The following is a 57671-nucleotide window of genomic DNA, read 5'->3' as shown; positions in this document are numbered from 1 at the left end:
GTCTTAACCGCGCTGGCTCCTTTATGGAAATCACGATCCTCACTGACATCAAGCCAGAAAATCCAGCTTTCCGCGATGAATTCTTTGGACCAGTAGTTTGCTTCTACCGTGTCAAAGACGAAGCAGCTGCCATTGCGTTGGCAAACGATTCCGACTTTGGCTTGGGCGGGTCAGTATTCACCCAAGACATCGCGCGTGGCAAACGTATTGCAAGCCAGGTCGATACCGGCATGATGTTTATTAATAATCTCGATTGGGCAGATGCTGAACTTCCGTTTGGCGGGATCAAATACTCCGGTTACGGACGCGAATTGGGCAACATGGGAATACAAGAATTCGTGAATAAGAAGTTGGTCCGTATTACAGAGCACTCTGCCCCCAACTGATTGACGAAAAAATTCAATCATGTACATCAACAACGTCTCAGTTTTAACAAAGCCACTTGCACGCAGGTGTCGCGTGGCACTCGAGCCTCCTTTGACTTCGACAATAAACGAAGCGGGCGACCATTTTCATCGTTTGAAGGGAACCTTAACAATGAAATCTCAAGACGGTAGATTGTCTGATACCAAAAACCAGATTAGCTATCAGAGCGGATCCTCGGACTGATTTCGTCCACTTTCAGCAGTCTGGCAATCAGGGGCAAAACCCATATCGGGGTCGTTGTCTTACCACATCGCAGGTTGCGTGAGCTTACGTAAGCTCAAAAGGAGATATTCATGACACAAAAAATGCAAGCGGCAGTTGTCGAAAATTTCGGTAAGCCATTAGCTATCAGAGAATGGGACATTCCCCAACCTGGTCCCGGCCAGATTCTCATAAAAACCGAAGCCTGCGGTGTTTGTCACACGGATTTACATGCTGCCAATGGTGATTGGCCACTCAAGCCTGCATTACCATTCATTCCAGGGCACGAAGGCATAGGCGTTGTTACTGCCCTAGGTAAAGGAGTAACTGCTGTAAAAGAAGGCGACCGGGTAGGCGTACCCTGGCTCTATTCGGCTTGCGGACATTGCGAATACTGCCTGGCTGCCCGGGAGCCAGTGTGTGCCGATGCCCAGTTTGGTGGTTATACGAAGAATGGCGGATTCGCCGAATTCATTGTTGCTGATCCAAATTATGTTGCACACATTCCATCACACCTGGCATCACGAGATGCTGCACCGCTTATTTGTGCAGGCATTACCTCGTATAAGGGAATCAAAGAAACGCAAGCTAAACCCGGCGATTGGATTGTCATTTCCGGCGTTGGTGGCTTGGGACATTTAGCTGTTCAGTACGCAAAGGCGATGGGCTTGCATGTATGTGCAGTCGATATTGATGACAGTAAACTCGCGCATGCAAAACGTCTCGGCGCGGATGCAGTTGTCAATGCCAGGGCCGAGGATGCAATTGAAGCAGTGAAGAAAGCCACTAGTGGCGGGGCGCATGGAGTATTGATTACCGCACCTTCGCTTGCAGCGTTCAAACAGGGTGTAGGTATGACCCGCAAGTGGGGCACCTGTGTATTGGTAGGGTTGCCGCCCGGGGAATTCCCGACGCCATTGTTCGATGTCGTCGCCAATTGCATCACGATTCGTGGTTCTTTCGTCGGCAATCGCCTGGACATGGCAGAAGCATTAGCTTTTGCAGTGGATGGTAAGGTCAAAGCGGATATTGAATTGCAACCACTGTCGGCGATCAATAAGGTATTCGAACGACTTGCGCATGGTGATGTACCCGCCCGTGTTGTGCTCGAATTTATCGATTCCTAGGGTAATCCAATGTCAATTGTCTTGAATACTTCCACGGCTTTGCTTACGGCAATTCAAATGGCTGAAGCGGATCGCTTGACTACTGCGAACGGCATCAGCGATATTGATCTGATGGAAAATGCAGGTCGCCCCGTCGCACAAGCAATCCTGCAACGCTGGGCAAGATGTCCTGTCATCGTTCTATGTGGCCCTGGTAGCAATGGTGGTGACGGCTTTGTAGTAGCCAGACGACTAGCTGAAGTCAACTGGCCTGTACGTATTGCATTATTGGTTCCGCGCGATCAACTTCGAGGCCCCGCTGCCCATCACGCAGCGCTGTGGCGGGGGGCCGTAGAATGCATGGCTCCAGAGGCACTTGATGGTGCGGAATTGGTTGTCGATGCAATTTTCGGGGCAGGGTTAAGTCGTCCGCTCGAAGGTGTTGCTGCTACCACGTTAGCCGCAGCAGCAGCTAGCAAGTTGCCAATCGTCGCGGTTGACGTACCTAGTGGCTTAATGGGTGACTCGGGTTTAAGTCTCGGTGCTGTAAAGTGTGTACTCACGGTAACTTGCTTTCGCAAGAAGCCCGGTCATCTGCTGTTGCCAGGACGATCGCTCTGCGGCGAAGTGGTAGTGGCCGACATTGGCACGCCGGTGTCCGTATTCGGTGAGGTCAATCCCGATACTTTTGAAAACGATCCAAGATTATGGGCAAGTGCTCTTCCTAAGCTCGCAGAAAATGACAACAAATATACGCGTGGACACGCATTGTTAATCGGTGGGTATCCAGCGACTGGTGCTGCGCGTATGGCAGCACGCGCTGCGGCACGCTCCGGCGCAGGACTGACTACCATAGCCGTGCCTGAGTTGGCATTGCCCATATACGCGGCTTCCTTGACCAGTATCATGGTAAGTCCCCTCGTGATTGCCGAAGATCTGCAATTGCTACTGTCAGATAGTAGATACTGGATTTCTGATTGGCCCTGGCACAGGGTGTGGTCCGGCAACTCGTGTGCAGGTGCAGGAAATCTTGAAGACGGGGCGACCCACTGTACTCGACGCTGACGCATTGTCGACTTTCCGGGATGATCTATCAGTGTTGTCTCGGTCCATCATTGGACCCTGTGTGTTGACGCCCCATGAAGGCGAATTCACCCGCCTCTTCGATGTCAGCGGCGACAAGCTGACCCGGACCCGTGCTGCGGCACGAGCATGCGGCGCGATCATCGTTCTCAAAGGCAGCGATACAGTAATCGCGGCACCAGATGGAAGGGCCATTATCAATGCCAACGCACCACCCACCTTGGCTACTGCAGGTGCAGGAGACGTACTTGGCGGCATCATACTGGGCCTACTGGCACAAGGTATGGACCCCTTCCTGGCCGCCGCAGCAGCAGTTTGGCTGCACGGTGCTGCTGCTAGTGCTTTCGGTCCAAAGCTATTAGCTGAGGATATTCCTGATCTGCTTCCAACAGTCTTTTCGCAATTACAAGCGTTACCTAGGTCATAGGTGAATTTATTATGCAAGCAATGGTATTGACCAAGGTTGGTACTCCGCTTGAATGGACGAATTTACCTGATCGTGAACCAGGGCCAGGCGAAATTCGCGTGAAAATTGGTGCATGTGGTGTCTGTCGCACAGACTTGCATGTGGTTGATGGCGAATTGCCGACTCCGCAGGTACCGATAATCCCTGGACATGAAATTGTAGGGAGAATAGATAAAATAGGATTGGGGGTTGAGGGATTCACGTTGGGCGAGCGTATCGGCGTCCCTTGGCTTGGCCATACCTGCGGTGTTTGCCCATATTGCGTCGACAACCAAGAAAATCTCTGTGATCGACCGATATTCACCGGATACACTCGCGACGGTGGTTTTGCGACGCACACGATTGTTGCTGCCCACTTTGCCATACGACTAGGGGAAGTGGGCAGCGATGTGGAACTTGCCCCTTTGCTGTGTGCTGGCCTTATTGGGTGGCGTTCCTTAGGTATCGCTGGACCCGGCAGAAAGTTGGGACTGTATGGATTCGGCGCATCTGCACATATCGTGGCACAGGTAGCGAAATGGCAGGGACGCTCTGTATATGCTTTCACCCGCCCAAGTGATATTGCTACCCAAGCTTTTGCGCTTCATCTTGGCGTAAATTGGGCGGGAGGATCTGACGAATTGCCCACAGACCACCTCGATGCAGCGATTATTTTTGCACCCGACGGTGATCTAGTGCCTATTGCGTTAAAGGCGGTTCGAAAGGGTGGGCGTGTTGTATGCGCTGGGATTCACATGAGTGATATTCCCAGCTTGCCCTATCGCTTATTGTGGGAAGAGCGGCAACTTGTGTCGGTAGCAAACCTGACGCGGCAAGATGGAGCCGATTTTTTCCGACTAGCACCTCAGATTGGAATCGTTACCCACACCAACAGCTATCCCCTTAGCCAGGCAAATTCAGCGCTTGATGACCTTCGTGCCGGTCGGTTCGAAGGTGCAGCAGTGCTTGTTCCATAAGTGATGTCTTTTGGAATTGCGCGTAAAAAATATAAAAAAAGACTGCTATATGTTTGACATCGAACAGACCAAGCAACGAAATGCTTGTAGGCTAAATTTTCCCCAACTGTGAAAAGAGACAAAAATGAAAACCGATGCAAAACTGAAAGAAGACGTTAATGCTGAGTTGCAATGGGAGCCGTCTATTAATGCAGCAAGAATTGGTGTGGAGGTAAAGGATGGCATCGTGACTCTCGCTGGACATGTCGATAGCTATTCAGAAAAACTGGAAGTCGAACGCGCTACACAACGTGTCACTGGTGTTAGAGCGCTCGCTGTTGAGATCGAAATTGATTTGCCTGGCACTAGCCACAGGCATGATCGTGACATTGCCGCTACGGCACAAAACGTGTTGGGCTGGATGTCGATTTTACCGTATGGATCAGTCAAGATCATGGTTGAAAATGGCTGGATCACTCTCTCAGGAGAAGTTGATTGGGAATTTCAAAAGGTAGCAGCAGTCGTTGCCGTTCGTTACTTAATGGGTGTCAGAGGCGTGAGCGACGATATCCAGATTAAAAGTAAAGTGTTCCCTGGTGTCGTCAAATCAGAAATTGAAGCTGCATTGAAACGCAGCGCCATGGATGACGCAAAAAAAATAAACGTCGTAGTGGATAACGCTAATGTGACCTTGTCCGGAAAAGTAGGCAACTGGTCTGAGCGTGAATCTGCAAGGCATGCTGCATGGGGTACACCTGGTGTAAAAAAAGTAGTCGATAACATGACGCTGTCTTATTGATCCTCAAGCAATACCAGCATCTTCACTCGTCTTTGTAGGTGCTGTTTAAATTCTCAATGCTCTCGCATTTCTTCAAATCCTTTAGGGAAAATAATGGACATTAAAAATTCACCCGCCTACATTTATAACACGCACCTAGAAGCGGAAGACGCCATTCGTTCGCTCAGTAAATCTGGCTTCGATGTAAAAAAATTGTCCTTAATTGGTAAGGGCTATCACAGTGAAGAGCAACCAATCGGCTTTTACACAACCGGCGATCGCATTAGATCCTGGGGAGGAAATGGCGCTTTTTGGGGCGGGATATGGGGGCTGCTAATGGCGCCTGCTGTTTTCTTCCTGCCCGGCTTTGGGTTGCTGGCTATGGCTGGTCCCGTGGTCACGGCTTTGGTTGCAGCCCTTGAAGGGGCAATGGTTGTTGGTGGATTGTCTGCAATAGGTGCTGCACTCAGTCAGATAGGTGTATCAGACAAACAGATAATTAAATATGAGATGGCATTAAAAGTTGATAAGTACATTCTCATGGTACATGGCAATGCTGATGACCTGGCACACGCGCATTCGGTTTTAGCAGATGCCGTAGCAGCAACCTGAAGCCTATCCAACAAAGGAATTATCATGACTAAAATTATCGGCATTGATCTCGGTACCACCAATTCTTGCGTTGCAGTGATGGAAAATGGCAAGCCAAAAGTCATTGAGAATTCTGAAGGTGCGCGTACGACGCCATCCATCATTGCCTATCAGGCAGATGGAGAAATCTTGGTGGGCGCACCCGCCAAACGACAAGCAGTGACCAACCCTAAAAATACCTTGTATGCAGTCAAGAGATTAATAGGCCGAAAGTTTGATGAAAAAGAAGTGCAGAAAGATATCGCTCTTATGCCTTTTAACATCCTTAAAGCAGATAACGGTGACGCATGGATAGCCGTGCGCGACAAAAAGCTGGCTCCTCCGCAGATTTCTGCTGAAATCTTGCGCAAGATGAAAAAAACAGCAGAAGATTATCTGGGCACAGAGGTAACTGAAGCAGTAATTACTGTACCCGCCTATTTTAATGATGCCCAACGACAAGCTACTAAGGATGCTGGACGCATCGCTGGGCTGGAAGTAAAGCGGATTATTAACGAACCTACCGCTGCGGCTCTCGCATTTGGTATGGACAAGAACGAAAAAGGCGATCGCAAGATTGCCGTATATGACTTGGGCGGTGGTACTTTCGATGTATCTATCATCGAAATCGCTGAGTTGGCAGGTGAACGTCAGTTTGAAGTTCTGTCCACTAATGGCGATACATTTCTTGGGGGCGAAGACTTCGATCAGCGCATTATTGACTATATCATCGAAGAATTTAAGAAGGTACATGGGCTTGATCTTAAAAAAGACCCTATTGCGCTACAGCGTATCAAGGCTTCTGCAGAACGTGCAAAGATTGAGTTATCGTCTGCGCAGCAAACTGAAATTAACGAGCCATATATCGCTATGGCCAATGGCGCACCTATCCACCTCTCACAGAAGATCACGAGAGCAAAGCTAGAAGCTCTGGTTGAAGAATTGATCAGCGCGACAATAGAACCATGCCGTATTGCAATTCAGGATGCTGGCGTCAAAGTGACTGACATCGATGACATTATTCTTGTTGGTGGTATGACGCGCATGCCAAAAGTCCAGGAGAAAGTGAAAGAATTCTTTGGGAAAGATGCTCGCAAGGATGTTAATCCAGATGAAGCTGTTGCTGTCGGTGCAGCGATTCAGGGCGCAGTGTTATCCGGCGACCAAAAAGATTTACTCTTGCTGGACGTTACACCGTTGTCTCTGGGTATAGAAACAATGGGCGGTGTCATGACCAAGATGATACCTAAAAATACTACGATTCCAACCAAGTTCAGTCAGGTATTTTCGACTGCTGATGACAATCAAGCTGCGGTAACGATCAAGGTGTATCAGGGAGAGAGAGAAATTGCCGCTGGCAACAAGACTTTAGGTGAATTCAATTTGGAAGGAATTCCACCTTCGTCACGCGGTACACCCCAGATAGAAGTCAGTTTTGACATTGATGCCAACGGCATACTGCATGTCGGTGCCAAGGACAAGGCCACCGGAAAAGAGAATAAGATAACAATTAAGGCCAACTCAGGCCTCACTGAAGCAGAGATTCAGACTATGGTAAAGGATGCTGAACTAAATGCTGAAGAAGACAAGAAATTAAAAGATTTGGCGGAATCACGTAATCAGGCTGACACATTAGTCCACACAGTGAGTAAATTGATGCGTGAACATGGTGAAAAGTTGAGTACGCTTGATAAGGAAAAATTTAATACAGCGATCAAAGACTTGGAAGCCGCCATGCTCGGCAATGACAAGTCGGACATAGATGCCAAACAGCTCGCCTTATCCAGTATTGCTCAAGAGTTGAGCCCTAAAATGAATAATCAATCTAACGAGCAACAGGCGCAACAAGACAAGCAAGCGTCTTCAGACATGCATCATGAAAAGCAGGACGGCACTGTTGATGCCGATTTTGAAGAAGTCAAAGAAGCGAAGTAATTTGCTTAAATTGAACTCAAGCTGTGCAGCCTAACTTACCTGTTCAACTGCATTAACAACATAAGCTCTTTTTTGGAGATTCTGTTGTTAATGCAGTGAACCTAATCATCCACGTGGGTCGGCGATAATTCCATCTATGTGATGCTTTGCATCTTCACAAGCAGCATTGATCGCATCGTGCCTGTTATCACGCACACATACTGGCAATGCGCTTTGAAAAGTGTCCAGGCCATGTGCGTCGAAGCATCCAATTTCACAGCTAGCCGACCATCGTCCATCGGATAAGGGAATGGCGAATGGACTGATTATCCAGTCACGATAACTAAGCTTGAATCCTTTACTCACACTATTCTCACTTTAAGAAGAAAATTTGATGTTCACTTAAGGTCTGGTAGATTCATGTGTTTATATAACTTCCAAAGTGGACGTAACTTGTGCTGTTGAGGTATGGATTGCGAAAGCACATACCCACGCGAAAAGTTACAACTTGCCAGATGATCTGGCTTATCTTGAATCAAATCAAGCAGTAGTATTTCAGCGACTGCAGCATCATTACTGACGCCCAAATTGTCCTGCAAGGCACTTAATGAAGCTAAGTATCTATCCATATCTTTTTTAGGAAACAAATCCCGAAAGAATATGCATGAATAGCGGGATCGCTTCACTGCTATCCGGAATTTGTGATTTTCAGAAGGATTTGCATCCTTATCTTGCTTAAGAAGGTGATTGCCAATCTTAAGTAAATGTCGTTGTTGACGCATTAAAATTTTCTTTGCTAAATGCGGGATTTTTTTACTCCATTTCTTGTTCTTATGAGAATTGTCAGGCTCAGCAGATTTTTCTTGCTCAAGCCAATTTGATAAGGCAGACATCATTTGTGAAAAACCATTTTTACTCACCGCATCGTAGGCATTCTTCTCCTCTTTGTTTGTTATATTTAATGCAGTTTTTCCCAGGGTGGATATTTTTAATTCTGCCGGAGCGATTGCTTCGATTTCGATTAGTGACGAATCTGACAGTACTCGCCAATCCCGGGCCAATCCCAATTTTAATGATAAGTTGTCCAGATCAGTCTGCAGCGTTGTGGAAAGCGGTGCAATCTCGTTAAACAATTCCAATGCGGACAACAAACGACGTAGACTTATATGCATTTGTCGAATGTGCTCAGGATTGTCGCGAAGTTGCATTGCTAGCTTGTTTTCTTGAACTTGTCTTAGGCAATTTCTTATTATTGTTTTCACAGCTGACTCTGCCTTCATTTTGCGACGCAATTTCACTTCGTGTATTTTTACTGTCGCAGACTGCTTCACTTGTGGTAACAAATTCACCTCCCAGTTTTAGTGTGATATGACGCTGATACATTCGATGCTATTGATAGATTTAATGATTGATTGCATCTTCAAGACCTAAATTGTTGCGGGTTTAATTTCTTTGAGAAAATAAATTCGTGCATAAGCCAAGAGTTGCGCATCACTTGGATGACCTACTGTCTCTACACTTACAACCTTCTGTGCAATTGCATCATGGTGTTTCAGGAGATACTTCATCAGTTCCAGTTTTTCAAACCCAGGCCCAACAATCAGAATTTCCAACGAGTCTTTTAGCTTGGCGGCGATATCATCAAAATATTGCGTATCCTCAGGTGCCCGGCCTGCTCCCACATTTCCTGCCTTGGTATGCAGATGAGGATGAGTAGAGTGAGTATGGATAATGTCAGTCTCTGCAGTATCCGCATTGAAATGAATGATGTGAGCCTGGACATGATCTATCCATACGAGGACAAGATTAGTTGACATGAAATTTCTTTCTGGGTAGGTGTAAAGACTGATTTGCAAAGAGGATGCGAATCAATAAAGGAGAGAGTCGTAATTGCCGTCGAGCTTGCAACGCGGTCCAGGGAAGTGGTACTTACTACACTTGTCGCCACTATTTGCTATTTTTTTCTGCTTCGTTAAATCCGTGCAGAGGCATGTCAGCATCCACGGCAATAGGGTCACTGGCGGGAAATGTTTCTTTCAAAGCTTCGTCTAAAGCTTTATCCACATCGTCTTCAATATCTGTCATCTTCGGTTGCACATGCGGGATGATTTTAGGTTGAATGTGGATACGCTTCTTTGATTTTGAAGTAATCGATTTTTTAGTCATTTTATTGTCAAACCTGGTTATCAAAAAAATGCGAAAGAGCGTCTTTTATGCCTCTTTTTTACTTCTTTGTATATCGATTTACTTCAAGATTATTTGCGGTGAATTTCTGTACATTCATAAAGCTACCGTACAAGTACTTATTCAAGTGCTTATTCGAATTTTAAACGTATCATGCTGAATTTATTCTGTGCTGTCTGTGTGCCATCGAACAGATGACTTGCTTATTTTGGCTTAATCTATAACTTGTCCGTACTCTCTCTTAAAACAGGTAAACGACTATGCAAATGGGCATGATAGGTTTAGGCAGGATGGGCTCAGGCATGGTTAGGCGTCTGCTTGCAAGTGGGCATGACTGCGTTGTCCATGACTCTTTAGAGCAGGCAATGTCTGAAGTTGAAGCGGATGGTGCAAGTGTTGCCATTTCCTTGCAAAATTTGGTGCTGCAGTTGTCAACACCCCGAGCCATTTGGCTAATGGTGCCAGCAGCAATCGTCGACGGTGTATTGGCAAGTTTATTGCCCTTGCTTGCAAGGGGCGACATTGTTATTGATGGCGGAAATTCTTACTATCGCGACGATATACGACGTAGTTCTGAAATGCAGGAGCAAGGGATACACTACCTTGATGTCGGAACGAGTGGTGGCATAGCAGGTCAGGAGCGTGGCTATTGTCTGATGATAGGTGGCGAAGCCAACACCGTTGCTTATATGCGTCCAATATTTCTGTCGCTTTCACCTGGCGTTGCACTCGCTACCCGTACACCAGGACGTGTGCTCAATGCGCTTGAAGTTAATGATGCTGAACAAGGATTTTTACACTGTGGTGGTTATGGCGCAGGTCATTTCGTCAAGATGATACACAACGGTATTGAGTACGCAATCATGGCCGCCTACGCTGAAGGATTAAACATTCTTCATAGCGCCAATATAGGCAAGCTAGAGTTTAAAGTAGATATCGATGCTGAGAGTACTCCGCTACGCAATCCAGAATTTTATCAGTACGATATGGACTTACCTCAAATTACTGAGGTATGGCGTCGCGGTAGTGTTATTAGCTCCTGGTTGCTTGATTTGACCGCATCAGCCTTGCTTCAAGACCCTCATCTACAAGCTTACGCAGGGCATGTGGCTGACTCCGGCGAGGGCCGCTGGACTATCCTTGCTGGGATTGAAGAGGCGGTTCCCATTAGCGTGATGAGTGCTGCATTGTTTGAGCGCTTCGCTTCTCGAGGAAGGGGGGACTTTGCCAATAGAATGTTATCTGCAATGCGCAATGAATTTGGTGGGCATGTGGAAAAACATAATGCATCTCCCATAGAGAGCCCTCAATAATGTCACCTGAAAAAGATCTTGAGCTTGAAGAAATGCCTGTCAGGAAAAGTCTGGTATTTTTGATTGACGCTGACAACACTTTACTCAACAACGACCAAATTTTATATGAATTAGGCCAACTTCTTTATACAGATTTTGGTTCTGAAAGTGCTGCGCATTATTGGGACATCGTTGAGCAACTGCGCGTCGAATTAGGGTATGCAGACTACTTTGGTGCATTGCAACGCTTCCGGTCTGATCAAGCCTTTTCGATAGAAAATGAGTTTGGCCATAAGCATAGTGCAAACAATCAAGCATTACTGCGGATATCAAGTTTCCTGATGGATTATTTATTTGCAGACCGCTTGTACCCTCATGCTCTGGAGTTGATCGCGCAGCTTGAAACGATAGGAAGCACTGTTATCGTTTCTGATGGAGACATAGCTTATCAGCCACGGAAGATTCTCCGTTCTGGTTTATGGGACGCGGTGGATGGAAGGGTACTGGTTTATATTCACAAAGAAAAAATGATTGCGGCCATCGTTCATCAATACCCAGGGCAGCACTATGTGATGATAGACGATAAATTGCGGGTGCTCACCGCAATGAAGAAACTTATGCAAAACCGACTTACAACCGTATTCGTCCGCCAAGGTCATTTTGCTTTAGATGCAGACACATTGGCTATGTATCCACCTGCAGACATCAGTGTTGATTGCCTGGGGGACCTGATGGACTATAAGTACAACGCATTTGTCAACTTTGACAGTCCAATTGCTGTTAAGTCGTGGCCATTCTCTAGTTAGAAATATTAAATGGAACTAATATGAATGCTCATACCAGCCAATTGCGCGATCTGGGTCAAAGTGTGTGGCTGGATAATATTCATCGTGATCTACTCGAAAGTGGCACATTGCAAAGCTACATCGTCGATTTGAATGTGAGTGGTTTGACTTCAAATCCTACCATTTTCCAACATGCCATAGGATCAGGGACTAGCTATGACTCAGCCATTGTCCAACTCTCTAAAGAGGGATTGACTGGCCAAGAACTCTTTTTTACGTTAGCTCTAGAGGATTTGACGCAGGCAGCGCATTTGCTTGGCCCTATATTTGAAGCAAGTGATGGCGTTGATGGCTGGGTGTCGCTCGAAGTGTCGCCGCTCTTAGCACATGACACGCTCAATATGCTAAGAGCCGCTACGCACTTACACAATCAAGCGGCATTACCTAACCTGTACATCAAAATCCCAGCCACCCCAGCGGGGATGCTGACGATTGAGCAAGCCACCTTCGATGGCATTCCGATCAACGTTACTTTATTGTTTTCGCGTGAACAGTACCTGGCAGCGGCAAATGCTTATTTAAGAGGTATGGAACGACGTCAGCTTGCGGGCTTACATTTACACGTCCATTCAGTTGCCTCTTTGTTCGTGAGTCGCTGGGATGTTGCCGTGAAAGAGGAAATATCTCCTGAATTTCATAACCGCCTTGGTATAGCCATTGCTATGCAATGTTATCAAGCCTATTGCGAGCTGTTAATCTCTGAACGCTGGCAAAACCTGGCGGTTAATGGTGCAATGCCCCAACGGTTGCTATGGGCCAGCACCGGGACTAAAGATACAAATGTATCGGACACGATGTATGTTGAAGCCTTAGTGGCTGCAAATACAATCAATACCGTTCCTGAGAAAACACTATTGGCATTTGCAGACCATGGCAAGGTAGCTACAGTATTGCCAAAGGATGGAGGCTATGCAAACGAGGTGGTGGAAGAATTCAGGCGTGAGGGTGTTGATGTCGAAGCGCTTGCATCCCGTTTGCAAGACCAAGGTGTTCTCGCATTCACAGCTTCATGGAATGAAATGATGTCCGTCATCGAGGATAAGTGTAAACAAATTGACCTGGCTGCAAATTCGACAAACACCGCCGCACTAACAATTAGTTCCTTTTCATGAATGCCGACCATACTCTCAAAGAGAGTAGTGGTACAGCCAGGCAAGATTCGCTTGCCGCGCTCGATGTGCTTTGTATCAATACCTTGCGTACGCTCTCCATTGACATGGTAGAAAAGGCGAAATCGGGTCACCCTGGCACCCCCATGGGTGCAGCGCCAACTGCGTATTGTGTTTGGCAACGTTATCTGCGATTTGATATCGATGACCCTGGGTGGCTCAATCGAGATCGTTTTGTGTTGTCTGTCGGTCATGCATCAGCTTTGTTATACAGCATGCTTTATTTATGTGGTGTCAAGTCGAAAGCCGATGATTTTTCTGACAATCTCGCCGTCAGCATGGCAGATCTGCAAAGCTTTCGTCAGGCTGGCAGCCGCTGCACAGGGCATCCGGAACACGGCTGGACTGCGGGGGTAGAAGCTACCACAGGGCCACTTGGTCAAGGTTTGGCGAACAGTGTTGGCATGGCAATTGCGCAACGCTGGCTGGCCGCCACCTACAACAGACCTGGCTATGCCCTGTTTGACTACAATGTTTACACCTTGTGTGGTGATGGCGACATGATGGAAGGTATCAGTGCTGAAGCGGCCTCCCTGGCAGGCCATTTGGAATTGGCCAATCTTTGCTGGATTTACGACAGCAATCACGTCAGCATTGAAGGTACGACTGCAATCACCTTTACAGAAGATGTCGTAGCAAGATTTCGTGCCTATGGCTGGCAAGTCATCAGCGTAGCTGATGCGAATAACCTGGATCAACAGACCAGTGCCTTACAGCGTTTTGTCGACACCCAGGACAGGCCAACGCTGATCGTCGTGCAAAGCCATATAGGCTATGGTGCACCCCACAAGCAAGACAGCCGGGAGGCACATGGCGAACCACTTGGCATTGACGAAGCGAGGCTGGCAAAACAGTCTTATCACATGGACCCGGATGCGCAATTTGCCGTACCTGACGGCGTGCAGGCACACTTCAGTGCGCAATTTGGTCAACGTGGCAAAGACGCCCATACCTCGTGGAATAGCTTGTTTGCCGACTATTGCCAGCAGCATCCCCAACTCGCAAAACAAATTGATTGCATGCAGGCCAGTGAATTGCCAGACGGCTGGGATCTTGCCTTACCTGACTTTGCACCAGACGAAAAAGGGCTCTCCACACGAGAAGCCTCGGGCAAAGTCTTGAATGCCATCGCGGCACACATGCCATGGCTACTTGGCGGCGCAGCCGATCTGGCACCATCCACCAAGACAAATTTGAATTTTGACGCGGCAGGTGATTTTGAAGCCCTTGTCGCCATCGACAACGCCTACTTCAGCGCTGAATTGGGGAATGAATCTGCCAGTTATGCAGGACGAAATTTCCATTTCGGCATACGTGAACATGCCATGTGTGCTATCGCCAATGGCATGGCACTATCCAGGTTACGGCCTTTTGCAGCCAGTTTCTTTGTATTTACCGACTATGCTCGTGCGGCGATCCGCTTGTCAGCAATGATGGGCATGCCGGTCATTTATCTTTGGACGCATGACTCGATTAGCATGGGCGAAGACGGTCCTACTCACCAGCCTGTAGAGCAGCTCGCGTCATTTCGTGCCATGCCCGGCATGGTTTTACTGCGCCCGGCGGACGCGAATGAAGTACTGGAAGCCTGGCAGGTGATCATGAAAACCAGTGATCGCCCTTCCAGCCTGGTCTTGTCGCGGCAGGCATTGCCTACGATAGACCGACAAAAATACGCCAGCGCCAGTGGAGTCGCAAAGGGTGCTTATATACTCGCCGATGCGGTCGATGAAAGACCAGAAGTACTACTACTGGGAACGGGAAGCGAAGTAGCACTCTGTATTGCCGCTTACGAGCAACTGAGCGCAGAAGGCATTCGCGCCCGCGTCGTCAGCATGCCATCCTGGGATTTATTTGAAAGCCAGAGCGAAGCTTATCGTGATCACGTATTGCCACCAGGCGTGCTGGCCCGGGTATCGGTTGAAGCAGCATCGGCATTTGGCTGGGAACGTTATACCGGCCAGCATGGCACGATGATATCCGTGCAGTCGTTTGGCCTTTCCGCTCCGGGCAAAGTAGTCGAAACCCATTTTGGTTTCGATGTCTCCCATGTCGTTGCGGCAGCCAGGGCGCAGGCATTACGTCATCGTTCATCTATCGGGTAAAAACCATGACAACATCTATTCATCCACTGGCAGGCAAACTGGCACCATTGTCTTCACTGATCAACATTTCAAAATTGGTCACGGCTTATTTCACTTTAAAGCCGGATCCATCCATTCTGGAACAAAGAGTCAAGTTTGGTACATCCGGGCATCGTGGATCAGCTTACGACAGTGCATTCAATGAAGCCCACGTGCTGGCAATCACACAGGCAATTTGTGATTTTCGCAACTTAAATGACATTAATGGCCCACTTTTTCTGGGTATGGATACGCATGCCTTATCCGAACCGGCATGCGCCAGCGCCATGGAAGTACTGGCGGCAAATCGCGTCGAGGTCATGCTGGCGAGCAATGATGAATACACACCTACCCCGGCCATCTCCCTTGCGATATTGAGTTACAACAAACGGCGCGATCATCTCACAGGCCTGGCAGACGGCATCGTTCTTACTCCGTCCCACAATCCACCGCGTGACGGCGGGTTTAAATACAATCCAACTAACGGTGGTCCGGCCAATCAGCAAATTACCGAATGGATAGAAAACGCAGCAAATCAATATCTGGAGAATGATCTGGCAGGTGTACGCCGCATCACCAGCAGTAAAGCCATGCAGGCAAAGACCACGCATCGTTACAACTTCATGGATTTTTATGTCGATGAAATTGGCAGCGTCGTCAATATGAATGCCATTCGTGACGGACAGATACGCATCGGCGTAGACCCGCTTGGCGGTGCTGGCGTCCATTATTGGTCAGCCATCGCAGACCGCTATCAGTTAGACCTGACAGTGGTCAATAACGTGATTGACCCCAGCTTTGCTTTTATGCCACTAGACTGGGATGGTCAGATCCGCATGGACCCGTCTTCAAAATATGCCATGCAGGGCCTGATCAGCATGCAAGACAAGTTTGATATTGCCTTCGCCTGCGACACCGACCATGACAGGCACGGCATTGTCAGCAGGTCGGCGGGCTTGTTACCACCCAATCATTACCTCGCAGTTGCCATTGATTATCTATTTACACACAGGCCACAGTGGGCTGGTTCTGCCGGAATTGGCAAAACAGTCGTCAGTACACAATTGATAGACAGGCTGGCAAAAAAACTGGAACGTGGTCTGTACGAAGTGCCGGTAGGTTTTAAATGGTTCGTTGATGGCTTGCAGAGTGGTGCCCTGGGTTTTTGTGGAGAAGAAAGCGCAGGGGCGAGTTTTCTGCGCATAGATGGTTCGGTGTGGATGACAGAAAAAGATGGTATTTCCACCGCCCTGCTGGCAGCAGAAATGACAGCAAAAACAGGCTACGACCCTGGTGTTTTGTACCGCAAACTGGCAAACGAATTAGGCGACCCCTTTTTTGAACGCGTAGATGCCCCGGCAACAAGACAGCAAAAACGAAAACTCGCGGCTTTATCTGAAAAACAGATCAGCGTAGGCGATCTTGGTGGTGACAAGATAGAACAGATACTTACTCGTGCTCCTGGCAATAACAATGCGATCTGTGGGATCAAGGTCGTGACTGCCAATGCCTGGTTTGCTGCACGCCCCTCTGGCACAGAAGACACTTACAAAATATACGCAGAGAGTTTTATTGGCGAAGCCCATCTGCAGCAAGTTCTTCATGAAGCGCAGGCTGTTGTTGATAATGCAATTTTATCATTGGAAGAAGGGTAGATCATGGACACATTTAATCCCTATACTTCGCATCCTCTTTCTGCCGAGCTGCTAGAAAAAATGCATGACTACTGGCGTGCGGCAAACTATCTCACCGTGGGGCAAATCTATCTTCAGGCGAATCCTCTTCTCAAAGAACCATTGAAACTGGAGCACATTAAACCTCGCCTTTTAGGGCATTGGGGTACAACTCCCGGTTTGAATTTTATCTATGTACATTTAAACAGGCTGATCAAAGAGAACGACCTCAATATGATCTATGTGATTGGTCCCGGCCACGGTGGGCCAGGTATCGTTGCGCATACCTATCTTGAAGGTTCGTACACAGAACACTATCCTGCCATAGAACGGAATCAAAACGGCATGTTGCGATTGTTCCGTCAATTTTCGTGGCCAAACGGCATTCCTAGTCATGTCTCGCCAGACATCCCAGGCTCTATTCATGAAGGCGGTGAATTAGGTTACTCTCTGGTACACGCTTATGGCGCAGCATTTGATAATCCCGACCTGATCGTTGCATGTGTCATTGGTGATGGTGAAGCAGAAACTGGTGCTTTGGCGGCGAGCTGGCATTCGAATAAATTTCTCAACCCCGCACTGGATGGCGCGGTGCTCCCCATTCTTCATTTGAATGGATATAAAATTGCTAATCCTACAGTTCTTGCGCGCATTAGTCGTGAAGAGTTGTGTGAATTGCTGCGAGGCTATGGTCATGAACCTTACTTTGTCGAGGGTGATGATCCAGCGTTGATGCATCAAGCCTTGGCAGCGACACTTGACGCTGTGTTGCAGAAAATCAGAGACATTCAACATCTTGCACGCAATGCCATAGCAAAAGATGAATTGCAACGTCCTCGTTGGCCGATGATCGTATTTTGTAGTCCCAAAGGCTGGACGGGACCCAAATTCGTTGATCAATTGGCGGTCGAGAATACGTGGCGGGCACACCAGGTGCCGATTGCTGACTTCAAAAATCCACAACATCTGGCTCAACTTGAAGCGTGGCTGCAAAGCTATCAGGCCAATAAGCTTTTTGATGAAAATGGCAGATTATTGGAAGAGTTGGCGGACCTGGCTCCGACCGGACATCGACGTATGGGGGCTAATCCGCATGCCAATGGTGGGGGCATATTACAAGCTTTGCAAATGCCTCACATGCATGATTATGCGGTTGCTGTTCCTATGCCTGGCTCGGTTAAAGCTGAGGCAACGCGCGTACTTGGAGATTTCTTGCGGCAGGTGATGCTCAATAGTCTTGATGCAAAGAATTTTCGCCTCTTTGGTCCTGATGAGACCGCGTCGAACCGCCTTGATGCCGTCTTTAAGGTGACCGGCAAAGCCTGGATGGCAGACATCAAGGACATTGACCTTCACCTTAGTGTCAATGGTCGGGTCATGGAAGTGTTAAGCGAACATCTTTGCCAGGGCTGGCTGGAGGGTTACTTGCTCACTGGGCGGCATGGCCTGTTTTCTTGCTACGAAGCGTTCATACATATTGTTGATTCAATGATGAATCAACATGCAAAATGGCTTAAAGTCTGCAATGACATCCCGTGGCGCGCACCGATTGCGTCACTCAATTATTTGCTGACTTCGCATGTCTGGCGCCAGGATCACAATGGCTTCTCACACCAGGACCCAGGGTTCATTGATCATGTCGCCAACAAAAAATCTGAGGTGGTTCGTATTTATCTTCCTCCTGATGCCAATTGTCTATTATCAGTCACCGACCATTGCCTGCGCAGCCGCAACTATGTGAATGTCATTGTTGCTGGTAAACAGCCAGAATGGCAATGGCTGGATATGGCAGCAGCAATTCGACATTGTACTGTTGGTGCGGGTATCTGGCAGTGGGCGAGCAATGATATCGGAAGCCCAGATGTAGTTATGGCTTGCGCAGGCGATGTACCTACACTAGAAACCATTGCAGCAGTTAGCTTATTGCGCAGCTATGTACCGGGAATTCGTATCCGTGTAGTCAATGTCGTTGATCTGATGGTGTTGCAGCCTCAGTCTGAGCATCCCCATGGTCTGGATGATAATGAATTTGATAACTTATTTTCGACTGACAAGCCAGTCATATTTGCATTTCATGGTTACCCGGCATTGGTACATAAACTGACTTATCGGCGACATAACCATAGCAATTTTCATGTTCGTGGTTATCGGGAAGAGGGCACTACCACAACACCGTTTGATATGGTCGTATTGAATAATCTTGATCGCTACCAGTTGGCACTTGACGCGATTATGCATATACCACGCTTTAGCGATCAGATACCAATTGCACAGGCACGATACTGGACAACGATGGAGCGTCATAAACGCTTTATATGTGAACATGGAGAAGATTTGCCCGAGGTAATTAATTGGCGCTGGATAAATTAAAGACTGGATTCCCATGAAATATAAAGATTATTACGAAGTTCTGGGTGTAGACAGGACGGCGACATTAGATGATGTCAAGAAAGCCTATCGCAAGTTGGCTCACCTGTATCATCCCGATATATCAAAAGACCCAAAAGGCGAGGAGAAATTCAAAGAAATTGCTGAAGCTTATGCTACTTTGAAGAACACAGATAAACGCGCAGACTACGACAAAATAGGCAGCCATAAAAACGGTGAAAATTTCACGCCACCTCCTGAATGGCAAGCGCAATACGGAGCAGGTGCTTCAAGTTTTGATGATGTTGATATTTCCGATTTCTTCAGTGCATTCAGGTCAGGCGGGCAAAAAAGAGCACATTCTCCATTGCGAGGTGAGGATTATTCGGTTTCCGTTTCCGTGCCACTCGAAACAATCTTTCACGGGGGACCAGTCAATGTATCTGTCGAAATGCCAGAATATGACCAACATGGCTTGCCTCATCGCAAGCCTCATACTTTTCGGATCACCATCCCAAAAGGAGCGCAAGAAGGTCAGCGCATGCGGCTTGCTGGTAAAGGTGGCCCTGGCCTCAATGGCGGTCAATCGGGTGATCTCTATGCGGTTCTGACAATTTCTCCGCATCCTTTGTTCAGGGTCAGTGGCAGTGACCTGTATTTTGACTTGCCACTGTCTCCTTGGGAAGCAGCACTTGGCGCGAGCATGCAGATTCCGACTCCTGGCGGCAATGTAGAACTCAAGGTAAAGTCAGGCACATCTTCGGGACAGCGTCTGCGCTTGTCAAAACGCGGGTTACCAAAAGTAGACGGACAAATCGGCGATCTGTATGCAGTTGCACAAATTCAGGTTCCAAAAGAAATTAGCAAGGCCGAACAAGATATCTACCAACAGCTTTCTGGACTATCCACCTTCCAGCCCCGTGCCCACTTCAACTTGGAGGCTAAATGAACGTTCAAATTGCAGAATGGACTTTGCTCAATGATCAAAATGCCTGCTCCATCACTTACCTGTGTGATGTATCAGGCTTATCAGAAGGGGAAGTCAATGAGTTGATTGAAAATGGTCTAATTACTCCGATTGACGACAATGCGATGGCAAAGATATTTCCTATGCATTCCATTGTTACAGTGAGCAGTGCCCGCAGGCTGCGTGACGACTTTGAATTGGATAGTCATGGCATGATATTGGCACTCACCCTGATGCAGCGCATAGATGACTTGCAAAGTGAGTTACAACAGCTTCGTGCACAATTCAATTAAGTGAAAATAATAATCTGATAGTGCCGGCCTTTGTTGCCATGGTGGATTCAAGTTCGAAGTGCAACTTGATCTTAGTGCGATTGAATCTGAGCCTGAAATGCTTCGAGTGATTTTTGCAGTCAAGGTATTTTTAGGTCGATTCATGTTTCGCGCCTCCTTTTGCAAACGTATTTCAGTAGCGATCTTTTTGTTTTATCGTCAGGTGGTGTTGTTGGTACATGCAAAATTTGAACATCCTAAAGTAATGCCATATATTGTCTTGGTGGATTTCCATCGATTCTGGCAAAGATTCCAGACTCCTTTCTATGCCCTCGAAACCAAAAGTCAATTCTGTGTTCTATCTAATATTCAACGCATCTTCACTGCCGCTTTGTCCTTAAGTTTGCTATCGGGATACACAATCACTTGGGTGCCTACGGGTAGCCCTTCTTTCACCCAGGCACTGACGCCATTGCGAGCTTCTACGCTGATTTCTTTCAGGACGGCATGGTTCTTTTCAACAACAAATACGCCAGAGCGGGAGCCTATGGGGAACAGGGCGCTCACCGGTACCATGATGGCATTTTCCACCACTTGCACCAATACCCGCACGTCGACCTTGAAGGCGTCGCCCAATGCCTGCCATTGCGCAGCCGGGGCTATTATGTCGATGACCACATAGACGCGCTGTTCTTCTACGCCCAGCGCCGACACTTTAGTAAATGCGGCTGGCTCAACCCAGCGCACCTTGCTACTGAGCACTTCTGCACCGCCCCAGTTCAGTAATTGTACGGCAGTACCTGGGCGCACTTGAGTGGCGTCTTCGGTCAGGAGATCAACCACCACTTCCAGCTTGGTCGGGTCACCTAGTTCCAGCAAGCCTGCGCCTGCCGATACACTTGTTTCGCTTTGTTGCAATATTTTCAACACTTTGCCGCTGACTGGTGCCTTGATAGCAAAGCTGGGCTGCGAACCACCCAACGGCGCTTGCGCAAACTGTTTTAGTACAGCGCGAGACTGTTCCAGATCATGCCTTGCTGCATTTTCTTCCTGTCGCGCAGTTTCCAGTTCGTGGATGCGCAGGCTCAGATTGAGCCGTCCGGTTTCATTCTGATTGGGTGATACAAAACCTTGTCTCGCCAAGGCTTCACTGCGCCTTAAGTCTGCCTGGGCCTGATCCAATGCCGCGTTCGCATGCCCCACGTTGGCCTGGGTGCGCGCCAGCGATGCTGCCACACTAGCAATGCGCGCACTTTGCTCGTCGCGGGCGCGCTCGTCCAGTAAGGCAGGTGCCATTGGCCACAACAGTGCCACGGTATCACCTTGTGTGACGCTGTCGCCTTGATTTAGTAGTACCCGTCCCACGCGGCCTGCCAGTGGAGTAGAGACAATGTAGCGGTTGCGCACACGAGTTTTGCCATATTCCTGTATGGCACGTTCAAACCGGCCTTGGGTCACCTTGGCTACTTCCACGCTCAGCGGCTTGGGTTTGAATGCCCACACCAGCAGCGCGATAACTACCAAGTTCACGCCCGCGATGATCAGATAGCGTTTCAGTTTGGTCTTGGGCTTAGTTGCTGGTGCTGGTGGGGCGGTGGCGGGCGGAACAGGTGACGTGCCGGACGTCGGCGCAACGGGTGTCACTGGCAGAGTCGCAGGTGCGACTTGCGTCGGAGAAGGAGGTGCCAGCGGTACCGCGCTCGGCTCTTGTGCGCTTGTTGGGGGCGGGCTATCAGTCATATTAATTCCAGGTTATTGTTGAGACGAAATCATTGGAGGGATATGGTGTTGGCTGATGTGCATTTTATTCACGCGTCTTGAGCACGCTGACCATGTCCAGCCCATCTACACGCTGGCGCACGATAAAGGCGCTGACCATGCCTGCCAGTGCCACGCAGATGGCAGCAAAGGCATAGGTGGCGGGCGTGATCACAAATGGGAAGTAAAAATCGTCGGTTTGTATCCCGCTGACGATGCCTGCCGCGAGCAGATATCCCAGCAACATGCCCAGCGGCATGGCAAGTGTGATTTCAATTGCAAGCTCGCCCAGCAAAATGGCAGACACTTCGGTGCGGGTAAAGCCCAGAACGCGCAGACTGGCCAATTCCCAGGCGCGCTCGGCCAGTGCGATGCGGGCGTTGTTATACACCACCCCCACGGCAATCACGATAGCAAAGGCTGTCAACACAGAACTGACCATCAGCAGGTTGCCGACGGTCACATCCTCTATGTTCTTGGCCATGGTTGACTTGCTGATGACCACGCCAACACGGGATAATCCTTGTAGACGTTGTAGCAGCTCGGGTTCAAAGCCGGGTTCAACCGCCAGGGTGAAGCTGTTTACCAGATCACCTTCGCGCAATAGATTGTTCAGGCTGGCTCGCTCGATGTAGGCATTCATGCCCAGCATTTCTTGTACCGTGCCAGTTACCGGCAATTCCAGCACTGCGCGTTCGCCTTCCTGTACCTCTACTCGTACTCTATCGCCCACGTGAAGATGCAACTTGGTAGCGAGACGATCGGTCAGCAACAGACCGTCCTGTGGGGCAGTGAAGAATTGCCTTTCCAGATTCACGATGCGTTGCAGTTCAGGTTGCGGCGCTTTGCCCATGATGATGCCGTGCCAGTTGTGGTTATCATGTACCAGCCGAACCGACACGCTGCGTGCCCCTTCCACCGCAGTGACATAGGGCAACTTGCCTGCTGCGTATAATACGTTGGCAGGCGTTGCTTCCAACAGGGCCACGACCACGTCGCCGCGCAACACTTGCCGAAACTGGGTTTCCATCAACACCGCCACCGAATCGCGCATAAAAGAGCCGGTAACCACAATTGCCATCGACATGGCAATACCAAACACCGTCAGGCTGGTACGCAGTGGTCTTCGCGTCATCGTACGCAAGACCATGCGTAGCGCCGGCGAAAACCATTTTTGCCAACCCCAGCGCTCAATGAGCATAGGTTTGAAGATGCCTGGGGACGGGGCCCGCATAGCTTCTGCTGGTGCCAGGATGACGACCGCATAAATCGCGTTGACCGTGGCCAACACAGCTGCGGTTAATGCCACGCCGACGGCCACCAGCACAAGATCGGGGCGCAAACGAAAATGCATGTCAGGGAAGCGAAAGCTTTCCTCATACATGCCGACAAAAAACTTGCCCATCACTGTGCCCAGAGCCAGACCCAATGCCAGCCCTAAGGCCACGATAATCAACACCAGCTTTAAGTAATGCCAGCCAATTGCAAGGTTGTCGTAGCCCAGTGCCTTGAGTGCAGCGATCTGTCCGCGCTGAGTGGCAATTTGCCGACCTAGCACCACGTTAAGCAAAAAGGCAGCAACACCCAAAAAGATCGTCGGCAAGACTGTACCCATCACCCGCTGCTGAGTAATTTCAGAGCTGAGCATGGCGTGCGACATCTGCAAATCGCGGCCATGAGCGGTGTTCCCGCCGTAACGCTTCAGCAGGCGGTCTAGCTGATCTATCACCGCCCCCTCGCTGGCACCAGGGCTAAGCCGCACGGCAACCTGGTTGAACGCACCTTCCATATTGTAGGCTGACGCCAGAGCATGCTTATCCACCCAAAAGACGCCAAAACCGCGCTGGTCGGGCGAGCCCCCCAAACCCGCAAAAATATACTCTGGCGAGAGAGCAATGCCTACGATTAGCAGTTCTTCTCGTTTGCCATTGATGAGCGCGTTGACCCGGTCACCCGGCGCAAGCTTGCGCGCCACGGCAAAACCTTCCGATACCAGTGCTTCCATTGCGCCTGTATGGCGTGTAGCAATCATACGCCCCAGGCGAAGATTGACCTTATTGAGCCGCTGCGGCAGCAGTGGGTCCATCCCCAACAACAGACCGACAATTGGGTCCACTACATTGGGGATATTCACTGGGACGACTTGGGCTTGGGATGTTTCAACATGCGCGGCACCAACAATTTCCTGCAATTGTCGCTCCAGAGTCAGTGGTGCCCGCTTGAGTGTGGCAAACACATCTGCAAAGCGTGAATCGGCGTAATACAAATCGCGCGACCACGATAGCGCGTCGTAAGCACTGAAGCTGGTGATGAAGCCAGCGACGGCACTAGCGACCACTAGCGCAATTGTCAAGGCCTGACTCCACATCAAAGTTATGCCGCGCAGTAGCTTCTTGTTCAGCGTTTTCATGGTGGTCTTATCTGGACTCAGCGGACTGTAGTAACCCGCACCCTTATGTGGAAGCTAATGCAAATAAAGCTGGCTTTGTTGCGTATCTTTGCGCTTACTGGCCTTTATTAAATCAAGGGGCCAGAGCATTACCAGGTCAGTTGGGACGGCTGCAGCTTGTTAGTGTTGACTTCGATGCGCTGAATTCGCCCCTCACCCAAAAACAGCACCCGATCCGCTATGTCTGCAATGGCGGCGTTATGAGTGATGACGATTGTCGTAGTACCGATGCCTCGGTTGATGTTGGCAATGACCTCCAGCACCAGCTTGCCGGTTACATAGTCCAGTGCTCCTGTGGGTTCGTCGCATAGCAACACGTCTGGCCGCTTTACGATGGCGCGGGCAATCGCCACCCGCTGCTGCTCACCGCCAGATAATTGCGATGGAAAGTGATCTACCCTGTCTGCCAGCCCCACCAGCGTCAACGCTTCCAGCGCGGGCATGGGATTAATGGCAATGTCAGTCACCAGCTCCACGTTTTCCCGCACCGTCAGACTGGGGATGAGGTTATAGAACTGAAACACAAAGCCTACATGCTCACGCCGGTAGGTGGTGAGTTCTTTCTCGTTGGCTGCGGTTAAATCTTGTTCAGCAAAAAGGGCACTGCCGCTACTAGGGCGATCCAGGCCGCCCAGAATATTCAATAAAGTCGATTTGCCGCTGCCTGACGGTCCCAACAACACTATGAACTCGCCCTTGTAGATAGTTAGATCAACATCAACCAGGGCAGTGACCGTTATCTCGCCCATCTGGTAGGTTTTGGCAAGTCCTTTGGCAACAAAAAGAGGTGTACCCTGCGGCGACACGGTGACAGGTAGCGCCTGGACGTTGATGTTTTGCATGACCTGCACGCTACTCCAATGGCTTGAAGTAGGTCTGTGCGTTGTCACACAAAGGCAGTCCCAATAGATCTTGGTATTTAATACGCTTTGCGGCTCAGGAAAGCAGGATTGCTAATTTTGAGGTAGATTAAAAATATCCTATATTATTGTCGGGGTAGATAAACTGAAAATACAGTGCCCGCATCTTGATCAGAACGTACATTAATATCGCCGCCGTGTGCTACAACGATTTCTTTTGCTATAAACAAGCCTAAGCCTAGACTGCTACGCGGCCTGTCGTTGCCATCCTGCTCTGGCAATTGCACCAATGAGCTGAATAATGTTGGTAATAGCTCTTCTGGAATTGTAGGTCCTTCATTGCAGACTTGAAGAAGTATGCGATCTTTTTCTCCCACTATATCGACGATGATCGGCCTATCAGGCGCACCATACTGTGCAGCATTGTTAATTAGATTTATTAACACTTGCTGAAGCCGTTGCTGGTCAAAAGCACCTTTCAACTCACCTTTGGTGTTCAGTTCGAACAGAGATTTTGGATGTACGGCAGTTGAGTCTTCAATAGCCCAACGGCCTATGTCGTTGAGATCACATTCAAGTCGTTCGATTGGAATGCCATCACCCAATTGAGTGCGGGCCAATATCAATAGATCATTGACCATCGCGTTCATTGTGGCAGCACTACGCTTGACACGAAATCCTATCTGCTGAATTTGATTGTCAAATGCGCCCGCTCTGGATAGGTATGTGCCGGCCAATGCTGTAACTGCTAGGGGGCTACGCAAGTCATGACCTAAAATAGCCAAAAATATATCCCGGGTTTCATTCACTTTGTCCGAATACGCTATAGCAGCCTCGGCAAGTGATTGATCTATTGCTTCATTAAACCGCATCATGTCTTGCGCATTTTCTACCCAAACATCAGAACAACTTTGCTGCCATAGCTTAAGTACGCTTGCTCGCAATGCACGGTACTCGGCAATTAATTGACGGAGAGTGAATCCGCTCGCGTAACGCAATCTCCCATGAATTGATGAAGCACTCTCATCATTGGCTGGAGGTGAGCTGAGATCTTGTGATTTTGCCTCTTTTTGTTCCGGGGTCTCTGCTGTTTGAATATCTTCGGCCACGAACTGTAGTATTTGTTTAGCGTGATCCCGTAGTTCCTGAGTAGACATCTTATCCGCAACAGTACCAAAGGTCGCCGCGAATGCATCCCATTCAACAAGGATCAGCTCCATATTTTGATTAATGAATTTAGCGATATTCATAGTTTGAACGTGTTGAGGAGAAAGTGCGTCTGAGAAGGATGCGAGAATGCTTGATTAATATTACTACATATCAAATAGACAATGCTTTTGTACTTTGTAAGCTGTTTAAACTCTCTTCCTCTAAGATGTTTTGAGGGAAGTGCGAGTCAAACAAATCGCGCATTCTAAGATGCAAGAAATTGAAAATTTCCTAATATTTAAAAGTGTTCTTTAACTCATAACCGAGTGAAAGAAATGATACAAGAATATAGGCTGACAAACGGCTAAGTGCATAATAATTCGAGATTGAAAGTGCTGAGCAACATATACTTTTTGCCTTTTTTGAATCTCAGTGATGCGATTATCCCGACAAGCTTGATGGGTAATATCTCCTTCTTTGTGCGGCAACGCACGGTTGCTTATTAATCCCTGATTTAGTCTATCGCTGACAATTTAGCTTTGTAGTTAAGTTATTTACAAATGAGAGATAAAGGCAGAATAACTATTGATGGCATAAAACGGCTTCGAAAGCCTATATTGATGGCGATCACTATTGTTTTTTTGTAACGAATAATGTAGTGTGCCAGCAATATTTCCTGACAATGTTAGCAGATGGTTATGGCCAACAAAAGCATTGATACCATAAAGTTCGTTGTCCATTGGCATTGCCTGATTTGGATTGGCCGAGTCCAGAATACTTGCTATGACACTACAATTTATCGTCGAAGTGATACCTATCGATACCATACTTGCAAACGCCAGAGATTTTTTAAGTCAGACACCGCATTTGCCTGTTATTAAGGGCGCAGAGGTTCAACTATGAGCGAGTTGCATATCAAAAATCGTGTCCTGATTTACGCACCCTACGGTAAGGACGCTACGCTCGTCGCCAATGCGCTACATAGCGCTGATGTGCTTTGCGAGCATTGTTCGGGCCTGCCGTCATTGCTAAAGGCAATGGAGGAGGGTGCTGGAGCGCTAGTAACAGTGGAAGAGGCATTGAACCGTGAATGGTTTGACGCGTTGTTCACATTTATTACCCATCAGCCTGACTGGTCTGATTTTCCTATTCTCGTTCTAACTAAGCCGGGTAGCAATCCTCATTGGGTACAGCACGCTTATGATGTTTTGGGTAATCTGACTTTGTTGGAGCGTCCTATACGCGTTCCAATCTTAATGAGCGCAGTGCGTTCCGCGCTACGAGGGAGGCAGCGGCAATACCAAATTTGTGAAGCATACCAGCACAAAGATGAGTTTTTGGCTATGTTGGCGCATGAGTTGCGCAATCCACTGGCTCCGATCGGGGCCGCTGCGCAATTGCTTAGCCTGCGGCCACAAGACGCAACGATAGTGCTGAAGACCAGCCAGACTATTGCGCGTCAAGTCAGGCATCTGTCACATCTCATTGACGACTTGCTGGACATGGCCAGGCTCACACGCAATCTGGTAGCGTTCGCGAGTGAGCAGGTTGATATGCGAAATGCAGCGTCAGAAGCCGTTGAGCAACTTGAATCTGCTATGCAAGCAAAGCAACACCGGCTAAACCTTTGCTTGCCTATTCGCCCTGTGTGGGTGAAAGGCGACCCGAATCGACTGGTTCAAGTGATCGCCAATCTTCTCAACAACGCAGTCAAGTACACATTGACTGGAGGAAGCATTGAAGTGATTCTCGCAGTTGAAAAAGATTCAGTGGTACTGGAGGTCAGTGACGATGGTATGGGCATAGAGCCTGATTTGGCCCCCTACATTTTTGACTTGTTTACTCAAGCTAAACGCACACCAGACCGCACTCAAGGTGGTCTGGGCTTGGGCTTGGCACTTGTGAAATTGATAGCCAATGCCCACGGCGGTAGCGTTCATCTGTGTAGTGAAGGCCTTGGGCAGGGCAGTACATTCACTCTCAGGTTACCTTGCCTGCCTGCTGATGAGGTGATGCAAGAATCGGTAGCCTGTAGAGAACCAATACCGAAGGTTCCAACCCAGCGGATATTGGTAGTAGACGACAATCAAGATGCGGCCGATATGCTCTGTACAGTATTACGTGAATTTGGTCATGAGGTCGTTGTTGCTTATGACGCTAGTGCTACTCTTGATATTGCGCGCCGTCTAAAACCGCAAGTAAGTCTGCTGGATATCGGATTGCCTGATATGGATGGCATGGCATTAGCGAACAGCCTGCGTGAACTGCCAGAGACTGCGACCTCGCTATTAATTGCCGTGACTGGCTATGGACATGCTGAGGACATGCGTAAATCGCTTGCTGCAGGATTTGATGCGCATCTAGTCAAACCACTGGATATGGATGAATTACAAAAATTGTTGAATCGTAGTTGACCAAGTGTGATTTAAATAAAGATAACAAACAAAACACAAATGTTTAAGGACAATGTCCTTGTTTTTGCTTTTACGCCGCTTGTATCTGCGCTTTGAGATCAAAGAACCAGCCTATGCGGAGCGACAGACAACAAGTGCCATCGATAAATATGCAATGTAACTTTTAAGCAGACTTAAAATAAAATTTATTAAAATGATAATCAACGACGTAGCTTGCAACAGTTTCACTTCGATCGGAAAGGACTGGGATTTGATGGGGCAAATGACCGGGTGGCAGCTTTCGCCAGGAGGTGCACAACGCGCCCACGCAAATACAATGTCTGGGCCGCAGCTTTCAATAGTGGAAAATTTGTAAGGGAATACGCATGTATTATGGAGAGCGCTTCAATGGCATTACCCACGCGGTGGGTGCTGCATTGGCGACAGTGGGCGGCGTATCGCTGATCACGATAGCAGTTCGCAGTGGCGACTATTGGAAGATTGTTAGTTTCAGCATCTACGCTGTCACGCTAGTTGCCCTTTATTTTACATCTGCCCTGTATCACAGCACCCAAGGGCCAGCCAAAGACGTATTGCGTCGGCTCGACCATTGCGCAATCTACTTGCTAATTGCTGGTACCTATACGCCATTCACACTGGTCAGCCTAAGGGGGTCGTGGGGATGGTCGCTGTTCGGCGTGGTGTGGGGGCTTGCCGTTATTGGTGTCCTGCAAGAATTGTGGTACGCCAAAGGAGCACGGTTAATGTCGTTGCTAATTTATGTGGTGATGGGCTGGGTTGGCGTGATCGCTGCTAAGCCGCTCATCAATGCGCTCACGATGGACGGCTTCCGATGGCTGGCAGCAGGCGGTGCACTCTACACCGGCGGCATCGCGTTTTATGCCACAGATCACAAATGGCGTCATGGACACGGGGTATGGCACCTGTTCGTGCTTGGAGGAAGCATATGCCATTTTGGCGCGGTATTGCTGTACGTGGCGTAGTAGAGGGCAAGCAGAGCGATTTGACTACTCCTGACAAGATTACTGCAAATCTGTTGATCGAAAGGTGCCAAATAAGTCTGAACAACGTCTCGTTCCATGAGTGTCGCCGGTATTTCTCTATACCAATTGATCAGGCACCGGAATTAGACACACATGAGAACAACGAACCCACAAACCAAAACGCCTACTTGCATGAGCGGGCGTTGCGTGAGGTCTGCTGGTCTTGGCGGACCACTGCAGAATCTAACAACGACACAAGGATCCTCAATCCGCTCGCACCAAAATAGTTGCATTACTCAGAAAATCCGCCCAAGTTTGCATTAAGGGACTGCGTTGCTCCAACATGATGTTGCAACCAGAATCAGTCTGGCTGGTCGTCACCCCTGTTGATATGCGCATCGGTGTCGATGGCATGTCACTGCGTGTCCGGTAAGCACTGGCACGCTCCTTGCGGTGGCACTGACTACGTCTTTGCCCAATCGGCAGCGCAATCGCGTAAAACTGATCGTCTGGGATGGTTTTACCCTTACGCATCAATTCGCCGATTGCCCTAGGTCATTCAATACATTAATAATGCGAGAGCGTGGTTCTGAAAGTCGTTTAGGCAGAATTCGATAGTAATCGAATCTTTTTGTTTCAGGATTCCATTTTGAGTGATACCACACATCTTGTTGTGGGTCTTCATTTAATATCCCAGTCATCGGTCGCACAGGTTGTTCGTCACTCCGCATAGACTGGCTCTGTGACTTCTGAGCTCAGATAGCATCGGGCAATGTTCCAAGAGATGCCTAGCTAATTCAATAATAGTAGACTTTACCGCAATTGCTGTGTCTGCTTATCGTGGCAAAAACGACACCAAGTCGACAATGTCTTCCAAGGGGCTTGTTTTTAGTTTTCCAACCAACGAAATTTCCTGGCAGATATTTTATTTTGTGACGGTCACCCAGTCCACTGGGACAAGTTTTTTGCCGTCAATCCAACGCTCCACAACGGCATCTTTGAACCGTTGATCGTCATCGAAGTAGGGATGGTCGGTAATCAGCACTTGAAGCCCACCGTTCAATGCGTTGGTCACATCAAATATCAATCCGTACAGACCTTTAACAGCTAGGCGGTCTGCATCCACTTTTTCCTTAGGTGCTTTGGCATCCGAGTCCGGCGAGAAATGGGCTTGGGACAACTGATCGAAGATCAAGAATGATGGAACAGGCCGCTTGCGCCGGGCGAACCAATCATGCAACGCTAGATGAGCGACGATGTGATACCCAACGTGGTTTTCTCCACTTCCCATCTGAGACATTGGCACAGGTCTTTCAAGCGTGTCCGCAACAATGGTCAGATTCTTGGTGTCCAAGCGTAGTGGGCTATCTGAGTATTCCAGCTTAACTTTTCCAGCAAATGCGGACACGTTTCGATTTACGTTGGACAGGCAAGACTCAAGACGTTCCTGCATCGCTTCATTGCTGAGTAACGTCTCCAATTCTTTTTCTTGAATTTTCAACGCTTGTAGTCGTTCATCTTGCCCTGAGGTGTTGATCGCCGCAGGAATGTTTTCCAGATATAGGCTAATACGACCTAAAATCAATGCCCTGCGGGTATCTGCATCTGAGGCTAGTTGGAGACGTTCATTCGATTTTTTAACAGCAGAGAGTAGTTCTCGGTTATGCCCAAGCTGCTGGCGAATAGACTCTAATTCTGTTTCAACTTCTGCAATAGCGAAATCAATTTTAGGCGTTGTTGCATCTACTGCGCCACGACCCTGTCCAAGATGCGCTGCCGATTGCTTAATTTGTGCGATAGACGGTGCAACTGATTCTGAGGGCAGCACTTGCAAGCAAAGTGGGCATGAATGATCAGAACAGTTGGGATCAAAAACAGAAACTGCATTCAATCGGGCAATGTGTTCGTCAGCTTCAATTGCATAACTCTTAGTTGTGCCCTCAAAGGCACGAGCACGCTCTAAAGTACCGAGCAAATTGCTTTGTTGCTTTAGCAGTTGATTTCGGATGCTAGTTAGGCGATTGAATTCCGTTGCATCATTGCCCTCTGCAAGGGACAAGGAAAGCGGGGTCGATTGAATGGCAGTCAAGGCTGCAACTTTTTCGGCCCATGAAATCAAATCAGATACGGAGGAAAGACCAACAGCCTTCGCTTCAGACAGGAGCGTGTCAGCGCGAGATGTGCCTTCACCTCGAATGTTCGCCGCTTCCTTATTCCGCCGCTCAATTTGCCGAATTTCTGCTTTTACAGCCTTCAGTTCACTTTGCTGGGATAGATATTCGTCGGATACCGCACCAAGGAAGTAGGGCAATGTATCTTTTATTGCCTGTGCCTTATCTCGGTCATTTGCTCCGTGGAAAAGCCACTTCTGTTGAGCAATTTCATTCTGAGACTGAAGACAGAGTGCAACAGCATGACGAATTGACGCAACCAGATGATCTCTGGTTTGACCGTCAGGTGGAGTGTGCCGATAAGAAGATATGCCTGTCCACGAAGCTAATTGTGACCGTAATCCCTCAACGTTGGTGGTTTGACGTAGCATATCTCCACTGGGAATCGTAATGTCGGCCCCTACTAACGTGTACACGGCTTCAGAACTCTTGGCTTCTCCCAATGGTACTTGGCGAGCGATAAATGCTTGTCCACTTGATGTTTGAAGTAGCAGGCCAAACCACGCCACATTACGGCGCACTTTTCCCTCTGGTACATCACAAAGGCTTGCACCAAAGCAGTAGTCAATGATCTTCAGCACAGCGGATTTTCCAGCCTTGGATTCGCCTGAAATGATGTTTACAGCACCAAGTTTTAACGGGAGACTGCGCGTTTTTCCGTGATGGCTGTAAGCCACAATCTCTTTAATTTGAATCATGCGGAAACTCCCAACATTGCCATAACAGTTTGCGGATCACCATTTCGGTACAACCATCGACCGATAAATAGAGCCTTTTTTGCACACTCACGAACCTCATCCGAAGAGGTATTTAAATACTTATTGATTTGCCGCGTCTTCGATGTAGTTCCAATGACTGAAACCGCATCAAACGCGAGCAACGAATGATTTGCACCAAAGATTAATGATTCTCTAACGTATGGACGAAGGACGCCGACACCCTTGGCGACAGCCGAACGAAGCAACGGATTTTGATTTATCCAAGTCGCCAGCGAACTTGTGATGGTAGATGGGAGTGAGTTCCTGGTTTTACCGCGTAGTGCCAAACTCAACCCAACAAATGTCAGAACCATTGGTATATTTTTTGGTTCACCATTCGACGTGGCTTCCTGTTGATAGCCTTTCGCAAGATGCCAGACAAGAATTGAACCAAAGGCTGGATTTAGCAAATTGCGCTCTTCCAGAGTTCTCTTACTCCATATAGTCATGTTATCCCAGCGACAGGGTCGCTCTCCACTCCAAGAATTTCAGAAAGCCGATCCTCAAAATTTGGATGCCATCCAATTTTCAATTCATCAGCGAGCATGTGAAGTGACCCTCTGCATACCCATTGAGCAGCAACATTAGGGCGGATGGGAAGCACGACATCTTCTGCCCACTTGAGGACTTCTCGACCGGCCTTTGCCATTGCGTCATCGGCAGGTGAATCGCCAAGCTCATCGCAAATTTGGTCGCGCTTGAGCAACCACTCTGTTTTCAGCGTGCTTTCGTACTTGGATATGTCAGTGTCAAATAAAAGCTCGTCGCGTGTCCATTGGCTGCGTTGTGCAAAAGCACGTTGGTAGGAATTGATGGCATTCAGAATTCGATTCTTGCCCGCCCCAACCAACTCGACTTGACGATAGAAGTTTCGACCAGAAAATTCTGGTAACTGATCCAGCGCGACCATGAGCTTTTCAATTGCATCGTCGATGGGCAGCGCATCTGGTTTGAGTGATTCTTGAATATCCGATATCTGGGCTTCCAACTCAGTACGAGAGATGCCACATCCGTCGTTCACCAGTTCGTGAACCACTCGCTTGAACCACCACCCTTCTAATAGTTCGAGGGCTGTCTTCTGGTGGTGAAGCGTCATCCAATGAAGCTCCTGCTCAATCTTTGTCAGTATTTCGGACACATTTCCTTCGTCGGGAACAACCACTATCCGGTCAAGTAGTTTTTCTTGATCCGACTGGCTCAACGCAAGGAACGCCTCAAAAACGTCCTTCAACGCATCATTGCTTGAAGTGGTGGCTGCTTGCCTTAATCGACTACATGCAGTTTTTATGTCACGTTCCGGTGTATGGGCACACAACGCTTGTGCTGCCGTGCCATCAGTAATTGAGGCGGTCGTGATCAGGAAAAGAGCAGTGTCAATAGGAACCTCCCCGCTAGCATTTCCGACTAACCACACCCGTAACGTTTTCCAAAGGTCAGCACTCGAGTCAGTAAGGTTTGCCTTTTTAGAGATCGAATGCTTGGTTTGAAGTACCGAAATGGGTATCCCATTCGCCTCAAATGTCACATCATCAAGTGTTTCCAAGCTGACGGAAAATTCACCAACCTTTGCTTGTTGCAGCGCCCATAGCAAGGCAACACGCACTTGGTACAAATACCCCAGCATTGAAGCGGTGGCGTTATATGTGTGCACAGATTGGTCGGACATACTGGCCTATACCCCCGTAATTTGTGCCTGGCTCATTTCCTTCTGTAATAAGGAAGGTAACAGTGCCTCAATGCATGGAAACACCTCAGTTCGCAGTTGTCGCACAGTTTCAAGTCCGTTCAAAGTGGCAACAATTTTTTCCTGCTTTGAAAACGATGGCATGTGCAGGTCAATAGCGAGGAATTTTTCTGGTCTGACACGTTCTCTGCGTGCGCCAACACCCCGGGTCGCTTCTTGTAAATATTTCCAAAACCATTGTGATCGAACAACTTCTTGCATGTAACGAGGACTTGCTATATTAGGCTTACATCGGAATGTTCGATATTCTGGCGATACATACATACCAGATAGCGCTCTGGGACAAACTGCTATTGCCCCTTCCCAGCCTTTCACTTGACTCAAAACAATGGCATCTTCGTACAGTCTGTTGAATGTTTTGTAAGTCGTTTCAGTGCCAAAAACCGGCGCTTTGGGAAACAGTCCTCCACCAAAACCACGAACCCCAACCTGTGGATAAGACTCAGTTGGTTGGATTCTTACTTTGTCTTCGTACAATTCAATCAAATCACCCAACTTGCACGTGGTGCCTGAGTTGCTATGCAGACTCAAAAAAAGTGATTGCAGTTGAACTTCAATGGTTGAACGCAGTTTGACTGCATCTTGCAATTGCTGCCGAACGGTGCCGATTCGAGCAATTATTCTTTGTTGTTCTTCAATTGGAGGTAAAGGCATAACGTATTCGAGAACGTCACCAGCACGAATAGCGGCGTAATTTGTAGTTCCTTTTGCGGCTACTTGATCTCTGAACACTTTCGTCTTGCAGTAGTAGCCCAAAAAATCTGGAATCAAATGTTCTTGATTGGATTCGAAGAGGAAGTAATGACTGCTGACGATTGCCTTGTCAAGTGCAATCGGAACGATTCCGAAGCCCCCCATTTTTGCGTCAATTTCAGCGACCAAAAAATCCGACACACGGCAAACTTGTTGCTTTTTTGTCTTAATCTCTGAGCCGGATACGTGATCACGCAGTTCAATTCCTTGCGCGTGAAGTTTTACTTTCGGACGCATGTACATTTGCTCGTCCTCAATAGTGATGAAGACTTTTCGATGGTGTAAAACTTCTCCCAACTTCACTATTGGCCAAGTCTGTTTCATACGGGCTCCTGCAGTAACGCCTGCACTTGCTCCATTAACGCAATTATTTGCCGCTCTTTGTCTAGAATGCTGGCAACCAATTGCTCAGGTGGCAAGTGTGCAATATCTTCTTTGGCCGTTGGATTTTTTCGGTCAAGGTTGCAGCCGTTTTCCAGAATCTCTTTGGCTGTAACTTTCCAAGCCTGCTTACTTTCTTCTCGCTTTTTCCACCATGCCAGCAGATCGTCAAACTCTTCGTATTGAAGGGGTTGGGTTTTTGTGTAATTCTTTCGGTCTTCTGGCAAAGGTTGTTCGTAAAACCAAACAGTTTTTGTGGGGCGGCTACGGTCAAAAAACAGTAAGTTAGAGGGGATGTTTGTGTACGGCGCAAATACGCCACTGGGCAAGCGCACGATCGTGTGCAGGTTGAATTCAGTTAGCAGTTCCTGTTTAATGCGGCCACAGATACCGTCCGCAAACAGAGTTCCATTCGGTACAACGACAGCGGCACGTCCAGCAGGTTGCCTACGCAGCTTGCGCATGATGAGTTGCAGGAAGAGCAAGGCGGTTTCTGCGGTTTGCTTGTCGTCTGGGAAGTTGCCTAAGATGCCGCGCTCTTCTTCACCGCCAAATGGTGGATTGGACAGAATCACATCCACCCGTTCACGGTCACCAATCTCTTTGAGTGGAAAGCGCAGGGCGTTGCCGGGGTCAATGTCGGGTGACTCCAAGCCATGCAGCAGCAGGTTCATGTTCACCAGCAGATATGGCAACGGTTTGGCTTCGCAGCCTTGGATACTGCTTTGTTGTAGCTGCTTGCGCTTTTGCACTGTGGTAGCTTGCTTGGAAAGATGGGTATAACTTTCCACTAAGAATCCGCCAGTACCACAAGCGGGGTCAAGCACCACTTCACCCAGTTTCGGATTGACCAATTCCACCATGAGTCGAACCACAGGGCGGGGCGTATAGAACTCGCCAGCGTCGCCAGCGGCATCGCGCATTTCACGCAACAAGGTTTCATAAGTACGCCCAAGTACTTCCAGTTCTTCGCTGGCGTTGAAGTGAATACCATCCAGCTTGGATAATACATCCCGCAGCAGGTAGCCATTAATCATACGGTTGACCATGCCGCGAAACACGGCAGCAATTGTGTCGCGGCGGTCATGTGACTTGGTGCCTTGCAATTCTCGCAGGTACTTGAATAAGCCTGGGCCGCGTGTGCCATCTGGGCGCATGGCTTCATCTTGGTTTATGAAAGCAATCAGCGTATCACCCGTCAGCCCTTCTTTAGTCGCACCCCAATCACGCCAGCGGTAGGGGGTATCAATAGAAGGTTTGAACTTTTCGCCAGCGAGTTGGCTTTCGGCTTCACGGACCTGCTCATGATCGTCCATGAATTTCAGAAACATCATCCATGTGAGCATAGGGAGGCGGTCTCCATCACCATTCAAGCCCTTGTCTTTGCGCATGATATCGCGTGCGGATTTAATGATGGAGCCGAGTTGCTGGGCAGTCGTTTGCGGTTGGGTGGTCTTCTTGTTGGCCATTTTATTTCAATATTCAGGAATCAGTTCGTGTAAAGCGTCGCTTGTAACTGAGTTACAGCCACGCGCAATTGTTCTGCACCACCAAATTTCGCCGCGATTTCTATCGCGTTGCCGTGGTCGGAAATCGGCGCAATACGCAGCGCATCAGGCAGGCGAAGTTGGTCGGTACCGTTTTCGGTGTACCTGTCCAGTAGCTCGTTCAAAATCTGCTTTGCCTCAGTGCCGTACTGGTCAAAGAAATCAGGCTTGTCGCGGCGCATCCTATCGGCACGCTGACTGCGCGTCAGTAGGGGGGCGTTGAATGCCACATGGCAGAGCAAGTCCAGCAGGTCGGCGTCTGGCTGATTGGTTTGCTCGACCAATTGGGCAAGGTCGATCCCTCGGTCTGCAAGTTGTGCAATCAAGGCTTCGCGTGTAGCGGGGTCTTTCCAATGATTCGCCAAGTCTTCGGGTGAGCGGTATAGTACGCGCACCTTCTCGGCGGTATAGTCAGAAAATTGCACCATTCGGAGGTTATTGCCATCGGCATCAAGCTCGTACACAAGGTGGGCGGCAATTTCAACAAGACCACCGTCAACGTAGAACTTGCGACGTTCGCCTAGCTCTTGCTCGACCACGCCCTGCGGCTGACTGGGGTCGATGATCGGAATCTGTTCGTTTTGCTGCTGGTCAAATTCTATGACGTGCTCAGTCTCAATCACGTGCCCTGCTTCATCGGCAGCTTCTTCCACAATCTGTGCGGCATGGCCATCAAAATCTGGGTCAGCAAACATTCTGGTGGCAGACCCGGTGTAATCGAGAATGTCAAAGAACAACTTGTTGTAATCCTCACGCACCCGTGTTCCGCGCCCGATGATCTGCTTGAACTCACTCATGGAGCCGATGACGCGCACCAAAACAACGTTTTTAACTGTGGGTGCATCAATGCCGGTGGTCAGCATTTGCGATGAGGTCAATATCGTAGGCGTGGACTGGTTTGTCTCTAAGTCTTGAAAGCGTGACAGGTGACCACGGCCAATGTCGCCCTCAGCGGCGGTGACACGGCACACATAGTTCGGGTTCTGCGCAACCAAGTCGGCATTCAGATTGGAAAGGGCGCTGCGCATTTCGTCCGCATGTTCTTGGTCAACGCAAAAGACGATGGTTTTGGCAAATCGGTCAGTACGCTTGAGGTAGTCAGTCAAGTGCTGAGCCACAGCTTCTGTGCGTGCCTTCAAACTGACAAGGCGCTCAAAATCTTTAGTGTGGTATTCCTCGTCCGGTATCACTTTGCCGTAGCGATCAAGCTGGCCGTGTGTGGGTCGCCAGCCCGCTGCATCAAACGTGGTGATAACTCAATGCACTCGGTAAGGAGCCAAGAAGCCGTCTTCAATGCCCTGCTTGAGCGAGTATTCGTACAGCGGCAGGCCGAAGTAGGCATAGGTATCACGCGACTCTTCACGCAGAGGGGTAGCGGTCAAGCCAAGCTGAAAGGCTGGCTCAAACCATTCCAGAATCTCGCGCCAGCTCGAATCGGCGCGGCTGGAACCGCGGTGGCATTCGTCAATGATGATGAGGTCGAAATAGTTCGGCGAATACTCTTTATATAAACCGGGACGGCGCTCGTCTTCGGCAATCGATTGGTAGGTTGAAAAATAAATTTCACGGCCTTTGATTGCTTCGCCGCCTTCAATCTTCCAACGCGCATCACCAAACACGGCAAACGTCTTGTCTTTCGGGTCATCGACCAAGACGTTGCGGTCAGCCAAAAACAGTACCCGAGTTTTGCGCGTCGGGTCGCCATCTTTATTCCAGCCCGAAGTCCAGAGCTTCCACACGATGTGAAACGCGGTGGGTGTTTTGCCAGTGCCCGTTGCCATCGTGAGCAAGATGCGCTTTTGCCCGGACAGAATGGTGTTTACCGTGCGGTTGATGGCGATTTCTTGATAGTATCGTGGTGGCTTGCCCGTGCTGTGGTTAAGTGACTGGAGCATGGTCTTGACGGCAATCGTGCTGGCCAGTGGTGTGCCAACAGTTTGGCGATGCCATAGTTCATCCGGCGTGGGGTAACGGTCAACCTTTTGCTCAATGCCTGTCAAGAAGTCGAATTCAATGATTTCCCTACCGTTTGTGGCATAGGCAAACTTGAGGCCAAGTATTTCTGCGTAGTCTTTGGCCTGTTGCAAACCGTCACCAGCGGGTGATTTGTACGGTTTGGCTTCAACAACGGCCAATGTCAAGTCACGGCGGTAGCAAAGCAGGTAATCAGCACGTTTACCTTCACGCCGCTTGGCGGTGCGACCAGTAAGAACGATGCGTCCATCTGTAAAACTGCGTTGTTCTGCGATCTCATACGGAAAGTCACCCCAGCCAGCGGCTCGAATGGCTGGGGTCACATATTCACGGCAAGTATCGGCTTCACTGAACTCGAATGGATTGGGTTGATGACCTGTGTTATTCATTGGTTGCTGTCCATTAGTCTGGCCAGCAATTGTTCAGCTCGTTGAACCTGCGCCATTAGCGATGATTGCGCTTGATCTGACTTACCTGTTTGCGCATATCGCGTGATGATGATGTCTTTGCCAGCGTGTACATTCACCAAGAAGTGGGACATGCGTGTGCGTACCTCAGAGAAGGGCATGAGTTCGTCGGATGAGAATTTCATGGTCTTGATGCCATCCAAAGAAGAGCAAAATTTAGCTCGAATTTTAAGTCAAAATTGGTGTAAAAGCAATAAATTACAAAGTCAATTTTTTATTAAAAGATCAAGTGAATTTTTGCTAATTGAACAGGCGATTTGTTATTGGTGCAAAAGCCCGCTGTAGTAGAGTGTGGGCATTGGGGAGGACTGATGGCCAATTGTGAGTTTGCGTATGATTATCAGTGGGTACAGTCCTTTGCAGCGCTTCGCTGACCTGGTAAGCTGCCGGTTGAAAGGTATTTCTGGCATCGATATCATGGAAACCATTTGATCGGCTACACAGAGCCTTGAAAGTTGCCAATGTGTTCCAATTGCTTCCAAGTGGAGTTGGTACACCAAATGGCACACTGGTATAACTTTAAAATAAAAAAGCCCTTGAAAATCAAGGGCTTATTCATTTATCTTGGCGGAGAAGGGGGGATTCGAACCCCCGGTAGGGATAAACCTACGCACGCTTTCCAGGCGTGTGACTTAAACCACTCATCCACCTCTCCTGCTTTCGCTAAAACTTGCCGTAACAGCGAAGTCCGCTATTCTAGCAAAGCAAACTTCATTATGGAAGCTTTTTTCTTGGTTTTTGTAAATCTTGCTATGTATCAGGTCAGGCTCCCAGCCATGGCAGGCCGTTTTGGCACCAGCCGCCTACGGTTTTCCTGTGGCCTTGTTGGTCCTTGTCGCCTTCAAAACCTTGCAGGATGTCGTAGCAATTGGTGTAGCCGTTCTCAGTTGCCAGCCTGGCGCCGTGGCGTGAGCGTACGCCGGAGCGGCAGAGGAAGAGGATGACGCTGTTCTTGTCTGTCACGCTGGCTTGCAGTTGTGCGAGAAAGTCGGGGTTGGGTGTGCCGCCGGGGTAGAGGCTCCATTGCACGGCCAGGTGTTGGGCTTCGTTGATATTGACCCTGCCTACCCAGTCGCGCTCGGCATTGGTGCGCACATCAACGAGTAATATCTTGCTGTCATTTTGCAGCAGAGTAAAGGCTTCCTGTGGGGTGACTGCGCCAGCGTAGGGCAGGGCCTGTTCCTGGCCGCGCTGGCGTGCTGCTTGCAGGGTTTGATCTGTGGACATGGTGTTTCCTTGATTGAAAATAGTGATTGCAAAAAAGGTAGTGCTGATGTGCCTGCTAGTTTATATTAAATTGGCACTGGGTTTGCCATACAGATAACCTTGATAGGAAAGACAGCCCTGCTGAACCAGGAAGTCGCGCTGGGCTGCGGTTTCCACACCTTCGGCGATGACGGCCAGGCCCAGGCTTTGGCCGAGCGCGATGATGGTCCTGGTGATGACGGCATCGTTATTATTGTTGAGAATGTCGCGTACGAAAGATTGGTCTATCTTGAGCTGGTCCAGCGGCAGGCGCTTGAGATAAGACAAGGATGAGTAGCCGGTGCCAAAGTCATCGAGTGAAAAACCTACGCCTCTGGCTTTGAGCTGGTTCATCTTGTCTATGGTTTCTTCCACATTATCGACGAGCAGGCTTTCTGTTAGCTCAAGCTTGAGTTTGCTGGCGTCTATCTGGTAGTGCCTGATGTTGTCGAGTACCAGTGAGACAAAGTCGTTTTGCCTGAATTGGCGTGCGCTGACATTGACGGCCAGGGTGCGGTTTTTTGTGTCGTCATTGTTTTGCCATTCTGCCAGTTTGGCGCAGGCGGTTTTTAATATCCATGCACCCAGGCCGAGGATGAGGCCTGACTCTTCTGCGAGTGGAATGAAGTCTGACGGCGGCACCAGCCCCTTGTGGGGATGTTGCCAGCGTACCAGGGCTTCTGCACCGGTGACCTGGCCTGTGCTGCTGACTTGTGGCTGGTAGTGCAGCACGAACTGTTCTTGCTGCAGGCCCTGGCGCATGTCTGCTTCCAGTACTGCGCGGGTGTTGACGATGTCGAGCATGTCTTTGTCAAAGAAGCGGAAGTTATTGCCGCCACTGGACTTGGCCTCATACATGGCGACTTCTACCTGCTTGAGCAGTTCTTCGGCAGAGGTACTTTGTTTGTCAAACAGGGTGATGCCTATACTGGCACTGCTGTGATACTCACTGTGCTCTAAATCATAGGGGGCGCGCAGGTCTGCCAGGATTTTGGTGACGATCATTTGTACTTCTATGGCGGTTTCTCTGACGTTGTCGCTGAGTTCTTCGAGCAGCAAGACAAATTCATCACCGCCGTAACGTGCCAGGGTATCGCCCTTGCGTATGCTGTGTGCGAGACGTTTTGCGGCAACTTGCAAGAGCATGTCACCTTTGCCGTGGCCACTGCTGTCATTGATGGTCTTGAAATTATCAAGGTCGAGGAATAGCACGGCTCCGTACAGATTGCTGCGGCTTTTTGCGAGCAGGCTGTGTTGCAGCCGGTCTATCAGCAGGCGGCGGTTGGCCAGACCGGTTAAAGGATCATGGTAGGCCAAGTGTTCAAGCTTGGCTTCGGTGGCTTTTCTTTGGGTGATGTCGAGCATCGTGGCGACATAGTTGACAACCTTGCCGCTGGCATTTTTGACTGCAGTGATGGTCAGCCATTCTGGATAGACTTCGCCGTTTTTTCTGCGGTTCCAGATTTCGCCTTGCCAATAGGCATTGGCGTCAAGCTGCTTGCCCATTTCTTCATAATAGTTGGCCCCATGCAGGCCAGACTTGAGCAAGCTGGTCTGTTTGCCGAGTGCTTCTTCGCGGCTATAGCCTGTGATGCGGGTAAATGCCTGGTTGATGCGCACGATAGTTCGGCGCTCATCAGTAATGACCATGCCTTCTTGTGCTTCAAAGGCGATGGCGGCGATGCGTAAGTCTTCTTCTACATGTTTGCGTTCGGTGATGTCTTGCACCGTGCCCATGTGCCTGGCGCTCTGTGCATCATATTGTGAATGTAGCCAGCGCACTTCGCCGTCAATAATAATACGGTGCTCTATGCCTGCATCTTTGCCTGCTTGCACCTGGCTCCAAAAAATCTTCACCGCATGAATGTCGTCTGGATGGATGCGTTGCATGAGGCTGGCGCAATCGATTCTGCTGCCACTGGCGTAACCAAGTATGCGTCGTGCCTCGTCTGAATAGCGCCACTCTTCTGCATTATTGCCTATGCTCCAGTTGCCTGTTTTTGAAATAATCTGGGCATGGTGCAAGTCGGTTTCGCGCTGCGCCAATTCTGCAGTTCTTTTGCTGACGATTTTTTTCAGGTTCTTTCTTTGCTCGCGTGCTTCAAGCAAGAGTTTTACCAGACAAGCCAACATGACGCTAAACAAAAGCCCGACGCTGTTGTAGAGCAGTCGGGGTTTGTTCTGGATGATAGAATTTTTAGGTGTCAGCTCCAGTGTCCATTCTGCATTTGGTAATTTGATGGCGTAGCTGAGGTAATTCGTCGTTGCAAATCCGGCAGATTTTTCTATGACTTGCCTTGCGCGTGTACCTGGGTGAACGCGAGATAACTCATAGTCATAACCCCGTTCGCTTAGTTTTGATAAGCCGGTGTCGGCAAGCAGTGTCTTTAAATCAATGGCAGCCGAGATCAGGCCCCAGAATTGAGGCGCTTTGTTTGCGTCTATGGGGTCCTCAAGATAGACGGGCAGGCGGGCTATGATGCCAGTGCTGCCATTGGTGAGGGGGAGTGGCCCCGCAAGTGTCAGATGATGGCTGTCCTTGGCGAGTTGCGCTTCCGCTTTGCGTATGGGGTCGGCCAGCAAGTCTATGCCCAGCCCTTTATTACTCCATTCTACTGGCGCGACTTCGCTGGTGACGCCGTCTGGAGCAAGATACAAAGCGGCAATTTGTGGATGATACTGCAGTATCTTGTCGGCAAAACGTCCAAAGTGCCTGATCCTGCCATTGCCGTCGGCAACCATGGCAGCAAGCGCATAGCTTGCTGATAGCGCGCTATACATATTGTTTTGCAGGTTGACCGCTTGTGAGCGCGCCAGATCGTATGCGAGCCGGCGTTCTTCCTGCTTTGCACCTTCGTCCAGTTTGACGATGATGGCGGCGCTTGCCAACATTGTCAGCGCGAAGGTGAGTAGGGCAAACAACATAGGTTTGCGTAGGTAAGGGTGAGGCGACATAATGAGATTTGGGTATGAGAGCGAACGCCCGTGCAGTGGTCCGTAACTGTTAAAGTTGCAGGCAGGGGCATCGTCGCCTGAAATACCATCACAGTCTAAATGAGAGTGAATCGCATATAGAGAAATACCAATCAATGTTGATTTTGGTCAATATTGCCAATTGAGTATTTCGCTTAATTGCTTCAATTGCAAGTGATCAATAGGCGCGATGCAATCGACTCTTGGCTTGCGCCAAAACAATGCAAATTGATTCGATAAACTTAAAATTGCACCAAAATGGCAATTTAAAATTATTTTGCGTTATTTTGGTGCGTGTATGGAGTTTGTATAATACTAAGGTGCTGTGTTTGTGTCAGAGAAAACGCCACAAAAACAAGCATTTAACAAATTTCGATTTTATATATGACTGATCTGGTTGATGGCACGGTTTCTGCTATTATCCTCACTGAGTTTAGCCGCCAGGCGAAAATGCTGTTGTAAGAGCAATAAGGCAAGGTTTGTCTGTTGATCAAAATTGCACATAACTGGCAGGCGCAGGGCTCGGCAATTTCCGAATTTATTTTTAGCTCTCAGAGGAGTTTCACATGGCAATGACAGCCGCAGAAGTCTTGAAAATGGCGAAAGATAACGAAGTCAAATTCGTTGATTTTCGCTTTGCTGATACCCGAGGCAAAGAACAGCACGTAACTGTTCCAATTTCCCAGTTCGACATCGATAAATTCGAATCTGGCCACGCATTCGACGGCTCGTCCATCGCTGGCTGGAAAGGCATTGAAGCATCCGACATGTTGTTGATGCCTGATCCATCTACTGCCAACATTGATCCATTCTTCGAAGAAACCACATTGTTCATGCAATGTGACGTGATTGAGCCATCTGATGGTAAAGGTTACGACCGTGACCCACGTTCCATCGCGAAACGTGCTGAAGCCTATCTGAAATCCTCAGGCATTGGTGATACAGCTTACTTTGGCCCAGAACCAGAATTCTTCATTTTTGACAGCGTACGCTGGAAAGTAGATATGTCTGGCTGTTTCGTCAAGATTGATTCTGACGAAGCTTCCTGGACCACAGGCGAAAAACTGGAAGGCGGCAATACTGGTCACCGTCCAACGGTTAAAGGCGGTTACTTCCCGGTTCCTCCAGTCGATAGCTTCCAGGACATGCGTTCTGAAATGTGCCTGATCCTGGAATCCCTGGGTATCCCGGTTGAAGTGCATCACCATGAAGTGGCGGGCGCTGGTCAAAATGAGATCGGTACCAAGTTCTCTACTCTGGTAGAACGCGCTGACTGGACGCAAAATCTGAAATACGTGGTCTGGAATGTAGCCCATACGTATGGCAAGACAGCGACTTTCATGCCTAAACCTATCGTTGGCGACAACGGTTCTGGCATGCACGTGCATCAATCCATCTGGAAAGATGGCAAAAACCTGTTTGCTGGCGACGGCTATGCTGGTTTGTCTGATTTCGCCCTGTACTACATCGGCGGTATCATCAAGCATGCCAAAGCATTGAATGCGATCACTAACCCAGGTACCAACTCTTACAAGCGTCTGGTTCCAGGTTATGAAGCTCCGGTAAAATTGGCTTACTCCGCACGTAACCGTTCTGCTTCCATCCGTATTCCTTACGTTGCCAATCCTAAAGGCCGTCGTATCGAAACACGTTTCCCTGATCCACTGGCGAACCCATACCTGTGCTTCTCTGCACTGATGATGGCAGGTCTGGACGGCGTGCAGAACAAGATCCACCCTGGTGAAGCAGCCAGCAAAGATCTGTACCATTTGCCACCAGAAGAAGATGCATTGATCCCAACAGTATGCGCATCTCTGGAAGAAGCACTGGACGCATTGAACAAAGACCGCGAGTTCCTGACACGCGGTGGCGTATTCAGTGACAGCATGATCGATGCTTACATTGATTTGAAAATGCAAGAAGTGCAACGCTTCCGCATGACAACTCACCCTGTTGAATTTGACATGTATTATTCTCTGTAATTACCCTCTGTCATCAGGGTAAAAACGCAAAAAAGCGGGGGTAACCCCGCTTTTTTTGTTACAAATGCTAATTTGTTCGTAATTGTGTTGCACGGCTGCATGACATACACTTACAGTCTATCAATGAATATTGCTTATTTATGAACCGACTCTTGTCAGGATTACTTCTCTTTATTGGCGTGCAGGCGTATGCCCATGCACAGGCCGAGGTATATCTATGCGTCGATGATAATGGAAAAAAAGAATACAAGAATACAGGTGCCGTTAAAGGTTGCAAGAAAGTGGATCTGCAAGGCCTGACTGTTCTGCCAGCGCCTGTATTGCCTGCCCCTGCCAAGAAACCGCAAGGTAAGCCTGCCAGCAGCCCTAGTGATTTCCCCAAGGTAGATGACAGTACGCAAAAAGCCAGGGATTCTGACCGCAAACAGATTTTGCAAGACGAATTGAAGACGGAAGAGCAAAAACTGGCGAATATCAAGAAAGAATACAATAATGGTGAGCCTGAGCGTCGTGGCGATGAAAGAAATTTCGCCAAATATCAGGAACGCACCAATTTGATGAAAGAAGACATCAGCCGCACCGAAAAAAACATAGAAGCACTGAAACGTGAAATTGCCAATGCAAAATAAGTTGCCAGTGTGAACGGCAAAAGTGCTTCCGGGCATGATGCTTGCGTAAAGGTCGCTCTGTGCGGCCTTTTTTTTATGGACAAGTTTTGAAAACTCCACTTACCTCATTTGCCGGACTTGACTTGCTGACATCCGCGGTCATTGTGCTGGATGCTGAAGGCAGCATTTTATTTGCCAATGCTGCTGCTGAAAACCTGCTTGATTCTTCTTTCAAATCGCTCACACATCTGAAGCTGACAGACTTGTTCCTGAATGGGCAGGAATTGACTGCGGTCTTTCATCAGGCAGTAGCTCATCAGTTTGCTGACAAGCGCCAGGACCTGACGCTGGAGCGGGCAGGGCGCGACCCCTTGCACGTGCACAGCATCGTCACTGCACTCGATAATCCTGATACACCAGTGCTGATAGAGTTGCGTGAAAACGTACAGCAACTCAAGCTTGACAGAGAAGAGCGCATGCTTGACCAGAGCAAGGCCAACAAGGAGCTGATCCGCAATCTGGCGCATGAGATCAAGAACCCGCTAGGTGGCATACGCGGTGCAGCGCAATTGCTGGAGCTTGAATTACCCGAGCGCCACCTGCGCGAATTGCGTGAATACACCCAGGTCATCATCAAGGAGGCTGATAGGTTGCAGACACTGGTGGATCGCTTGCTGGCACCACATCGTTTGCCACATATCGTTGGCGACGTGAATATCCATGAAGTGTGTGAACGTGTGCGCAGCCTCATCGTTGCCGAGTTCCCGCAGGGGCTGACGATCAGTCGTGACTATGATTTATCGATTCCTGAGTTTCGGGGTGACAAAGAACAGCTTATCCAGACTGTGTTGAACATTGCCCACAATGCCGCGCAGGCATTGAGTGAGCGTATCAGGCAGGGTGATGCGGTGCTGACTTTCAAGTCGCGCGTGGTGCGCCAGATCACTTTGGCCAAGGTTCGTTACAGGCTGGCATTAGACTTGCATATCATCGATAACGGTCCGGGCATCCCACCTGAGATTCGCAACCGTATTTTCTATCCCCTGGTATCAGGCAAAGAAGGCGGTAGCGGTTTGGGATTGACGCTGGCGCAAACTTTCGTTGAACAACACTTGGGTGTCATCGAATGTGAGAGCCGGCCAGGATGTACGGATTTCCGGATACTGATACCACTACCTTAAATAAGGGTGTGGCAAAGCGGCGGCACCAAAAGTGCTCCTTCTATCGATATGCTTAACACAGACTGCAAAACGACAATATGAAACCAATCTGGATAGTGGACGACGACGATTCAATTCGCTGGGTGCTGGAAAAAGCACTGGCGAGAGAAAATCTGGCTACCCGCAGCTTCACCAATGCAAGAGATGCGATGAATGCCTTGCAAAGCGATACGCCACAAGTGCTAGTGTCTGACATACGCATGCACGGCGCATCCGGCCTTGAACTTTTGCAAACCGTTAAAGCCAAATATCCTGGCTTGCCTGTGATTATCATGACGGCGTTTTCTGATCTGGAATCAGCAGTCGCGGCTTTTCAGGGGGGGGCTTTTGAATACCTGGCCAAGCCGTTTGACCTGGATAAAGCCGTAGAGCTGATACGCCGCGCCATGGATGAAAGCCTGCGAGAATCCAGCGTAGAGCAAAGCATGTCTGAAACGCCTGAAATACTTGGCCAGGCACCCGCCATGCAAGATGTGTTTCGCGCGATAGGCAGGTTATCACAATCGAACGTGACGGTACTGATCACGGGCGAATCGGGCAGTGGCAAAGAATTGGTGGCACGTGCCTTGCACAAACATAGCCCGCGTTCTTCTCAACCTTTCATCGCCTTGAATACCGCAGCGATCCCCAAGGATTTGCTGGAGTCTGAATTATTTGGTCATGAACGTGGTGCCTTTACTGGTGCGCAAACCACGCGCCGTGGCCGCTTTGAGCAGGCCGAGGGTGGCACGTTGTTCCTGGATGAAATTGGCGACATGCCTTTTGATTTGCAAACTCGCTTGTTGCGGGTTTTGTCAGACGGTCATTTTTATCGGGTTGGCGGTCACCAGCCCATGAAGGCGAATGTGCGCGTGATCGCCGCGACCCACCAAAATCTCGAAACCCGGGTTAAAGATGGTTTGTTCCGTGAAGACTTGTATCACCGCCTGAACGTGATCCGCCTGCGCCTGCCGAGTTTGCGCGAGCGTCGTGAAGACATCCCGTTGCTGACCAAATACTTCTTGAACCAAAGCGCCAAGCAATTGGGTGTAGATGTCAAGCGCATGTCAGAGCCCGCACTGCAATTTTTGTCCAGTTTAGATTTTCCGGGCAATGTGCGCCAGTTGGAAAACCTGTGCAACTGGATCACCGTCATGGCACCAGGCCAGACGGTGGAAGTACCTGATCTGCCTCAAGACCTGGTGCCAATTGCCATGGGCGCGGCGAGTCCAGTTCAGGCTCCCATTGGCGGCAGTGTTAATGAAATGCATGGCAGGGGAGGTGAACATTTGCAGGCGCAAGCTTCACAAATCAATGGCAGCGCCTATCCAGAAAAACCAGTATACCGCAGTGGTGAAAGCTGGGTTTCTTTGCTGGAAGCAGAAGCAACAGCGATGCTGGCAGAAGGTCAGTCTGAAGTCATCGACAAACTGGGACGTTGCTTTGAATCCGTCGTCATCAAGGCCGCATTACGCCATACCCATGGCCGCAAGAATGATGCAGCGATACGTTTGGGCATAGGCAGGAATACCATCACCCGCAAGATTCAGGAACTGGGGATAGATGGGGTGAAGGACGAGTAAGTTTTTTTGACGCGCTTATTTGCTAATGAAGTAAATAAGCGCCGTAATCCCCTTCCCCTCCAAGGGGAAGGCTGGGATGGGGATGGGTTTCTTCAGTAATTTGACGAAATCCTCAATGCAGGAAATATGACACCAAAATGTCTTAGAAATTGCGCCAGAGTGCAAAACTCAGCAGGCAAAAGAAAGCCGCCACAATATCATCCCACATGACACCAAACCCACCTTTGAAGCGGCGGTCAAAATAGCCTATCGGTGGTGGTTTGACCATGTCAAAAAAGCGGAAGCCGATAAATGCCCACAACTGGGTTTGCCAATCTGCCGGTACGATGAATAGCAACACGAGCCAGAAGGCAATGATCTCATCCCACACCATGCTGCCATGATCAGCAACCCCCATGTTTTTACCGGTGACATTGCAAGCCCAGACACCAATAGCAAAGCCAATGACAATGATGGCAAGCCAGTTAAGTGTCGTGAATACCTCAGGCCAGCGGCTGGATAGTACATAAAAACTCAGCCATGCAAACAGGGTACCTGAGGTGCCGGGCATGATGGGGGACAAGCCGCTGCCAAAACCCTGGGCCAGAATATGGGCAGGGTGACGCAGCATGAAGCGCCAGTTGGGGTGGGTGACGATGGCTGTCTGGCCGTTCTCTAAAGTGCTCATGGATTAACGAAGTGATCGAAGGATTTGTATTGCAGCTGTACTGGCTTGCCATCTTCATCAACCACGCGCAAGCCAGCGTTAGCTTCTATCTGGCCTATGCGCGTGACCGCAGTGTGCGATTTTGCTGCTGCGGCGATGACTTGTTGTCTGTTACTGGCGGGAGCCGTAAAACATAGCTCATAATCGTCACCACCATTCAGTGTAAATTGCCTGCGCAATTCCTGAGGCTGCGTTTGTAAGACCGGGCCAGCAGGCAATTGATCGATAAACAGACTGGCACCTACTTGTGACTTTTCCAGGATGTGGCCAAGATCACCAGCCAGACCATCCGAAATATCCAGCGCCGCATGCGCTATGCCACGTAAGGCCATGCCCAGTGCAATGCGCGGGCTGGGTTGGTGCATGCGCGTTGCTGCCAATTGATGATCAGACTCGCTGAGTGTGACTTCATTCCAGTAGCCTGCCAAAGCCAGGCGGGCATCACCCAGTGTGCCGGACACCCAGATATCATCGCCAACTTTGGCGGCATCGCGGCGCAGTGCAGTGCCAGGTGGCAGCTCACCAAAAATCGTGATGCAGATATTCAGTGGGCCCTTGGTGGTGTCGCCACCTATCAGATGGCAATGATGTTCATCAGCCAGTGCCAGCAAGCCGCGAGAAAATTCTGCCAGCCAGTCCTGGTTTGCTTCAGGCAGCGACAATGCCAGGGTGAACCCAAGCGGCGCAGCGCCCATGGCAGCCAGGTCAGACAAATTCACTGCCAGGCATTTATGGCCCAATTTGTACGGGTCAGCATCCGGGAAAAAGTGGCGGCCCGATACCAGCATGTCGCTGGAGATGGCCATCTGCATGCCGGGGCTGGGATTGAGCAGGGCGCAATCATCCCCTATGCCGAGGGCGACGCGGCTGTCTTGAATAGTGTGCTGCGCAAAGTAGCGCTTGATGAGTTCAAATTCGGAAAGCATGCGCGCATTGTACCTAAGCTGACCCAGGATTCAAGATAATCCCCAGGCACCTTTGGCACTATGCGCCTGGCCGCATCAGTTCAGCCGAGTTGCTTGTGCTTCTATTAATTCCGCAATCAGTGCATTTCTCGATTTGGCATCTTGCGGGGCGACTGCAAAGCCGTGCAATTTTTTGTTCTCGTCAAAGTAGCGGCTGGTGGTGACGCCATCCGCATGGTCTGATTCCCACGCGCCTGATTTACTGACCGCAAATGCAGGTGGGATCAGTGCAACCGGGTAGCTGGGTGTTTTGACCAGCACTGCGGCAGGCTTCATGTCTATAACAGTCATTTGACCGCTAAGGCTTTGCGCAATTGCCCGTGCCGCAGTCATGATAGGCGCGACATAGGGCATCAGGCTTTGGCTGCCATCCGCTTGCTTGTACTGCGCACAATCTCCAAGCGCGAATATCTCAGGCACACTGGTCCGGCCATACTCATTGATGAGAATGCCGCGATCTGTCTGCAATTGTGCTGCCTGCGCCAGGCGTATATCTGCACGCAGGCCGACTGCAGACAAGACCACATCAGTGTTAAAGCTTTCCCCACTGGACAAAGTTACCTGTAAGGTATTATCCAGCACATCAATCTGGCTGGCAGTGTTGCCCAGTTTGAGCTGTATACCTTTTACACTCAGTGCGGCTTGCAAGCCCTGTGAAATAGCTGTCGGTGCCAGCGCAGCGAGCGGCAGTGCGTTTGGATCTATCAAAGTGACTTTATGTCCCGCACTCGCCAGATCATCACTGAATTCACAACCTATCAAACCTGCACCCAGTATGGTGACCCTGGCCTTGTCACCAGCTTGCGCCAGCTTGTTGCGAAACACGGCATAGTCAGCCAGGTTATTGATCGACAAGACCTGGTCAGCCGCATTGCCAGCGATGGGCAGGCGTATGGCTTGCGCACCAAGCGCAAGCACCAGTTGGGCATAATCAAAATCACCCACTTTGGTTTGTATGGTTTGCGCCTTTGAATTAATGCCGCTCGCCACGGTTTTTGTCAAAATAGTGGCAGTCAGCTCGGCTGCCATCTGATCTACCGTTTTGCTTTGCAATTGTTGCGGCTGCTTGCCCATGGCAAAAGCATTCGACAGCATGGGCTTGGAATAAAAGCCGCCATCATCGCTAGTGATGATCAGCAAGGGCGTAGTTTTATCGAGCTTGCGAAATTCTCTGGCGACTGTATAACCAGCCAGGCCCGAACCGATGATGGCGATGGGTTTCATGATTACCTCAGATTTCTATCATGTCAAAATCAGCTTTGGCCACGCCACAATCAGGGCATTCCCAGTCGGCTGGAATGTCATCCCAGCGTGTGCCGGCGGCGATGCCTTCTTCCGGTAAGCCTTTGGATTCTTCATAGATAAAGCCGCAAACGATGCATTGGTAAGTTTTCATGGTGTCCTTTGTATTTTTTGATGATGTGTTTTTCAGGGCTCAGGCCTGATTGGCTTCCAGCACGGCGCGGTAATGATTGGCGTGGCGCTCTTCTACTTTGGCCAATGCGGCAAAGCGTTTAGCGGCGATTTCTAAAGTCCGCTTAAAGTTTTCAGCGTGTTCCTTAGATTCTGCGATTTGCTCATCGTATTCAGCGACAGCAGCCTGGTTGCCTTCTTCCACAGCGAGGTGGCGGAATTTTGGGTACATTTCTGTGTATTCATAAGTCTCACCTTCGATAGCAATTTCCAAAGCGCGTTGTGGTGTCAGCTGGCTTTTGGGGTAAAGCAAATCCAGATGACCAAAGGCATGCATAACTTCTTGATCAGCGGTTGCTTCAAACGCTTCTGCAATCTCAAGCGCACCCGCTTCACGTGCCAGTTTGGCGAAATAGCGGTATTTGATATGGGCCATGGATTCGCCTGCAAAAGCTGATTCAAGGTTCTGGATGGTGACGGATGGGTTTGCCTGGGTGCTCATAATGCTCTCCTTGGTTATTTACGGTGCTTTAGGGTGTTGTTTGCATTTGCTATCAACATGAGATGCATAATAGATTTTAATAATTTATTTGAAAAGATAATTGATTTTATTGATCCGATAGTTAAGGGCTATGAATTATTGCTTAACAGAATAAATTGAATTTGGTTATGCTAGAAAAGCATAAGAGTCGTACAAATACGTATAAAGTTAGAGGGTTCCCTCTGCTAGAATCTCTACCAGTAAGATTTCCGTAAGCAAAAAAATAGAAAGAAGGTCAAGCACATGGATTCGTCAGATCAAAAAGAGCAAATACGTCAACAATTGCGTCAGGCAGCGCTGGAATATCATGAATTTCCGACTCCTGGCAAAATCAGTGTCACTGCAACCAAGCAACTGACGAATCAACGTGATCTGGCCCTGGCGTATTCCCCTGGTGTTGCTGCACCTTGTGAAGAAATCGTCGCAGATCCAACTGCTGCATTTAAATACACTGCCCGCGGCAATCTGGTCGGCGTGATTACCAACGGTACCGCAGTGTTGGGCCTGGGTAATATTGGCCCGCTGGCATCCAAGCCAGTGATGGAAGGCAAGGGCGTGCTGTTCAAGAAATTTGCCGGCATTGACGTATTCGATATTGAAATCAGTGAATCTGATCCTGACAAGCTGGTTGATATCATTGCTTCACTTGAGCCTACCTTTGGCGGCATCAATCTCGAAGATATCAAAGCACCGGAATGCTTCTATATAGAACGCAAACTGCGTGAACGCATGCGCATACCAGTCTTCCATGATGACCAGCATGGCACTGCGATTATTGTTGGCGCAGCTATTCTGAATGGTTTGAAAGTTGTTGGTAAAACCATTAAAAACACCAAATTGGTTGTTTCTGGTGCTGGTGCCGCTGCACTGGCCTGTCTGGATTTGATCGTTGATCTGGGCTTCCCGCTGGAAAATATATTTGTTACTGATCTGGCTGGCGTGGTTTATAAAGGCCGTGTCGAGCTGATGGACCCGGACAAAGAGCGCTTCGCGCAAGAAACCTCTGCCCGCAGCCTGCGTGATGTCATGCCTGATGCAGATATCTTCCTCGGCTTGTCCGCTGCCGGCGTGTTGAAGCAGGATATGGTCAAGCTGATGGCGCCGAATCCTTTGATCCTGGCTTTGGCTAACCCTACACCAGAAATTTTGCCTGAAGAAGTCAAGGCTGTACGTGATGATGCCATCATGGCGACAGGGCGTTCTGATTTCCCTAACCAGGTCAATAATGTTCTGTGCTTCCCGTATATTTTCCGTGGCGCTCTGGATTGTGGCGCGACCACCATTACGCGTGAAATGGAAATCGCGGTCGTGCATGCGATTGCTGAGCTGGCCCAGGCTGAGCAATCAGACGTCGTCGCTTCGGCATATGGCATTAGCAATCTGTCCTTTGGCCCTGAATACCTGATACCCAAGCCGTTTGATCCCCGTTTGATGATCAAGATTGCCCCCGCTGTTGCCCGTGCAGCAGAAGAGTGCGGCGTGGCGGCGCGTCCTATCCAGGACATGCAGGCGTATGTAGAAAAGCTGCAGCAATTCGTGTATCACAGCGGCACGTTCATGAAGCCACTGTTCCAGATCGCCAAAAAAGCACCTGCTGACCGCAAACGTATCGTCTATGCCGAAGGTGAAGAAGAAAAAGTATTGCGCGCCGTACAGGTTATCGTCGATGAGAAACTGGCTGCACCTATATTGGTAGGTCGCCCTCACATCCTTGACCAGCGTATAGAAAAATTCGGTTTGCGTCTAAAGGCGGGTGTAGATTTTCAAGTCATCAACCCTGAGCAGGATGATCGCTATCGCGACTACTGGCAGACCTATCATCAGATGACTGCCCGCAAAGGTGTGACAGAGCAATATGCCAAACTGGAAATGCGTCGCCGTCATTCACTGATCGGTGCCATGATGATCCATAAAGGTGATGCTGACGGCATGATCTGTGGCACCTTTGGTACGACTGGCCTGCATCTGAATTACATTAACCAGGTATTGGGCAAGCGTGATGGCGTGAATGTCTATGCCGCCATGAATGGCCTGGTGTTGCCAGACCGTCAATTGGTGCTCGTTGATACGCATGTTAATGAAAACCCGACGGCAGAACAAATCGCTGAAATCACGATTTTGGCAGCAGAAGAAATGCGCCGCTTTGGTTTGTTGCCAAAAGCTGCCTTGCTGTCTCACTCGAATTTCGGCTCCAGCAATAGCGAATCCGCGCAAAAAATGCGTGCGGCGCTGGCGATTATTCATCGTGATGCACCTGACCTTGAGGTGGATGGCGAAATGCATGGCGATACTGCACTTGATACCAGCTATCGCAAGAAAATGATGCCGGATTCAACATTGAAGAGCGACGCCAATTTGCTCGTCATGCCTAATATCGATGCAGCAAATATTGCCTATAACCTGTTGAAAACAACAGCCGGTAATAACGTAGCGATAGGCCCGATCTTGCTGGGTTGTGCTAAACCTGTGCATATTTTGACGCCATCGGCCACAGTACGCCGCATCGTCAATATGACGGCTTTGTGCGTGGTAGATGTACTCGCGCAGCGTTAATCTGCCGTCAGATGTAAAAAAGCCAGCCTGATAAATCAGGCTGGCTTTTTTTGTTTTGTAGCGATTTATTTTCCTTGCTTGACTGGTACGCGGCCAGTTGGCACAACATTCGACGCATGCAGGCAATGGCCATGCTGGTCATCAAAAAACATATGTGGCTTGAAAGCGGCTAATACAGCTGACTTGTTGACGCCACCCATGAAGAAGGTTTCATCAATCGCGATATTCCAGGCGCGCAATGTGCGTATCACCCTTTCGTGGGCAGGTGAGGCACGTGCTGTCACCAGGGCTGTGCGTAGCGGAAAAGCGCGACCATCCGGGGTTTTGAAATTATTCTGCAGATACGATAAGGCCAGCAGCAATCTGGCGAAAGGCCCTTCGGGCAAAGGCTTCAGGGCATTTTCCCTTTCATGCTGCTCAAAGGCTTCCACGCCTTGTTCCTGATAAATGCGTTCAGATTCATCAGAGAAAATGACAGCATCACCGTCAAAGGCAATGCGGATTTGCTCAGGGTCAGCAGCATTTTCCGGTAGCCGATATAACATCGCCGACGCAACACCTGAATTGATAGCAGCTTGCACATCGTCTTCATGCAGGGATAAAAACAGGCTGACATTAAAAGCCAGCAAGTAGGGTGCCAGTGGTGATCCGCCCGATAAGGCTGCGCGTGTAATATCTAGTCCATAGTGGGCGATGGAATTAAATATTCGTAAAGAAGTCTCAGACGAATTGCGCGACATGATGACAACTTCCACCAGTCTGTGGCCAGGCGTCAGTTCATTGAGTTTCAATAGAGCTTTTACCAGAGCATAGCCTGCGCCTGGTTTCAAGATGCTGTTTTCTTCTTTGAGTTGATGCTGGCGATAAGTATCTAATCCTTGTTCCTGAAAAATGGTTTCTTCCGCTTCCAGATCAAACAGGGCGCGGGAAGAAATTCCTATGACTAAGAGATTATCTAGTGAAAATGGCATATGGGATTGTTTGTCTTATTATTTGGTGATGAGAAGATAAGCGGCATTCTGTTTACATGGCCTGGCGAAACGTCAGATTGATTCTTTGTGTTCCCAATAGTGGATGTGCTGCTTCCCTGATTGGCGCTACTCCATGGTAACGCAATCTGGCCTGGCCACCCCAGACTACTACATCACCATGTGCCAGATGATAGCGCTGGACAGCATCACTGCGCTGCATGCCACCAAAAAGAAATGTCGCCGGTATGCCCAGTGAAAAGGACACGATAGGTGCACCAAATTTCTTTTCGTCTTTATCCTGATGAAGACTAAGGCGTGATCCCACCTGATATTGATTGATCAGACAACTGTCTGGCGTAAAGCCGGGAAAGCCAGCTTCTTGCGCCGCTTGCACGGCAAGTGAATAAAAACTATCTGGCATGGCAGGCCAGTGTTCTCCATTTTCCGGATCATAAGCGCTGTAGCGATAGCCATCACTATCGGATACCCAGCCCACCTCTCCGCAGCAAGTCATCGCGACCGACATACGGTGACCATTGGGCGTGCGCATTTGCCGGAAAGGGTGCTTGCTTAATATGTGCTGCATGCCATCCAGCAATGCAATTTCATGACTCACTGAAAAATGCCTCAGTATCATCGCACCTTCGCAGATAGTTTCTGTCCAGGGGTGTATATCGCTGGCGTCATCAAAGAGTGAATAATTCATAGACTTGCTTCTGTTTGCTTATCTCATATATAAGCCTAATTCATTTTTTGAAAGTTTGGCGCATAAAGAAAATTTCTCTTGCAAAACAGGTGGGGGATTTGCTATAGTTCGCCTCCCGCTGAAGAGCGGGTGCAGAAAGTGAAGTAATTCTTGTCTTGGTTTGAGCGAAAGAAATGACGCGAAAAGCCAAAGTCTGGAAATATCCTGAAGTAGTCGAGATTGATTCTAAAAAGATTTAATCTAAACGAAATAAAAAACAGGGTGTTGACAGCGGCGAATAAGTGCTTCATAATCTCGTTTCTCTGCTGCTGACGCACACAACGCTGCGACGCAAAGCTGGATCAGAAGATGGTCTGGTAGGGTAGAAAAGATTTAGGTTCTTTAACA

The 57671-nt window shown here is 49.1% G+C and carries 45 protein-coding genes, 1 tRNA gene and 1 pseudogene (1 of these 47 running past the window's edge); 23 read left to right on the top strand and 24 right to left on the bottom strand.

Annotated elements, in window-relative coordinates; translation table 11 throughout:
- The 8 genes from ACO0LN_RS22575 to dnaK form a co-directional block, all read left to right on the top strand.
- On the top strand, positions 1-386 hold the end of the coding sequence (locus ACO0LN_RS22575; protein WP_422977683.1) for an NAD-dependent succinate-semialdehyde dehydrogenase. The gene continues 997 nt to the left of window position 1, outside the view; the window shows 386 of its 1383 coding nt (coding positions 998-1383); the start codon falls outside the window, past its left edge; its stop codon occupies positions 384-386.
- A gap of 333 nt (positions 387-719) precedes the next feature.
- Positions 720-1754, top strand: a complete 1035-nt coding sequence (locus tag ACO0LN_RS22570) for a zinc-dependent alcohol dehydrogenase (RefSeq protein ID WP_422977681.1) — start codon at positions 720-722, stop codon at positions 1752-1754.
- 9 nt (positions 1755-1763) lie between these two features.
- Positions 1764-2798: an NAD(P)H-hydrate epimerase gene (locus ACO0LN_RS22565; RefSeq protein WP_422977679.1), complete on the top strand. Its 1035-nt coding sequence runs from the start codon at positions 1764-1766 to the stop codon at positions 2796-2798.
- A complete protein-coding gene (locus ACO0LN_RS22560) occupies positions 2746-3243 on the top strand; it encodes an ADP-dependent NAD(P)H-hydrate dehydratase (protein WP_422977677.1) in 498 nt (165 codons plus the stop codon). The genes ACO0LN_RS22565 and ACO0LN_RS22560 overlap by 53 nt, the downstream gene beginning before the upstream one ends.
- Before the next feature lie 11 nt (positions 3244-3254).
- On the top strand, positions 3255-4238 hold the full coding sequence (locus ACO0LN_RS22555; RefSeq protein ID WP_422977675.1) for a zinc-dependent alcohol dehydrogenase family protein: 984 nt from the start codon (positions 3255-3257) through the stop codon (positions 4236-4238).
- Between the two features lie 124 nt (positions 4239-4362).
- Positions 4363-5016, top strand: coding sequence for a BON domain-containing protein (locus ACO0LN_RS22550; RefSeq protein ID WP_422977673.1), 654 nt, complete (start codon positions 4363-4365; stop codon positions 5014-5016).
- Between the two features lie 93 nt (positions 5017-5109).
- A complete protein-coding gene (locus ACO0LN_RS22545) occupies positions 5110-5607 on the top strand; it encodes a general stress protein (protein WP_422977671.1) in 498 nt (165 codons plus the stop codon).
- A 24-nt stretch (positions 5608-5631) separates the two neighbouring features.
- Complete coding sequence (gene dnaK / locus ACO0LN_RS22540) at positions 5632-7560, top strand: molecular chaperone DnaK (RefSeq protein ID WP_422977669.1); 1929 nt, start codon at positions 5632-5634, stop codon at positions 7558-7560.
- 377 nt (positions 7561-7937) lie between these two features.
- Here dnaK and ACO0LN_RS22535 read toward each other — a convergent pair whose 3' ends face one another.
- The 3 genes from ACO0LN_RS22535 to ACO0LN_RS22525 form a co-directional block, all read right to left on the bottom strand.
- On the bottom strand, positions 7938-8882 hold the full coding sequence (locus ACO0LN_RS22535) for a CHAD domain-containing protein (RefSeq protein ID WP_422977667.1): 945 nt from the start codon (positions 8880-8882) through the stop codon (positions 7938-7940).
- Between the two features lie 84 nt (positions 8883-8966).
- On the bottom strand, positions 8967-9356 hold the full coding sequence (locus ACO0LN_RS22530; protein WP_422977665.1) for a translational machinery protein: 390 nt from the start codon (positions 9354-9356) through the stop codon (positions 8967-8969).
- A 130-nt stretch (positions 9357-9486) separates the two neighbouring features.
- A complete protein-coding gene (locus tag ACO0LN_RS22525) occupies positions 9487-9705 on the bottom strand; it encodes a hypothetical protein (RefSeq protein WP_422977663.1) in 219 nt (72 codons plus the stop codon).
- 278 nt (positions 9706-9983) lie between these two features.
- Here ACO0LN_RS22525 and gnd point away from each other — a divergent pair, with 278 nt between their 5' ends.
- The 8 genes from gnd to ACO0LN_RS22485 are packed head-to-tail and all read left to right on the top strand — an operon-like array spanning position 9984 to position 20452.
- Complete coding sequence (gene gnd / locus ACO0LN_RS22520) at positions 9984-11036, top strand: phosphogluconate dehydrogenase (NAD(+)-dependent, decarboxylating) (protein ID WP_422952321.1); 1053 nt, start codon at positions 9984-9986, stop codon at positions 11034-11036.
- Positions 11036-11821 (top strand): HAD family hydrolase, encoded by a 786-nt coding sequence (locus tag ACO0LN_RS22515; RefSeq protein WP_422952320.1) that lies wholly within the window; start codon positions 11036-11038, stop codon positions 11819-11821. Before gnd ends, ACO0LN_RS22515 begins: the two co-directional genes overlap by 1 nt.
- A 20-nt stretch (positions 11822-11841) precedes the next feature.
- On the top strand, positions 11842-12972 hold the full coding sequence (gene tal / locus ACO0LN_RS22510) for a transaldolase (protein ID WP_422977661.1): 1131 nt from the start codon (positions 11842-11844) through the stop codon (positions 12970-12972).
- Positions 12969-15134 carry a transketolase gene (gene tkt / locus ACO0LN_RS22505; protein WP_422977659.1) on the top strand — a complete coding sequence of 722 codons (2166 nt, stop codon included), beginning with the start codon at positions 12969-12971 and terminating at the stop codon, positions 15132-15134. Before tal ends, tkt begins: the two co-directional genes overlap by 4 nt.
- A gap of 5 nt (positions 15135-15139) precedes the next feature.
- Positions 15140-16807, top strand: a complete 1668-nt coding sequence (gene pgm / locus ACO0LN_RS22500) for a phosphoglucomutase (alpha-D-glucose-1,6-bisphosphate-dependent) (RefSeq protein WP_422977657.1) — start codon at positions 15140-15142, stop codon at positions 16805-16807.
- Between the two features lie 3 nt (positions 16808-16810).
- The gene (locus ACO0LN_RS22495; RefSeq protein WP_422977655.1) at positions 16811-19195 is read left to right on the top strand and encodes a phosphoketolase family protein; all 2385 of its coding nucleotides are present in this window, start codon (positions 16811-16813) and stop codon (positions 19193-19195) included.
- A 13-nt stretch (positions 19196-19208) separates the two neighbouring features.
- Positions 19209-20141, top strand: a complete 933-nt coding sequence (locus ACO0LN_RS22490; protein ID WP_422977653.1) for a DnaJ C-terminal domain-containing protein — start codon at positions 19209-19211, stop codon at positions 20139-20141.
- Positions 20138-20452 carry a chaperone modulator CbpM gene (locus ACO0LN_RS22485; RefSeq protein ID WP_422977651.1) on the top strand — a complete coding sequence of 105 codons (315 nt, stop codon included), beginning with the start codon at positions 20138-20140 and terminating at the stop codon, positions 20450-20452. Before ACO0LN_RS22490 ends, ACO0LN_RS22485 begins: the two co-directional genes overlap by 4 nt.
- A 348-nt stretch (positions 20453-20800) precedes the next feature.
- On the opposite strand, the gene ACO0LN_RS22480 is transcribed toward ACO0LN_RS22485, so the two are convergent.
- From ACO0LN_RS22480 to ACO0LN_RS22465, 4 genes are all read right to left on the bottom strand, one after another.
- Complete coding sequence (locus ACO0LN_RS22480; RefSeq protein WP_422977649.1) at positions 20801-22171, bottom strand: efflux RND transporter periplasmic adaptor subunit; 1371 nt, start codon at positions 22169-22171, stop codon at positions 20801-20803.
- Positions 22172-22235: 64 nt separating this feature from the next.
- Positions 22236-24599, bottom strand: a complete 2364-nt coding sequence (locus ACO0LN_RS22475; RefSeq protein WP_422977647.1) for an ABC transporter permease — start codon at positions 24597-24599, stop codon at positions 22236-22238.
- Positions 24600-24727: 128 nt separating this feature from the next.
- Positions 24728-25480: an ABC transporter ATP-binding protein gene (locus ACO0LN_RS22470; RefSeq protein WP_422977799.1), complete on the bottom strand. Its 753-nt coding sequence runs from the start codon at positions 25478-25480 to the stop codon at positions 24728-24730.
- Positions 25481-25623: 143 nt separating this feature from the next.
- Positions 25624-26748: a sensor histidine kinase gene (locus ACO0LN_RS22465; RefSeq protein ID WP_422977645.1), complete on the bottom strand. Its 1125-nt coding sequence runs from the start codon at positions 26746-26748 to the stop codon at positions 25624-25626.
- 798 nt (positions 26749-27546) lie between these two features.
- Here ACO0LN_RS22465 and ACO0LN_RS22460 point away from each other — a divergent pair.
- Complete coding sequence (locus tag ACO0LN_RS22460; protein WP_422977643.1) at positions 27547-29061, top strand: hybrid sensor histidine kinase/response regulator; 1515 nt, start codon at positions 27547-27549, stop codon at positions 29059-29061.
- A gap of 365 nt (positions 29062-29426) precedes the next feature.
- Positions 29427-30044: a PAQR family membrane homeostasis protein TrhA gene (gene trhA / locus ACO0LN_RS22455; protein WP_422977641.1), complete on the top strand. Its 618-nt coding sequence runs from the start codon at positions 29427-29429 to the stop codon at positions 30042-30044.
- 925 nt (positions 30045-30969) lie between these two features.
- Here the strand turns inward: trhA and ACO0LN_RS22450 are convergent.
- The 10 genes and pseudogenes from ACO0LN_RS22450 to ACO0LN_RS22405 all read right to left on the bottom strand — a co-directional run bounded on the left by ACO0LN_RS22450 (position 30970) and on the right by ACO0LN_RS22405 (position 44039).
- Positions 30970-32913 (bottom strand): DUF3732 domain-containing protein, encoded by a 1944-nt coding sequence (locus ACO0LN_RS22450; protein ID WP_422977639.1) that lies wholly within the window; start codon positions 32911-32913, stop codon positions 30970-30972.
- Positions 32910-33422 carry a three component ABC system middle component gene (locus ACO0LN_RS22445; RefSeq protein ID WP_422977637.1) on the bottom strand — a complete coding sequence of 171 codons (513 nt, stop codon included), beginning with the start codon at positions 33420-33422 and terminating at the stop codon, positions 32910-32912. Before ACO0LN_RS22445 ends, ACO0LN_RS22450 begins: the two co-directional genes overlap by 4 nt.
- Positions 33419-34639 carry an ABC-three component system protein gene (locus tag ACO0LN_RS22440; RefSeq protein ID WP_422977635.1) on the bottom strand — a complete coding sequence of 407 codons (1221 nt, stop codon included), beginning with the start codon at positions 34637-34639 and terminating at the stop codon, positions 33419-33421. The genes ACO0LN_RS22445 and ACO0LN_RS22440 overlap by 4 nt, the downstream gene beginning before the upstream one ends.
- A 6-nt stretch (positions 34640-34645) precedes the next feature.
- Positions 34646-35794, bottom strand: a complete 1149-nt coding sequence (locus ACO0LN_RS22435; RefSeq protein ID WP_422977633.1) for a restriction endonuclease subunit S — start codon at positions 35792-35794, stop codon at positions 34646-34648.
- Positions 35791-37320: an N-6 DNA methylase gene (locus tag ACO0LN_RS22430; RefSeq protein ID WP_422977631.1), complete on the bottom strand. Its 1530-nt coding sequence runs from the start codon at positions 37318-37320 to the stop codon at positions 35791-35793. Before ACO0LN_RS22430 ends, ACO0LN_RS22435 begins: the two co-directional genes overlap by 4 nt.
- A 20-nt stretch (positions 37321-37340) precedes the next feature.
- Positions 37341-39761: pseudogene (gene hsdR, locus ACO0LN_RS22425) on the bottom strand (EcoAI/FtnUII family type I restriction enzme subunit R).
- Positions 39758-39964, bottom strand: coding sequence for a hypothetical protein (locus ACO0LN_RS22420; RefSeq protein WP_422977629.1), 207 nt, complete (start codon positions 39962-39964; stop codon positions 39758-39760). The pseudogene hsdR and the gene ACO0LN_RS22420 overlap by 4 nt, the downstream one beginning before the upstream one ends.
- Before the next feature lie 440 nt (positions 39965-40404).
- A tRNA-Ser gene (locus ACO0LN_RS22415) sits at positions 40405-40494 on the bottom strand.
- A gap of 107 nt (positions 40495-40601) precedes the next feature.
- Positions 40602-41066 carry a rhodanese-like domain-containing protein gene (locus tag ACO0LN_RS22410; RefSeq protein ID WP_422977627.1) on the bottom strand — a complete coding sequence of 155 codons (465 nt, stop codon included), beginning with the start codon at positions 41064-41066 and terminating at the stop codon, positions 40602-40604.
- A 60-nt stretch (positions 41067-41126) separates the two neighbouring features.
- Positions 41127-44039: a bifunctional diguanylate cyclase/phosphodiesterase gene (locus ACO0LN_RS22405; RefSeq protein ID WP_422977625.1), complete on the bottom strand. Its 2913-nt coding sequence runs from the start codon at positions 44037-44039 to the stop codon at positions 41127-41129.
- Positions 44040-44623: 584 nt separating this feature from the next.
- Between ACO0LN_RS22405 and glnA the strand changes: the two genes are divergently transcribed.
- The 4 genes from glnA (at position 44624) to ntrC (ending at position 49429) form a co-directional block, all read left to right on the top strand.
- The gene (glnA, locus tag ACO0LN_RS22400) at positions 44624-46039 is read left to right on the top strand and encodes a type I glutamate--ammonia ligase (RefSeq protein ID WP_422952306.1); all 1416 of its coding nucleotides are present in this window, start codon (positions 44624-44626) and stop codon (positions 46037-46039) included.
- Positions 46040-46179: 140 nt separating this feature from the next.
- Positions 46180-46668 (top strand): DUF4124 domain-containing protein, encoded by a 489-nt coding sequence (locus ACO0LN_RS22395; RefSeq protein WP_422952305.1) that lies wholly within the window; start codon positions 46180-46182, stop codon positions 46666-46668.
- A gap of 86 nt (positions 46669-46754) precedes the next feature.
- Positions 46755-47828 carry a nitrogen regulation protein NR(II) gene (gene glnL / locus ACO0LN_RS22390; RefSeq protein ID WP_162058484.1) on the top strand — a complete coding sequence of 358 codons (1074 nt, stop codon included), beginning with the start codon at positions 46755-46757 and terminating at the stop codon, positions 47826-47828.
- Positions 47829-47905: 77 nt separating this feature from the next.
- Positions 47906-49429, top strand: a complete 1524-nt coding sequence (ntrC, locus tag ACO0LN_RS22385) for a nitrogen regulation protein NR(I) (RefSeq protein ID WP_422977622.1) — start codon at positions 47906-47908, stop codon at positions 49427-49429.
- Positions 49430-49571: 142 nt separating this feature from the next.
- On the opposite strand, the gene ACO0LN_RS22380 is transcribed toward ntrC, so the two are convergent.
- The 5 genes from ACO0LN_RS22380 to ACO0LN_RS22360 all read right to left on the bottom strand — a co-directional run bounded on the left by ACO0LN_RS22380 (position 49572) and on the right by ACO0LN_RS22360 (position 53015).
- Positions 49572-50096 carry a phosphatidylglycerophosphatase A gene (locus ACO0LN_RS22380; RefSeq protein ID WP_422977620.1) on the bottom strand — a complete coding sequence of 175 codons (525 nt, stop codon included), beginning with the start codon at positions 50094-50096 and terminating at the stop codon, positions 49572-49574.
- Positions 50093-51061, bottom strand: a complete 969-nt coding sequence (gene thiL, locus ACO0LN_RS22375) for a thiamine-phosphate kinase (protein ID WP_422977618.1) — start codon at positions 51059-51061, stop codon at positions 50093-50095. Before thiL ends, ACO0LN_RS22380 begins: the two co-directional genes overlap by 4 nt.
- A gap of 75 nt (positions 51062-51136) precedes the next feature.
- The gene (locus tag ACO0LN_RS22370) at positions 51137-52324 is read right to left on the bottom strand and encodes an FAD-dependent oxidoreductase (RefSeq protein WP_422977616.1); all 1188 of its coding nucleotides are present in this window, start codon (positions 52322-52324) and stop codon (positions 51137-51139) included.
- 7 nt (positions 52325-52331) lie between these two features.
- Positions 52332-52496 (bottom strand): rubredoxin, encoded by a 165-nt coding sequence (locus tag ACO0LN_RS22365; RefSeq protein WP_110258335.1) that lies wholly within the window; start codon positions 52494-52496, stop codon positions 52332-52334.
- Positions 52497-52535: 39 nt separating this feature from the next.
- The gene (locus ACO0LN_RS22360) at positions 52536-53015 is read right to left on the bottom strand and encodes a rubrerythrin family protein (protein WP_422977614.1); all 480 of its coding nucleotides are present in this window, start codon (positions 53013-53015) and stop codon (positions 52536-52538) included.
- Positions 53016-53297: 282 nt separating this feature from the next.
- On the opposite strand from ACO0LN_RS22360, the gene ACO0LN_RS22355 reads away from it, so the two are divergent.
- A complete protein-coding gene (locus tag ACO0LN_RS22355) occupies positions 53298-55607 on the top strand; it encodes an NADP-dependent malic enzyme (RefSeq protein WP_422977612.1) in 2310 nt (769 codons plus the stop codon).
- Between the two features lie 65 nt (positions 55608-55672).
- On the opposite strand, the gene ACO0LN_RS22350 is transcribed toward ACO0LN_RS22355, so the two are convergent.
- Entirely contained in the window at positions 55673-56578 is a 906-nt protein-coding gene (locus ACO0LN_RS22350; RefSeq protein ID WP_422977610.1) for a 5'-nucleotidase, read from the bottom strand.
- 52 nt (positions 56579-56630) lie between these two features.
- Positions 56631-57284, bottom strand: coding sequence for a DNA oxidative demethylase AlkB (gene alkB, locus ACO0LN_RS22345; protein WP_422977608.1), 654 nt, complete (start codon positions 57282-57284; stop codon positions 56631-56633).
- Between the last annotated feature and the right edge of the window lie 387 nt (positions 57285-57671).

Origin of the sequence: Undibacterium sp. TC9W, from assembly GCF_049339865.1 — a bacterium.
Lineage (GTDB): Bacteria > Pseudomonadota > Gammaproteobacteria > Burkholderiales > Burkholderiaceae_D > Undibacterium.
Note: the sequence above shows the minus strand (reverse complement) of the source record. Positions and strands in the feature narration are given on the sequence as shown.

What these genes read in the sequence shown, in the direction of transcription:
- ACO0LN_RS22545 (WP_422977671.1), top strand. Translation starts at nt 5,110, where the DNA reads ATGGACATTAAAAATTCACCCGCCTACATTTATAACACGCACCTAGAA.
- ACO0LN_RS22410 (WP_422977627.1), bottom strand. Translation starts at nt 41,066, where the DNA reads ATGTCCACAGATCAAACCCTGCAAGCAGCACGCCAGCGCGGCCAGGAA.
- ACO0LN_RS22460 (WP_422977643.1), top strand. Translation starts at nt 27,547, where the DNA reads ATGAGCGAGTTGCATATCAAAAATCGTGTCCTGATTTACGCACCCTAC.
- ACO0LN_RS22465 (WP_422977645.1), bottom strand. Translation starts at nt 26,748, where the DNA reads ATGAATATCGCTAAATTCATTAATCAAAATATGGAGCTGATCCTTGTT.
- ACO0LN_RS22550 (WP_422977673.1), top strand. Translation starts at nt 4,363, where the DNA reads ATGAAAACCGATGCAAAACTGAAAGAAGACGTTAATGCTGAGTTGCAA.
- thiL (WP_422977618.1), bottom strand. Translation starts at nt 51,061, where the DNA reads ATGCTTTCCGAATTTGAACTCATCAAGCGCTACTTTGCGCAGCACACT.
- ACO0LN_RS22435 (WP_422977633.1), bottom strand. Translation starts at nt 35,794, where the DNA reads ATGAAACAGACTTGGCCAATAGTGAAGTTGGGAGAAGTTTTACACCAT.
- ACO0LN_RS22370 (WP_422977616.1), bottom strand. Translation starts at nt 52,324, where the DNA reads ATGAAACCCATCGCCATCATCGGTTCGGGCCTGGCTGGTTATACAGTC.
- ACO0LN_RS22485 (WP_422977651.1), top strand. Translation starts at nt 20,138, where the DNA reads ATGAACGTTCAAATTGCAGAATGGACTTTGCTCAATGATCAAAATGCC.
- ACO0LN_RS22395 (WP_422952305.1), top strand. Translation starts at nt 46,180, where the DNA reads ATGAACCGACTCTTGTCAGGATTACTTCTCTTTATTGGCGTGCAGGCG.
- ACO0LN_RS22440 (WP_422977635.1), bottom strand. Translation starts at nt 34,639, where the DNA reads ATGTCCGACCAATCTGTGCACACATATAACGCCACCGCTTCAATGCTG.
- ACO0LN_RS22420 (WP_422977629.1), bottom strand. Translation starts at nt 39,964, where the DNA reads ATGAAATTCTCATCCGACGAACTCATGCCCTTCTCTGAGGTACGCACA.
- pgm (WP_422977657.1), top strand. Translation starts at nt 15,140, where the DNA reads ATGACAACATCTATTCATCCACTGGCAGGCAAACTGGCACCATTGTCT.
- tal (WP_422977661.1), top strand. Translation starts at nt 11,842, where the DNA reads ATGAATGCTCATACCAGCCAATTGCGCGATCTGGGTCAAAGTGTGTGG.
- gnd (WP_422952321.1), top strand. Translation starts at nt 9,984, where the DNA reads ATGCAAATGGGCATGATAGGTTTAGGCAGGATGGGCTCAGGCATGGTT.
- tkt (WP_422977659.1), top strand. Translation starts at nt 12,969, where the DNA reads ATGAATGCCGACCATACTCTCAAAGAGAGTAGTGGTACAGCCAGGCAA.
- ACO0LN_RS22495 (WP_422977655.1), top strand. Translation starts at nt 16,811, where the DNA reads ATGGACACATTTAATCCCTATACTTCGCATCCTCTTTCTGCCGAGCTG.
- ACO0LN_RS22445 (WP_422977637.1), bottom strand. Translation starts at nt 33,422, where the DNA reads ATGACTATATGGAGTAAGAGAACTCTGGAAGAGCGCAATTTGCTAAAT.
- ACO0LN_RS22450 (WP_422977639.1), bottom strand. Translation starts at nt 32,913, where the DNA reads ATGATTCAAATTAAAGAGATTGTGGCTTACAGCCATCACGGAAAAACG.
- ACO0LN_RS22490 (WP_422977653.1), top strand. Translation starts at nt 19,209, where the DNA reads ATGAAATATAAAGATTATTACGAAGTTCTGGGTGTAGACAGGACGGCG.
- ntrC (WP_422977622.1), top strand. Translation starts at nt 47,906, where the DNA reads ATGAAACCAATCTGGATAGTGGACGACGACGATTCAATTCGCTGGGTG.
- ACO0LN_RS22380 (WP_422977620.1), bottom strand. Translation starts at nt 50,096, where the DNA reads ATGAGCACTTTAGAGAACGGCCAGACAGCCATCGTCACCCACCCCAAC.
- ACO0LN_RS22475 (WP_422977647.1), bottom strand. Translation starts at nt 24,599, where the DNA reads ATGAAAACGCTGAACAAGAAGCTACTGCGCGGCATAACTTTGATGTGG.
- ACO0LN_RS22480 (WP_422977649.1), bottom strand. Translation starts at nt 22,171, where the DNA reads ATGACTGATAGCCCGCCCCCAACAAGCGCACAAGAGCCGAGCGCGGTA.
- ACO0LN_RS22405 (WP_422977625.1), bottom strand. Translation starts at nt 44,039, where the DNA reads ATGTCGCCTCACCCTTACCTACGCAAACCTATGTTGTTTGCCCTACTC.
- alkB (WP_422977608.1), bottom strand. Translation starts at nt 57,284, where the DNA reads ATGAATTATTCACTCTTTGATGACGCCAGCGATATACACCCCTGGACA.
- ACO0LN_RS22530 (WP_422977665.1), bottom strand. Translation starts at nt 9,356, where the DNA reads ATGTCAACTAATCTTGTCCTCGTATGGATAGATCATGTCCAGGCTCAC.
- trhA (WP_422977641.1), top strand. Translation starts at nt 29,427, where the DNA reads ATGTATTATGGAGAGCGCTTCAATGGCATTACCCACGCGGTGGGTGCT.
- ACO0LN_RS22350 (WP_422977610.1), bottom strand. Translation starts at nt 56,578, where the DNA reads ATGCCATTTTCACTAGATAATCTCTTAGTCATAGGAATTTCTTCCCGC.
- ACO0LN_RS22360 (WP_422977614.1), bottom strand. Translation starts at nt 53,015, where the DNA reads ATGAGCACCCAGGCAAACCCATCCGTCACCATCCAGAACCTTGAATCA.
- ACO0LN_RS22355 (WP_422977612.1), top strand. Translation starts at nt 53,298, where the DNA reads ATGGATTCGTCAGATCAAAAAGAGCAAATACGTCAACAATTGCGTCAG.
- ACO0LN_RS22470 (WP_422977799.1), bottom strand. Translation starts at nt 25,480, where the DNA reads ATGCAAAACATCAACGTCCAGGCGCTACCTGTCACCGTGTCGCCGCAG.
- ACO0LN_RS22570 (WP_422977681.1), top strand. Translation starts at nt 720, where the DNA reads ATGACACAAAAAATGCAAGCGGCAGTTGTCGAAAATTTCGGTAAGCCA.
- dnaK (WP_422977669.1), top strand. Translation starts at nt 5,632, where the DNA reads ATGACTAAAATTATCGGCATTGATCTCGGTACCACCAATTCTTGCGTT.
- ACO0LN_RS22565 (WP_422977679.1), top strand. Translation starts at nt 1,764, where the DNA reads ATGTCAATTGTCTTGAATACTTCCACGGCTTTGCTTACGGCAATTCAA.
- glnA (WP_422952306.1), top strand. Translation starts at nt 44,624, where the DNA reads ATGGCAATGACAGCCGCAGAAGTCTTGAAAATGGCGAAAGATAACGAA.
- ACO0LN_RS22365 (WP_110258335.1), bottom strand. Translation starts at nt 52,496, where the DNA reads ATGAAAACTTACCAATGCATCGTTTGCGGCTTTATCTATGAAGAATCC.
- ACO0LN_RS22555 (WP_422977675.1), top strand. Translation starts at nt 3,255, where the DNA reads ATGCAAGCAATGGTATTGACCAAGGTTGGTACTCCGCTTGAATGGACG.
- ACO0LN_RS22515 (WP_422952320.1), top strand. Translation starts at nt 11,036, where the DNA reads ATGTCACCTGAAAAAGATCTTGAGCTTGAAGAAATGCCTGTCAGGAAA.
- ACO0LN_RS22525 (WP_422977663.1), bottom strand. Translation starts at nt 9,705, where the DNA reads ATGACTAAAAAATCGATTACTTCAAAATCAAAGAAGCGTATCCACATT.
- ACO0LN_RS22430 (WP_422977631.1), bottom strand. Translation starts at nt 37,320, where the DNA reads ATGGCCAACAAGAAGACCACCCAACCGCAAACGACTGCCCAGCAACTC.